At 41.1% G+C, this 57,671-nt stretch carries 48 protein-coding genes (1 of these 48 running past the window's edge); 23 read left to right on the forward strand and 25 right to left on the reverse strand.

Annotated elements, in window-relative coordinates:
* The 4 genes from GBI66_RS02060 to GBI66_RS02075 form a co-directional block, all read right to left on the reverse strand.
* Nucleotides 1-3,640, reverse strand: a 3,640-nt coding sequence (locus GBI66_RS02060) for an Ig-like domain-containing protein (RefSeq protein WP_151715007.1), incomplete at its 3' end; no start/stop codon positions are given.
* A 441-nt stretch (nucleotides 3,641-4,081) separates the two neighbouring features.
* Complete coding sequence (locus GBI66_RS02065; protein WP_005192545.1) at nucleotides 4,082-5,581, reverse strand: sodium:proton antiporter; 1,500 nt, start codon at nucleotides 5,579-5,581, stop codon at nucleotides 4,082-4,084.
* Nucleotides 5,582-5,861: 280 nt separating this feature from the next.
* Nucleotides 5,862-6,752, reverse strand: a complete 891-nt coding sequence (locus GBI66_RS02070; RefSeq protein WP_151715008.1) for a neutral zinc metallopeptidase — start codon at nucleotides 6,750-6,752, stop codon at nucleotides 5,862-5,864.
* Nucleotides 6,753-6,789: 37 nt separating this feature from the next.
* Nucleotides 6,790-7,716 carry a DUF808 domain-containing protein gene (locus GBI66_RS02075; RefSeq protein ID WP_151715009.1) on the reverse strand — a complete coding sequence of 309 codons (927 nt, stop codon included), beginning with the start codon at nucleotides 7,714-7,716 and terminating at the stop codon, nucleotides 6,790-6,792.
* A gap of 164 nt (nucleotides 7,717-7,880) precedes the next feature.
* Between GBI66_RS02075 and trpS the strand changes: the two genes are divergently transcribed.
* The 3 genes from trpS (at nucleotide 7,881) to GBI66_RS02090 (ending at nucleotide 11,695) form a co-directional block, all read left to right on the forward strand.
* Nucleotides 7,881-8,894: a tryptophan--tRNA ligase gene (gene trpS, locus GBI66_RS02080; protein ID WP_151715010.1), complete on the forward strand. Its 1,014-nt coding sequence runs from the start codon at nucleotides 7,881-7,883 to the stop codon at nucleotides 8,892-8,894.
* Nucleotides 8,895-9,310: 416 nt separating this feature from the next.
* Nucleotides 9,311-9,955, forward strand: coding sequence for a YqiJ family protein (locus GBI66_RS02085; protein ID WP_151715011.1), 645 nt, complete (start codon nucleotides 9,311-9,313; stop codon nucleotides 9,953-9,955).
* A 30-nt stretch (nucleotides 9,956-9,985) separates the two neighbouring features.
* Nucleotides 9,986-11,695, forward strand: coding sequence for a flotillin family protein (locus GBI66_RS02090; protein ID WP_151715012.1), 1,710 nt, complete (start codon nucleotides 9,986-9,988; stop codon nucleotides 11,693-11,695).
* Nucleotides 11,696-11,917: 222 nt separating this feature from the next.
* On the opposite strand, the gene sucD is transcribed toward GBI66_RS02090, so the two are convergent.
* The 9 genes from sucD to sdhC all read right to left on the reverse strand — a co-directional run bounded on the left by sucD (nucleotide 11,918) and on the right by sdhC (nucleotide 23,870).
* Complete coding sequence (sucD, locus tag GBI66_RS02095; protein ID WP_003655479.1) at nucleotides 11,918-12,808, reverse strand: succinate--CoA ligase subunit alpha; 891 nt, start codon at nucleotides 12,806-12,808, stop codon at nucleotides 11,918-11,920.
* Between the two features lie 12 nt (nucleotides 12,809-12,820).
* On the reverse strand, nucleotides 12,821-13,987 hold the full coding sequence (gene sucC, locus GBI66_RS02100; protein ID WP_003655470.1) for an ADP-forming succinate--CoA ligase subunit beta: 1,167 nt from the start codon (nucleotides 13,985-13,987) through the stop codon (nucleotides 12,821-12,823).
* Between the two features lie 137 nt (nucleotides 13,988-14,124).
* Entirely contained in the window at nucleotides 14,125-15,558 is a 1,434-nt protein-coding gene (gene lpdA, locus GBI66_RS02105; protein ID WP_004803172.1) for a dihydrolipoyl dehydrogenase, read from the reverse strand.
* Nucleotides 15,559-15,693: 135 nt separating this feature from the next.
* Nucleotides 15,694-16,890, reverse strand: a complete 1,197-nt coding sequence (gene odhB, locus GBI66_RS02110) for a 2-oxoglutarate dehydrogenase complex dihydrolipoyllysine-residue succinyltransferase (protein WP_151715013.1) — start codon at nucleotides 16,888-16,890, stop codon at nucleotides 15,694-15,696.
* Nucleotides 16,890-19,730: a 2-oxoglutarate dehydrogenase E1 component gene (locus GBI66_RS02115; RefSeq protein WP_005192562.1), complete on the reverse strand. Its 2,841-nt coding sequence runs from the start codon at nucleotides 19,728-19,730 to the stop codon at nucleotides 16,890-16,892. Before GBI66_RS02115 ends, odhB begins: the two co-directional genes overlap by 1 nt.
* 740 nt (nucleotides 19,731-20,470) lie before the next feature.
* A complete protein-coding gene (locus tag GBI66_RS02125) occupies nucleotides 20,471-21,181 on the reverse strand; it encodes a succinate dehydrogenase iron-sulfur subunit (protein WP_004664446.1) in 711 nt (236 codons plus the stop codon).
* Nucleotides 21,182-21,195: 14 nt separating this feature from the next.
* The gene (locus GBI66_RS02130; protein ID WP_151715014.1) at nucleotides 21,196-23,091 is read right to left on the reverse strand and encodes an FAD-dependent oxidoreductase; all 1,896 of its coding nucleotides are present in this window, start codon (nucleotides 23,089-23,091) and stop codon (nucleotides 21,196-21,198) included.
* A gap of 12 nt (nucleotides 23,092-23,103) precedes the next feature.
* Nucleotides 23,104-23,469: a succinate dehydrogenase, hydrophobic membrane anchor protein gene (gene sdhD, locus GBI66_RS02135; RefSeq protein ID WP_004652198.1), complete on the reverse strand. Its 366-nt coding sequence runs from the start codon at nucleotides 23,467-23,469 to the stop codon at nucleotides 23,104-23,106.
* Nucleotides 23,469-23,870, reverse strand: a complete 402-nt coding sequence (gene sdhC / locus GBI66_RS02140; protein ID WP_050560503.1) for a succinate dehydrogenase, cytochrome b556 subunit — start codon at nucleotides 23,868-23,870, stop codon at nucleotides 23,469-23,471. The genes sdhD and sdhC overlap by 1 nt, the downstream gene beginning before the upstream one ends.
* A gap of 900 nt (nucleotides 23,871-24,770) precedes the next feature.
* On the opposite strand from sdhC, the gene gltA reads away from it, so the two are divergent.
* On the forward strand, nucleotides 24,771-26,045 hold the full coding sequence (gene gltA / locus GBI66_RS02145; protein ID WP_004652200.1) for a citrate synthase: 1,275 nt from the start codon (nucleotides 24,771-24,773) through the stop codon (nucleotides 26,043-26,045).
* Between the two features lie 116 nt (nucleotides 26,046-26,161).
* Entirely contained in the window at nucleotides 26,162-27,952 is a 1,791-nt protein-coding gene (locus tag GBI66_RS02150; protein ID WP_151715015.1) for a DKNYY domain-containing protein, read from the forward strand.
* 51 nt (nucleotides 27,953-28,003) lie between these two features.
* Here the strand turns inward: GBI66_RS02150 and GBI66_RS02155 are convergent, their stop codons facing one another.
* Nucleotides 28,004-28,501, reverse strand: a complete 498-nt coding sequence (locus GBI66_RS02155; RefSeq protein WP_032857212.1) for a DUF1289 domain-containing protein — start codon at nucleotides 28,499-28,501, stop codon at nucleotides 28,004-28,006.
* 109 nt (nucleotides 28,502-28,610) lie between these two features.
* On the opposite strand from GBI66_RS02155, the gene GBI66_RS02160 reads away from it, so the two are divergent.
* Nucleotides 28,611-29,543 carry a rhodanese-related sulfurtransferase gene (locus GBI66_RS02160; RefSeq protein ID WP_151715016.1) on the forward strand — a complete coding sequence of 311 codons (933 nt, stop codon included), beginning with the start codon at nucleotides 28,611-28,613 and terminating at the stop codon, nucleotides 29,541-29,543.
* Nucleotides 29,544-29,687: 144 nt separating this feature from the next.
* Nucleotides 29,688-30,308, forward strand: coding sequence for a DedA family protein (locus GBI66_RS02165; RefSeq protein ID WP_151715017.1), 621 nt, complete (start codon nucleotides 29,688-29,690; stop codon nucleotides 30,306-30,308).
* Between the two features lie 20 nt (nucleotides 30,309-30,328).
* Here the strand turns inward: GBI66_RS02165 and GBI66_RS02170 are convergent, their stop codons facing one another.
* On the reverse strand, nucleotides 30,329-31,222 hold the full coding sequence (locus GBI66_RS02170; RefSeq protein ID WP_151715018.1) for a LysR family transcriptional regulator: 894 nt from the start codon (nucleotides 31,220-31,222) through the stop codon (nucleotides 30,329-30,331).
* 101 nt (nucleotides 31,223-31,323) lie between these two features.
* On the opposite strand from GBI66_RS02170, the gene GBI66_RS02175 reads away from it, so the two are divergent.
* Nucleotides 31,324-31,929 (forward strand): LysE family translocator, encoded by a 606-nt coding sequence (locus tag GBI66_RS02175; protein ID WP_151715019.1) that lies wholly within the window; start codon nucleotides 31,324-31,326, stop codon nucleotides 31,927-31,929.
* 123 nt (nucleotides 31,930-32,052) lie between these two features.
* On the opposite strand, the gene GBI66_RS02180 is transcribed toward GBI66_RS02175, so the two are convergent.
* Nucleotides 32,053-32,577: a YecA family protein gene (locus tag GBI66_RS02180; protein ID WP_005150330.1), complete on the reverse strand. Its 525-nt coding sequence runs from the start codon at nucleotides 32,575-32,577 to the stop codon at nucleotides 32,053-32,055.
* A gap of 71 nt (nucleotides 32,578-32,648) precedes the next feature.
* Complete coding sequence (locus GBI66_RS02185) at nucleotides 32,649-32,855, reverse strand: PA3496 family putative envelope integrity protein (protein ID WP_005150329.1); 207 nt, start codon at nucleotides 32,853-32,855, stop codon at nucleotides 32,649-32,651.
* Nucleotides 32,856-33,203: 348 nt separating this feature from the next.
* Between GBI66_RS02185 and rpoD the strand changes: the two genes are divergently transcribed.
* The 6 genes from rpoD (at nucleotide 33,204) to GBI66_RS02215 (ending at nucleotide 39,776) form a co-directional block, all read left to right on the forward strand.
* Entirely contained in the window at nucleotides 33,204-35,090 is a 1,887-nt protein-coding gene (rpoD, locus tag GBI66_RS02190; RefSeq protein WP_005192581.1) for an RNA polymerase sigma factor RpoD, read from the forward strand.
* A gap of 129 nt (nucleotides 35,091-35,219) precedes the next feature.
* Nucleotides 35,220-35,507 carry a YbeD family protein gene (locus GBI66_RS02195; protein WP_004652212.1) on the forward strand — a complete coding sequence of 96 codons (288 nt, stop codon included), beginning with the start codon at nucleotides 35,220-35,222 and terminating at the stop codon, nucleotides 35,505-35,507.
* 151 nt (nucleotides 35,508-35,658) lie between these two features.
* Complete coding sequence (gene lipB, locus GBI66_RS02200; RefSeq protein ID WP_151715020.1) at nucleotides 35,659-36,312, forward strand: lipoyl(octanoyl) transferase LipB; 654 nt, start codon at nucleotides 35,659-35,661, stop codon at nucleotides 36,310-36,312.
* 81 nt (nucleotides 36,313-36,393) lie between these two features.
* Nucleotides 36,394-36,927 (forward strand): hypothetical protein, encoded by a 534-nt coding sequence (locus GBI66_RS02205; protein WP_151715021.1) that lies wholly within the window; start codon nucleotides 36,394-36,396, stop codon nucleotides 36,925-36,927.
* A gap of 1 nt (nucleotide 36,928) precedes the next feature.
* Nucleotides 36,929-38,113 (forward strand): iron-containing alcohol dehydrogenase, encoded by a 1,185-nt coding sequence (locus tag GBI66_RS02210; protein WP_005192586.1) that lies wholly within the window; start codon nucleotides 36,929-36,931, stop codon nucleotides 38,111-38,113.
* Between the two features lie 268 nt (nucleotides 38,114-38,381).
* On the forward strand, nucleotides 38,382-39,776 hold the full coding sequence (locus GBI66_RS02215) for an APC family permease (RefSeq protein WP_151715022.1): 1,395 nt from the start codon (nucleotides 38,382-38,384) through the stop codon (nucleotides 39,774-39,776).
* 54 nt (nucleotides 39,777-39,830) lie between these two features.
* On the opposite strand, the gene GBI66_RS02220 is transcribed toward GBI66_RS02215, so the two are convergent.
* Complete coding sequence (locus tag GBI66_RS02220; RefSeq protein ID WP_151715023.1) at nucleotides 39,831-40,385, reverse strand: flavodoxin family protein; 555 nt, start codon at nucleotides 40,383-40,385, stop codon at nucleotides 39,831-39,833.
* Between the two features lie 117 nt (nucleotides 40,386-40,502).
* On the opposite strand from GBI66_RS02220, the gene GBI66_RS02225 reads away from it, so the two are divergent.
* Both GBI66_RS02225 and GBI66_RS02230 read left to right on the forward strand, forming a co-directional pair.
* On the forward strand, nucleotides 40,503-40,877 hold the full coding sequence (locus GBI66_RS02225; RefSeq protein ID WP_151715024.1) for a helix-turn-helix domain-containing protein: 375 nt from the start codon (nucleotides 40,503-40,505) through the stop codon (nucleotides 40,875-40,877).
* Nucleotides 40,878-40,901: 24 nt separating this feature from the next.
* A complete protein-coding gene (locus GBI66_RS02230) occupies nucleotides 40,902-41,282 on the forward strand; it encodes a VOC family protein (protein ID WP_151715025.1) in 381 nt (126 codons plus the stop codon).
* Here GBI66_RS02230 and GBI66_RS02235 read toward each other — a convergent pair whose 3' ends face one another.
* From GBI66_RS02235 to lolA, 5 genes are all read right to left on the reverse strand, one after another.
* Nucleotides 41,283-41,753 (reverse strand): tRNA (cytidine(34)-2'-O)-methyltransferase, encoded by a 471-nt coding sequence (locus GBI66_RS02235; RefSeq protein ID WP_004669235.1) that lies wholly within the window; start codon nucleotides 41,751-41,753, stop codon nucleotides 41,283-41,285.
* Between the two features lie 109 nt (nucleotides 41,754-41,862).
* A complete protein-coding gene (cysG, locus tag GBI66_RS02240) occupies nucleotides 41,863-43,236 on the reverse strand; it encodes a siroheme synthase CysG (RefSeq protein ID WP_151715026.1) in 1,374 nt (457 codons plus the stop codon).
* A gap of 67 nt (nucleotides 43,237-43,303) precedes the next feature.
* Nucleotides 43,304-44,575 (reverse strand): serine--tRNA ligase, encoded by a 1,272-nt coding sequence (serS, locus tag GBI66_RS02245; RefSeq protein ID WP_004652225.1) that lies wholly within the window; start codon nucleotides 44,573-44,575, stop codon nucleotides 43,304-43,306.
* A 117-nt stretch (nucleotides 44,576-44,692) separates the two neighbouring features.
* Nucleotides 44,693-45,457, reverse strand: coding sequence for an RsiV family protein (locus GBI66_RS02250; protein ID WP_151715027.1), 765 nt, complete (start codon nucleotides 45,455-45,457; stop codon nucleotides 44,693-44,695).
* 120 nt (nucleotides 45,458-45,577) lie between these two features.
* Nucleotides 45,578-46,282, reverse strand: coding sequence for an outer membrane lipoprotein chaperone LolA (gene lolA, locus GBI66_RS02255; protein ID WP_005192597.1), 705 nt, complete (start codon nucleotides 46,280-46,282; stop codon nucleotides 45,578-45,580).
* Between the two features lie 288 nt (nucleotides 46,283-46,570).
* Here lolA and GBI66_RS02265 point away from each other — a divergent pair, with 288 nt between their 5' ends.
* On the forward strand, nucleotides 46,571-47,434 hold the full coding sequence (locus GBI66_RS02265; RefSeq protein WP_151715028.1) for a pirin family protein: 864 nt from the start codon (nucleotides 46,571-46,573) through the stop codon (nucleotides 47,432-47,434).
* Between the two features lie 71 nt (nucleotides 47,435-47,505).
* Here the strand turns inward: GBI66_RS02265 and rpmA are convergent, their stop codons facing one another.
* Complete coding sequence (gene rpmA, locus GBI66_RS02270) at nucleotides 47,506-47,760, reverse strand: 50S ribosomal protein L27 (RefSeq protein WP_004640422.1); 255 nt, start codon at nucleotides 47,758-47,760, stop codon at nucleotides 47,506-47,508.
* 18 nt (nucleotides 47,761-47,778) lie between these two features.
* Nucleotides 47,779-48,090, reverse strand: coding sequence for a 50S ribosomal protein L21 (gene rplU, locus GBI66_RS02275; RefSeq protein WP_004652230.1), 312 nt, complete (start codon nucleotides 48,088-48,090; stop codon nucleotides 47,779-47,781).
* Nucleotides 48,091-48,540: 450 nt separating this feature from the next.
* On the opposite strand from rplU, the gene sdsA reads away from it, so the two are divergent.
* The 6 genes from sdsA to adeK all read left to right on the forward strand — a co-directional run.
* A complete protein-coding gene (sdsA, locus tag GBI66_RS02280; RefSeq protein ID WP_005192602.1) occupies nucleotides 48,541-49,518 on the forward strand; it encodes an All-trans-nonaprenyl-diphosphate synthase in 978 nt (325 codons plus the stop codon).
* Between the two features lie 14 nt (nucleotides 49,519-49,532).
* Complete coding sequence (locus tag GBI66_RS02285) at nucleotides 49,533-51,581, forward strand: site-specific recombinase (protein WP_151715029.1); 2,049 nt, start codon at nucleotides 49,533-49,535, stop codon at nucleotides 51,579-51,581.
* 535 nt (nucleotides 51,582-52,116) lie between these two features.
* Nucleotides 52,117-52,767, forward strand: coding sequence for a phosphatase PAP2 family protein (locus GBI66_RS02290; RefSeq protein WP_151715030.1), 651 nt, complete (start codon nucleotides 52,117-52,119; stop codon nucleotides 52,765-52,767).
* A complete protein-coding gene (locus GBI66_RS02295; RefSeq protein ID WP_005208519.1) occupies nucleotides 52,754-54,007 on the forward strand; it encodes an efflux RND transporter periplasmic adaptor subunit in 1,254 nt (417 codons plus the stop codon). Before GBI66_RS02290 ends, GBI66_RS02295 begins: the two co-directional genes overlap by 14 nt.
* Nucleotides 54,008-54,019: 12 nt before the next feature.
* Nucleotides 54,020-57,193, forward strand: a complete 3,174-nt coding sequence (gene adeJ / locus GBI66_RS02300; protein ID WP_005192618.1) for a multidrug efflux RND transporter permease subunit AdeJ — start codon at nucleotides 54,020-54,022, stop codon at nucleotides 57,191-57,193.
* Between the two features lie 5 nt (nucleotides 57,194-57,198).
* Nucleotides 57,199-57,671, forward strand: the 5' end (the start) of a protein-coding gene (adeK, locus tag GBI66_RS02305) for a multidrug efflux RND transporter AdeIJK outer membrane channel subunit AdeK (protein WP_005150275.1). Its footprint extends 991 nt past the window's final position; 473 of the gene's 1,464 nt are visible here — the first part of the coding sequence; the start codon lies at nucleotides 57,199-57,201; its stop codon lies beyond the right edge, outside the window.

A 57,671-nucleotide genomic window follows, 5' to 3' on the forward strand; every position in this document is an offset into this window, starting at 1 on the left:
CTGTACCGGTAATTGGATCAGTGCCATTGATTGGATCAATGTCTGGGGCATTCGGTGCAGTCACATCAACGGTATACACTTGCGTATCTGTGATGTTGCTGCTGTTACCCGCGGTATCGGTGAAGGTTGCTGTTGCATCAATGGTTTTATCACCATCCGCCAACAGGTCACTACCTGCAACATCAGCGGTCCAATTGCCTGTTGCTGGATCAACTGTCGCTGTATAGGTCACGCCATTGATCAACAAGGTCACAACTGTGGTCGCTGCATCTGCTGGGATACCCGTCAAGGTACCTGTGATGGTTACATTGCCACCTGACTCTGCCGCATTCAATACGTTGTCTGTTGTTACACTACCAACCGTTAAAGTTGTACCAGAAACATCTGGTCCTAGACTATCAATCGTTTCCGAACCTGGCGCAGATGGATTTCCTGCTGGGTCAGTGGCAATCGCTGTCACTGTACCGCCATTTGGCAAGTTGCCTGGATTTGGTGTGGTCCATACCCCTGTGGTTGGATCCGTTGGCACTTGAACGGTAGTGCCATTCGGGAAGGTCACCGTTACGGTTGAACCTGGTTCTGCTGTACCGGTAATTGGATCAGTGCCATTGATTGGATCAATGTCTGGGGCATTCGGTGCAGTCACATCCACTGTATACACTTGCGTATCAGTGATGTTGCTGCTGTTACCCGCGGTATCGGTAAAGGTTGCTGTTGCATCAATGGTTTTATCACCATCCGCCAACAGGTCACTACCTGCAACATCAGCGGTCCAATTGCCTGTTGCTGGATCAACTGTCGCTGTATAGGTCACGCCATTGATCAACAAGGTCACAACTGTGGTCGCTGCATCTGCTGGGATACCCGTCAAGGTACCTGTGATGGTTACATTGCCACCTGACTCTGCCGCATTCAATACGTTGTCTGTTGTTACACTACCAACCGTTAAAGTTGTACCAGAAACATCTGGTCCTAGACTATCAATCGTTTCCGAACCTGGCGCAGATGGATTTCCTGCTGGGTCAGTGGCAATCGCTGTCACTGTACCGCCATTTGGCAAGTTGCCTGGATTTGGTGTGGTCCATACCCCTGTGGTTGGATCCGTTGGCACTTGAACGGTAGTGCCATTCGGGAAGGTCACCGTTACGGTTGAACCTGGTTCTGCTGTACCGGTAATTGGATCAGTGCCATTGATTGGATCAATGTCTGGGGCATTCGGTGCAGTCACATCCACTGTATACACTTGCGTATCTGTGATGTTGCTGCTGTTACCCGCGGTATCGGTAAAGGTTGCTGTTGCATCAATGGTTTTATCACCATCCGCCAACAAGTCACTACCTGCAACATCAGCGGTCCAATTGCCTGTTGCTGGATCAACTGTCGCTGTATAGGTCACGCCATTGATCAACAAGGTCACAACTGTGGTCGCTGCATCAGCAGGAACACCAGTCAAAGTACCTGTGATAGTTACATTGCCACCTGACTCTGCCGCATTCAATACGTTGTCTGTTGTTACACTACCAACCGTTAAAGTTGTACCAGAAACATCTGGTCCTAGACTATCAATCGTTTCCGAACCTGGCACAGATGGATTTCCTGCCGGGTCAGTGGCAATCGCAGTCACTGTACCGCCATTTGGCAAGTTGCCTGGATTTGGTGTGGTCCATACCCCTGTCGTTGGATCCGTTGGCACTTGAACGGTAGTACCATTCGGGAAGGTCACCGTTACGGTTGAACCTGGTTCTGCTGTACCAGTAATCGGATCAGTGCCATTGATTGGATCAATATCTGGGGCATTCGGTGCAGTCACATCCACTGTATATACTTGCGTATCTGTGATGTTGCTGCTGTTGCCTGCTGCATCAGTAAATGTTGCTTTGGCATCAATGGTTTTATCACCATCCGCCAACAAGTCACTACCTGCAACATCAGCGGTCCAATTGCCTGTTGCTGGATCAACTGTCGCAGTATACGTCACGCCATTGATCAACAAGGTCACAACAGTCGTTGCTGCATCTGCTGGGATACCGGTCAAGGTACCTGTTACAGTCACATTGCCTGCACCCTCTGCTGCATTGATCACATTATCCGCAGTCACTGCATTGACGTTCAATACCGTACCTGTGGTATCTGGTGCAGTGACATCGACTGTATATACTTGTGTATCAGTTAAATTGCTGCTATTGCCCGCTGCATCAGTAAACTTCACATTGGCATCAATGGTTTTGTCGCCATCCGCCACCAAGCCACTACCAGGGACACTGACACTCCATGTTCCTGCTGCAGTATTTACGGTCGCAGTATACGTCACACCATTTACAACAACTGTCACAACGGTTGTTACCGCATCAGCGGGAACACCAGTCAATGTGCCTGTTAAGGTTACATTTCCAGTCGACTCCGCTGCATTCAATACGTTGTCTGCAGTCACGTTATCAACCGTTAAGGTTGTACCAGAAACATCTGGTCCTAAACTATCGATGATTTCCGTACCTGGTACAGATGGATTCCCTGCTGGGTCAGTGGCAATCGCAGTCACGGTACCGCCATTTGGCAAGTTACCTGGATTTGGTGTAGTCCATACCCCTGTAGTTGGATCCGTTGGCACTTGAACGGTAGTGCCATTCGGGAAAGTCACCGTTACGGTTGATCCTGGTTCTGCTGTACCCGTAATCGGATCAGTACCATTGATTGGATTAATTTCTGGGGCAGTTGGTGCGGTCACATCCACTGTATAGACTTGGGTATCAGTTACATTGCTGCTATTACCTGCTGCATCAGTAAACTTGACATTGGCATCAATGGTTTTATCGCCATCTGCTACCAAGCCACTACCAGGAACACTGACACTCCACGTACCTGCTGCTGTATCTACGATTGCGGTATAGGTCACCCCGTTTACAACAACAGTCACAACGGTCGTCGCTGCATCTGCTGGCACACCAGTAAGTGTTCCAGTCAAGGTAACATTGCCTGCTGATTCTGCTGCATTTAGCACATTGTCAGCAGTCACAGGATTAACATTAAATTTTACGGCATCAGTATTAGGTGGTGTGGTATCTGCATTATTATCATTATTCCCCCCGCCACCGCCTCCACCACTGCTACCAGCGGCAATACCACCAATAGCAAGTATAGGTAAAGCCCATAACCATGGGCTAAAACCATTAGAGGTTTCACCTGCATAAAGCAAAGGTTCTACTGCCTGAATAGGCTGTAATGTTGCTGCTTCAACAGGAGCTGCCGCTGCTTCAGGTACAAGTGCTGGCGTTTCCTCTAAAAAGACAGCGCCTTCATGATCATCATCATCCGAGTCCGCATCGGCGTCAGCATCCGCGTCGGCATCAGCATCACTTTCAGCATCTTTAAAATGTGCCCAAACGAGTTGATTGTCTTCACCCTGAAGAACCAAACTGTTGTCCGCTACGTCATTATTATTAAAGAAATTATGAATAACAATCGTTTCGCCATTTTTTAATACTACAACTGCATTTACACCATCTCTCTTAACAACTGAAATATCACTTGCAGAGACCTTAATTAATACAACTGAAGGTTCAGAGGGTAATGTTGCTGTTTTTCCCGTCGTATTTACAAGGGTTTGATGACTTTCCTTGGAAATAATTTGTATTTGAGACATGGTTATATTCCTCATTATAAATTTTTAATATTTAATCAATTCTTAATTACATTATTAACTTAAGTTTAAATTATTGTTTCTAAGTGATAGAGTTCACAGCACCACTTTAAATCAAACCCTATAAATGTTAAATAGCTCACAAAATAAAAAAATAAACTTACATTTGAATATTTTTTAATAATTAAATAAAGCAATGATTTAAAAGGACTTAAAAAACAAAAACTTTTTCAAACAATTATAATTTTTACACTTTTAAACAAACAAGCCAGAATTAAGCAATAGATTCCCAAAAGGTATTTAAATAAAATTTAACAATCTTTTCAAAAAAAAAATGAATGAAAGTTAATTATTAAAAACAATTTCAAAATTAATTTAATTATATTTTAAAAATAAAAAAGCCTTTTTAAAAAGGCTTTTTTAACAAATAGGAAAATTATATAACTAGAAATTATCTGGATTCTCTAGGCGTTTAACTTCTTCTCGTTTACTCGGGTGATGCATTGTTGCCACACCATCTTCGGTTTTCTGATCCAGTAAAATCTCAGGATTATAAATTGTAATTGTCTCTCTTCCCAAACTGTCTTCTCCAACAATATATTTAAATCCACGACGATTCATCTTATTGCACATACGCTGATAAAAGCCTTTAAAACCTTGAGTCTCCTCACTTGGGTTGTAATAAAAGGCATTCATTACAGCAGGTAGACCCAAGCCACAGACCACACCAGATAGCAATACACTAATAAAAGTATATCCAATCAAAATACTACTGTATTCACTTAGCTCTGGAATATTCGCCACAGCAAGGATCAAAGCCAGTGAAATCCCTCCACGAACACCACCCCACGAAAGAATAGCTAAACTGCCGTTATAACTTTTATTTCGGAATGACGGAAAAAGTGCAAAGGCAGCAAAATTTGCGGCAAAACGAGAGAGATGCAAGATGATAAAAGCAATAATCCCACCAATAATAAGGTTAGCACTTAGATCAAGGATGAAGAGCTCTAAGCCGATCAACGTGAAAAGGAACGAGTTGATAATCCCTTCAACCGTATGCCAAAAATGATTCACTTCGCGGATCTCACGCTGTTCCCGAATTTCTTGCCATTTATTCCCTACAATCAAACCACCAATCACACACGCAATCGGAGCAGATGCATGTGCAAATAAAGCAACAAGGTATGAACCACTTGCAAGTAATGCCGTAGTTAAAATCAAGGATTCCATCTCATGTTTACCACGCAGTAAACGTAAGATCGCAAAACCAAAGCCAAATCCAATAATCACCGCAACAAATATTTCATATAATAGAGTTTCAATTGTTGCTAATAATGAAAAATGTTCCCCCTGCAAAACTTTTAATAAGGTCATAAATAATGCAATACACATCGCATCATTAAATAGAGACTCACCTTCCAGTTTTACAATTAAATGATGCGGTGCCCGAATAGAACTTAATACCCCTTTAACACCAATTGGATCGGTTGCCCCCAGTGCCGCACCTAATAATAGTAAAACACCAATTGGCACTGGGTAGCCAACCAGCCATTGAAATAAATATAATAATCCTGCATAAAATCCTGCACATAACACCAGTGCAATCGTGGCTAAAATACTAATCGGCTTCCAATGATTTCTTAAATCTGAAATTTTAAATTTGAGGGCTGATGAGGTCAAAATAAAACAAATCACACCATTAATTAAAAAATCATAAAAATCGATATTTCTTACAGCAGCCTCAATATTATGAATATTAATTGTAATAAATTGATTACCATTTAATAGGCTTGCACCCCATTGTAAAATAAAGACAAAAATTGCGGAAACAATAGGCACACCAATCGCCTGAGGAAAACCCAATATGCGTTTATTAAAAATGGTCGTGGCAATAGATAAGGCAAAAATAACCGTTAATGCTTGTAGGAGAAAAAAATTACCCATACGACCTCTTTATTTATTCAATTTTAAATACATAGATTTTATTTAAACTTTAAAACTTCAGCGAATCATAAAATTTAAAACACTTGCGATTGAATAAAGGATAAAGGTCTATGCTGTAATTCATCCATTTTATTATTTAATTTTTATAAATAAATGGTTTAAACACAACAATAAACCAATCATCCTCAACTCAGCATAGACAACGTTATTTTACGTTAATTCTTCTTTTAGTTCGTATATCTTCCGTATAAAAATCAAGGAGCAACGCTCCTTTTTTATCCTATTTAAAAGTATTACATTGATTGATATCACCCGATTTCAGACCAATTTGAAACCATTGCATCCGTTGTTCACTGGTACCATGGGTAAAGCTATCTGGTACAACTTGTCCAGTTGCACGGCGCTGCAAGTAGTCATCACCAATTTTTTCAGCTGCGTCCATTGCTTCTTCAATATCACCTTGTTCAAGGAACTGCGTACGTTTTTGGTTCTGATGCGCCCAGATTCCCGCAAAACAATCTGCCTGTAATTCTAAACGTACAGAGAGTTGATTGCCTTGTGCTTGACTGGCTTGTGCACGTGCTTGCTGCACCTGACCAGAGATTCCTAATAAGTTCTGAATATGGTGTCCCACTTCATGCGCAATCACATAAGCTTGTGCAAAATCACCCGCCTGATCTTGACGAGAAAGTTCAGTCTGATTTTGCTCTCCAGAAATTCCCATTTGCTGGCGCATATCTTTAAAGAAAGTAGTATCAATATAAACTTTCTGGTCCGCAGGACAATAGAATGGCCCCATTGCTGCTTGCGCAGTACCACAACCTGAGCGATCTACTCCGCTAAAGAGCACAAGACGTGGTGGTTTATAAGTCATTCCGAGTTGCTGAAAGATAGGAGTCCACGTATCTTCGGTATCTGCCAATACCGTTCCAACAAAATCACTGGCTTCTTTTTGCTCGGCAGTTAAGTTTTGTGGTGCGCCACCTTGTTGAGATGATTGCGCTGTTACTGCTTGTGTTGCTTGATAGGCTTGTTGAGGATCCACACCAAAGAACTTCCAGGCGATGAAAGCCACAACTAGCCCAATAATACTAATTCCCCCTGCTTTCGCACCGCCACTACCGCGACGGTCTTCAACATTGGTACTGACTCGACGACCTTTCCAACGCATAGTTACCTCACATAATTTGGATGATGACGATCTCAGTTTAAACCGATGCTTTTTTTGGCCATACTTTCTGGATCAAACTCACAATGATTAATACCACTGCACCAGCGAGCAAGCCAATACCAAGGTTAATCAAGGTTGGTGTTAAAGCCCCAATGATTGAACCGACACTTGGAATCAACTCTAAATGATCAACCGTTTCTTCAGTAAAATGATGCAATAAAGGAATGGTATGGCTAATAATCCCGCCACCAACTAAAAACATTGCAACTGTTCCAACAATTGAAAGTGTTTTCATTAAGATTGGAGCAAAAGCAAGTAAACCACGACCGATTTTATTTTTTAATTCAGAAGCTTGTTGTGTTAGATATAAACCTAAATCGTCAATTTTTACAATCATTGCAACTAGGCCATATACCCCGACCGTCATCACAATTGCAATAATACTTAATACTGTCACTTTAGTCATAAATGCTGCTGTTGCAACTGTACCTAACGAAATCACCACAATTTCAGCAGAGAGAATAAAGTCAGTTCGAATTGCACCTTTAACTTTTTCTTTTTCAAATTTAGCAAGATCCACTTCGACTTCCTGTAAGTTTTCACTGGCTTCTTCTACTGTTTTGGCTTTTTTATGAAACAGCATATGCACAACTTTTTCTACGCCTTCATAGCAAAGGAACAAACCACCAATCATCAGCAAGGGATTAATCAACCAAGGCGCAACAACACTAATTAATAGTGCCAATGGGACGAGAATTAACTTATTAACAAATGAACCTTTAGCAACACTCCATACCACAGGGAGTTCACGGTCAGAACGCACGCCACTGACTTGCTGTGCATTCAGGGCTAAATCGTCCCCCAAGACCCCTGCTGTTTTCTTTGCTGCCATTTTACTCATAACAGCAACATCATCTAAAATTGTTGCAATATCATCTAGTAATAGTAATAAACCACTCGCCATTTTTATTTCCTAGTTTGTATTTATATCGCTATTGTAGAATCACCTGTTGAAATCACAATATGATTTTAAGAAAAAGTTAAAATTATCGCTGACGAAAAAAATTTATTTCTCGTACAATAATATCAATCTTATATCTATGAAATAACTGAATCTTGGAACATATCATGAGTAATATTGATCAACGTCCAATCATTTTGACAGGCGACCGTCCTACAGGACAACTTCATCTTGGACACTTTGTCGGTTCATTACGTTCTCGTGTAGGTCTACAAGACAGTCACCATCAACATCTGTTATTGGCTGATGCGCAAGCGATGACAGACAATGCAGATAACCCAGATAAAGTCCGCAACAATATTCTTCAAGTTGCACTCGACTATCTTGCTGTTGGAATTGACCCAAACAAAACGACAATTTGTGTACAGTCATGCTTACCTGCACTAAACGAATTGACCATGCTTTACCTCAACTACGTGACTGTTGCACGTTTAGAGCGTAATCCAACGATTAAATCCGAAATTCAAATGCGTGGTTTTGAACGCGATATTCCAGCTGGCTTCCTATGCTACCCAATTGCTCAAGCAGCAGATATCACGGCATTTAAAGCAACGGTTGTTCCTGTTGGCGAAGATCAGATTCCAATGATTGAACAAACCAACGAAGTGGTACGTCGTGTAAATCGTCAAATTGGTCACGACCTATTACCAGAATGTAAAGCATTGCTATCGAATATGGCGCGTTTACCTGGCTTTGATGGTAAAGCAAAAATGTCTAAATCATTAGGCAATACCATTGTGCTAAATGCTTCTGATAAAGACATCAAAAAAGCAGTCAATGCGATGTATACCGATCCTAATCACCTTCGTATCGAAGATCCAGGTCAGGTTGAAGGCAATATCGTATTTACTTATCTTGATGCTTTCGATCCAAATAAAGAAGAAGTGGAAGAATTAAAAGCACATTATCGTCGTGGTGGTTTAGGCGATGGCACTGTGAAAAAACGCTTGGAAGGTGTACTGAAAGAATTGATTACCCCGATTCGTGAACGTCGTGCTGAGTTAGAAAAAGACCCTGATTACATCATGGATATTTTAAAACATGGTACAGACAAATGCCGTGATATTACTCAACAAACACTGGATGAAGTAAAAGCTGGATTAGGATTATTTAGATTCTAATTTACGTTACTTTTCCAGTAAAAAAGCCCATCTTTGGGCTTTTTTACATTAAGTATTTGATTTAGGTTTAATTTAAGAACTTTATCAGAAAATACAAAGCTAACAATTTTCGTCACTTATTAACATCTATTAACAGTAGTTAACATGAATACCGATGAACTTGGTCAGGTTTTTTAATACTATGGCCTTGTAGATTAGTTCACACTAATCTCATGACATTTCTCCTTTCAACCGGAACTGTTTTAAACAGATTCGTTGTTCAACGCAGTGATCACCCCAATCATTGCGTTTTTTTTCGTCTGCAATAATATGAACGATTTAGGTTGAAATTTAGACGAGTTGTCTTTACTCTTATAACTGTTTTATTTTTATAAAAATTTTATTAATTAACTCTAAAAGATAAAAGAGTAATACTGATGATCTGGGATCTATTAACACATCCTTCCAATATTGTTTTTAGCATTGCTTTAATGCTGTGCCTATTTATCGGCCTTCTAGAACTCATTTTACTGTTATTGGGTGGTAGTTCGAGCTTTTTGGAGCAGTTTTTACCCGATAGTCTCACGAATGTTAATCATGCCGATGTCTCTCTGGAACAATCTGATCATTTTCTGACTCAACTGCTAGAGTGGCTCTATCTTGGCAAAGTACCTTTGCTGATTTGGCTGATCATCTTCTTAACTGTTTATGCGCTTACAGGCCTGATCCTTCAAGATGTGTTCTATCAATTGACTGGACAATATCTGTCTGCTTGGATCATTGCACCTGCTTGCTTATTTCTCTGTATGCCACTGGTACGTTATAGCGCAGCACTGATTGCTAAGATTATTCCTAAGGATGAAACCACGGCAATTCAAACAGATGATTTAATTGGTAGAACGGCACACATTATTCTCGGTGATGCCAAACCCAACTCCCCTGCACAAGCCAAAGTCAAAGATCAATTTGGTCAAACTCATTACGTCTTGGTTGAACCCGAGCTTGATATTGTTTTTCATCAAGGGCAACAAGTAATTTTAACGCAAAGAACCAAAATTGGATTCCAAGCGGTTGCTTCTTAATTTTTATATTTATTACATGAGGGTGTTTAAATGTTGAATTCAGCATTGACTGAAATTTTAATTATTACTGGTGTTATTTTTGCGGCACTAATCTTTATTGGCGTGATTATCGCGCGTTTATATACACGTTCAAGTAAAGAGGTCTCTTTTGTACGTACAGGTTTTGGTGGTGAAAAAGTCATTTTAAATGGCGGTGCCATTGTCCTTCCTGTCTTGCATGAAATTATTCCTGTCAACATGAACACTTTACGTTTAGAAGTAAAACGTGCTGCAGATCAAGCACTCATTACACGTGATCGTATGCGTGTCGATGTGATGGCAGAGTTCTATGTTCGCGTAAAACCAATTGCTGAATCAATTGCGACTGCTGCTCAGACGCTAGGCCGTAAAACCATGTCCCCACCAGAACTCAAAGATCTGGTCGAAGGTAAATTTGTCGATTCACTCCGTGCCGTTGCTGCTGAAATGGCAATGGAAGAATTGCATGAGAAACGTGTCGACTTTGTTCAAAAAGTTCAACAAGTGGTGTCTGAAGATTTATCAAAAAATGGTTTAGAACTAGAAACTGTTTCATTGACTGGACTTGACCAAACTAGCTTTAAATTCTTTAATCCACAAAATGCGTTTGATGCAGAGGGTTTAACCAAGCTGACTGAAACCATTGAAGACCGTCGCAAGAAACGTAATGATATTGAACAAGATGCTGACCTTGCCATTCGCGCAAAGAACTTAGAAGCAGAACGTGCTCGTTTAGAAATTTCGCGTGAAGAAGAATATGCAAAGTTACAGCAAGAGCGTGAAATCTCTATTCGTAAAGCTGAACAAACAGCAGAAATCGCCTCTCAAGAAGCAGGTAAAAAACGTGAGGCTGAAGAAGCTCAAATTGCTGCTGAGCGTGAAGTGGAACTAAAACGAATTGCTTCTGCTCGTGATGTAGAGAATGAAAATATCCAAAAAGCTCAGCTCATTCAAAAAGCTCAAGTCGAACAGAAGAAAACGATTGAATTGGCTGAGCAAGATCGCGCCATTGCCATTGCTGAAAAATCTCGTGCTGAATCAGAAGCCAAAGCGCAGGCTGACAAGGCCCGTGCCGAAGCGGTGAAAGCAGAGGAAGAAGTTGTGACGGTACGTGAAACACAACGTGCTGAGCGTCAAAAAGCAGTCGAGCTGGTTGCAGCTAAACAAACAGCAGAGAAAGAAGCTATTGCGATTACGGTTGCTGCGGATGCAGGTAAAAAAGCCGCTGCCGATGAAGCAGAAGCAGTACGTATTGCAGCAGAAGCAGATGCTGAAAAGATTCGCTTAAAAGCGAAAGGTGAGGCGGATGCAAAAATCCTACTTGCTCAAGCGCTGGAAAAACAATATCAGGTTGATGCGGAAGGTGCGCGTGCAGTGAATGAAGCAGCCAATACTCTTTCTGCTGAACAGGTTGAAATGCAAGTTCGCTTAGCTTTGCTTAAACACTTACCTGAGATCATTCGCGAAAGTGTTAAACCAATGGAAAATATTGATGACATCAAGATATTACAAGTGAATGGTCTAAGTAGCTTTGCGGGAGGCGGTACTGTCGGTAGTGATACGGTTGAAAATGGTCAAACCTCTTTATCTGATCAAGTGGTCAATAGTGCCCTACGCTACCGTTCACAAGCACCACTCATTGATAGCTTAATGAATGAACTTGGCTTACAAGGTGGCGATATCAATGGTTTAACGCAAGGGTTAAAACCAAAAGCTGAGTAATTATTTTCGATCTATCAAGAGTCTTAGTAATAAGGCTCTTTTTTTAATTCGGAAAATTTAAATGCCATTCTCTATATAAATAAGTTAATCAACTAAAACTGAATCTTTTATAGAACATACTGCTTAAATTGATTTTAAGTTTAAGGAGGAATATTTCTTCCAGTCATAAAAAAAACCCCAATGTCTCCATTGGGGTTTTTTTAAAGATTAAAATCTAACGTATTACGCTAAACCTTTCTCTTTTAAAACTTGCAACATCGTTGAACCAAGCTCAGCTGGGCTACGAGTGTAAGCCATTCCCGCACGTTCAAATGCAGCAAATTTCTCTTCAGCAGTACCTTGACCACCAGAAATGATCGCACCAGCGTGACCCATACGCTTACCTTTAGGTGCAGTTACACCAGCGATGTAACCGACTACAGGCTTAGTCACGTTAGATTTGATGAATTCAGCAGCTTCTTCTTCCGCTGTACCACCGATCTCACCGATCATGATGATTGCATCAGTATCTGGATCGTCTTGGAACAATTGAAGTGCTTCGATCTGGTTCATACCTGGGATTGGGTCACCACCAATACCGATACAAGTAGACTGACCTAAACCAAGCTTAGTTGTTTGAGCAACAGCTTCATAAGTCAATGTACCTGAACGTGAGATGATACCAATACGACCTGGTTGGTGGATGTGACCAGGCATAATACCGATCTTACATTCACCTGGAGTGATCACGCCTGGGCAGTTAGGACCAACTAAACGAGTACCGTTACCGTTAGTTTCTAAGTAACGTTTAGCTTTAAGCATGTCGATTGTTGGAACACCTTCAGTGATCACAACGATTAGGCCAACACCTGAATCAACCGCTTCAACGATTGAGTCCAAAACGAATGGAGCTGGTACATAGATTACAGATGCATCAGCATTTGTTTCACGTACAGCTTCTTTCATTGTGTTGAATACTGGTAGGTCAAGGTGAGTTGTACCACCTTTACCTGGAGTAACACCACCAACAACTTTTGTACCGTAGTCTAAAGCTTGTGCAGAGTGGAAAGTACCGTTTTTACCAGTAAAACCTTGTACCAATACTTTAGTGTCTTTATTAATTAATACGCTCATGATTGATACTCCTTACGCTTTAACTGCAGCTACAACTTTTTCTGCGGCATCAGATAAACCGTTCGCAGAAATTAATTTCAAACCTGATTCATCAAGTAATTTAGCACCTAACTCAGCGTTGTTACCTTCTAAACGAACAACAACTGGTACAGTTACATTTACTTCTTGAACCGCTGCAATAATTGCTTCAGCAATCATGTCACAACGTACGATACCACCGAAGATGTTGATTAAAACACCTTGAACAGACGTATCAGCAAGGATGATTTTGAACGCTTCGATTACGCGCTCTTTCGTTGCACCGCCACCAACGTCAAGGAAGTTTGCAGGCTGACCACCATAAAGTTTGATGATGTCCATAGTTGCCATTGCAAGACCAGCACCGTTAACCATACAACCGATGTTACCTTCTAAAGCAACATAGTTAAGATCAAATTCAGATGCTTTTAATTCACGCTCATTCTCTTGAGATTTGTCACGTAAAGCAGCAACTTTAGGTAAACGGTAAAGCGCGTTAGAGTCGATACCTACTTTCGCATCTACACATAAAATATCGCCATTTTCACGAACTGAAAGTGGGTTAATTTCGAATAATGCAAAGTCATTTTCAACAAATGCTTGGTAAGCAGCAGCCATGATTTTTACAAATTGGCTAATTTGCTTGTCTTTCAAACCTAAAGCAAACGCAACTTCACGTGCTTGGAATGGTTGTAAGCCAACTAATGGATCAACTTCAACTTTGATAATTTTTTCTGGAGTTTCTTCTGCAACTTTCTCGATTTCTACACCACCTTCGGTAGAAGCCATGAAAGTAATACGACGGCTAGAACGGTCTACAACCGCGCCCAAGTAAAGCTCGCGCTCAACTGGATAAACGTCTTCAGCAACGATAATGCTGTTAACTGGTTGACCATTTGCATCTGTTTGATACGTTACAAGACGAGTACCAATGATGTTGTTTGCAAATTCGATAACATCTTCTTTAGATTTTGCAACTTTAACGCCGCCAGCCTTACCACGACCACCAGCATGAACTTGCGCTTTCATTACAGCGAATTTACCACCAAGCTGTTCAAATGCAGCAACTGCTTCGTCTGCATTTGTTGCCAAGATACCTTCTTGTACTGGCATGCCATATTCTTTCAATAACGCTTTAGCTTGATACTCATGTAAGTTCATTTAGTTACCTACTATGTTGTTTGTAGTGATACAGCCTTGATCTTCTTAAAATCAGACTGCTACATATTGAATAAATGATTGTCTAAATAAGACAACCATCATCATTCAAAAAAAGTGTGGCGAACCACACTTTATATTTATTTACGCTTACGTTGAATCGCGTGGATTGCACGACCGTCAACAGAAAGCGCTGCTTCATGTACAACTTCAGAGAAAGTCGGGTGACCGAAAGTCATCAATTGTAAATCTTCAACAGAAGAAACAAACTCAAGTGCGATCATACCTTGGTGTACGATATCAGACGCATTAGGACCCACAACGTGCATACCTAAAAGACGATCTGTTTTCGCATCAGCAACGAATTTCACAAAACCAGCAGTATCACCAGCAGCCAACGCACGACCATTCACCGCAAATGGGAATTGACCTGCTTTAACTTCGTGACCTTTTTCAGCGGCTTGTTCTTCAGTTAAACCAACCCAAGCTGCTTCTGGGTGTGTGTAAATAACGCTGATGATCGTGTCATAGTTCACTTGAGCTGCATGACCGTGAATACGTTCAACAGCCATTACGCCCTCTTCCATTGCTTTATGTGCAAGCATTGGACCACGTACCAAGTCACCAATCGCGTAAACACCTTCTACAGATGTTTGACATTGGTCATTTACATCAACCAAACCACGCTCAGTCAATTTAATGCCTGAATCTTCAGCCAATAAACCTTCTGCATATGCTTTACGGCCTACACAAACGATAAGCTTGTCAAAAACTTGTTCTTTGTCTTCTCCAGCTTGGTTGTATTTAACCGTTACTTCTTGACCATTGGTTTCAGCGCCAGAAACTTTCGCACCAATACGGATATCTAAACCTTGTTTCTTCAAGATTTTTTGATATTCCTTCGCCAATGCTTTATCAGCCATTGGTAAGAATGCATCTAATGCTTCAAACACAACAACTTCTGAACCAAGACGACGCCATACTGAGCCAAGCTCTAAGCCGATAACACCCGCACCGATCACACCAAGACGCTTAGGAACTTCTGAGAATTTCAATGCGCCAGTAGAATCAACGATTAAGTCTTCATCAACAGGAGCGACTGGAATATTTACAGGCACAGAACCCGTTGCAAGAATCACGTACTTTGGTTCTAAAACCTGTACTTCACCTTCAAAAGGTGTGAATTCTACTTTTTTACCTGCAAGTAATTTACCAGTACCTTGTAACCACTCGATACCATTACCTTTAAGTAATTGAGCAACACCACCAGTCAATTGATCTACAACTTTGTCTTTACGTGCCAACAAAGTATCTAAGTCAAATTTAACTTCACCAGTAGTGATACCGTGTTCAGCAAGTTCGTGAACTGTTGCTTCGTAACGGTGAGAAGAGTCAAGCAATGCTTTAGAAGGGATACAACCAACGTTTAAACACGTACCACCTAGAGATGGTTTACCGTTGTGAATACGTTTTTCGATACAAGCGACTTTAAAACCAAGTTGAGCTGCACGAATCGCCGCTTCATAACCACCAGGTCCACCGCCAATAACAACAAGATCAAACTGTTGAGACATTTTTATCTCCATTTTAATCTCCCCTAACCTCTCTCTGAAAAGAAGAGGAATTTCCACAAATCTTAAAATGTATATGACTCGTGAAAGTCCCCCTTTTATAAAAGGGGGATTTAGAGGGGATTATTAAGTAATAAGTTATAGGTCAAGAATAAGTTTAGCTGGCTCTTCTAACAATTCTTTGATTGTTACCAAGAAACCTACAGCTTCTTTACCATCGATTAAACGGTGGTCATAAGAAAGCGCTAAATACATCATTGGCAAGATTTCAACTTGACCATTTACCGCCATAGGACGTTCTTGGATTTTATGCATACCCAAGATCGCTGTTTGCGGTGTATTTAAAATTGGTGTTGAAAGTAATGAACCGAAAGTACCACCATTGGTAATCGTGAACGTACCGCCAGTCATGTCTTCGATACCTAATTTACCATCACGCGCTTTATAAGCGTAATCACGGATACCGTTTTCCACTTCTGCATAGTTCATGCGGTCAGTATCACGAAGGACTGGTACAACTAAGCCACGCTCACTCGATACAGCAACACCGATGTCATAGAAACCGTGATAAACGATATCATCGCCATCAATTGAACCATTCACTGCTGGGTAGCGTTTTAATGCTTCAGTCGCTGCTTTAACAAAGAAAGACATAAAGCCTAAACGAGCACCATGACGTTTTTCGAAAGCATCTTTATATTGCTTACGCATTTCCATGATTGGCTTCATGTTAACTTCGTTGAACGTTGTTAACATTGCAGTTTGTTGTGTAGCAGCTAATAAACGCTCAGCAACACGCTTACGTAAACGTGTCATTGGAACACGTTTCTCGATACGCTCGCCTACAGCAACGCTTAATGGTTGAACTGATGCAGCAGGTTTAGCTTGATGGCTAGCAACATCTTCTTTAGTGATGCGACCACCACGGCCTGTACCTTGTACGTCAGCAGCATTGATACCAGTTTCAGATAATGCTTTACGAACTGCAGGCGCTTGGTTTGCATCAACAGCTTGAGTTGATGCTGCAGCCGCAGGAGCAGCAGCTGTAGGAGCCGCCGCCGCTGGTGCAGCAGCTTCAGGAGCAGCTGCAGAAACAGCACCAGCTTCGAATTGAGCAATCACTTCATCAGAAAGAACTGTATCGCCTTCACCTTTGATGATTGCAACTAAGCTACCATCAGCTGGAGCAACCACTTCTAAAACAACTTTATCGGTTTCAATGTCACAGATCACTTCATCACGTGATACAGGTTCACCTACTTTCTTGTGCCAAGTTGCGATCGTACCGTCAGCAACTGACTCTGGAAATACCGGTGCTTTAATTTCGGTTGCCATTATTTAGAATCTCCTGATTGTTCAACTTCAATCGCAAGTGCGTCATTGATAAGCTGAGCTTGTTGTTTTGCATGCAAGTATGGCGAGCCACAAGCAGGTGCGGCAGATGCTTCACGACCAGCATAGCTAATACGGATTTGTTTACCAGATTTAAGAACGTCTTCATACAAACGAGGAACGATGAATAACCAAGCGCCTTGGTTTTTCGGCTCTTCTTGTGTCCAAACAAGTTCTTGAATGTTTGGATAAGCTGCCATGACTTCAGCAAGGCGTTGCTCTGGGTATGGGTACAATTGTTCGATACGAACGATCGCAATATGGTTTAAACCAAGTTCACGACGTTTTTCGAGTAAATCGTAATAAACCTTACCACCACAAAGCACTAAACGAGTCACATCAGCTTTGTTGATTTGATCAATTTCATCGATCACAGTTTGGAATGAACCGTTTGCTAATTCATCTAAAGTTGAAGTCGCAAGTTTATGACGTAATAACGATTTTGGTGACATTACGATCATTGGCTTACGAATCGGACGAACTGCTTGACGACGTAACGCATGGAAAATCTGCGCTGGAGTTGTCGGTGTCATCACTTGCATATTGTCTTCTGCACAAAGCTGTAAGAAACGCTCTAAACGTGCAGATGAATGCTCTGGACCTTGACCTTCATAACCATGTGGCAACAACATTGTTAAACCACAAACACGCTCCCACTTGGTTTCACCCGAAGCGATAAACTGGTCAATAACAACTTGCGCACAGTTTGCGAAGTCACCAAATTGTGCTTCCCAAACGATTAAGCTTTTTGGCAATGTCGTTGAATAGCCGTATTCAAATGCAAGAACCGCTTCTTCTGACAATAAAGAGTCATAGACCGCAGTACGTGGCTGATTTTCTTTGATATGGCAAAGTGGAATATAAACAGAACCATCAACTTGGTTGTGTAATTTGGCATGACGATGTGAGAATGTACCACGGCCTACGTCTTCACCTGTAATACGAACCAAGAAGCCATCATCAAGTAAAGATGCATATGCTAAGGTCTCTGCAGCACCCCAGTTGAGTGGCATTTCGCCTGTTTGCATTTTTACGCGATCATCAATGACTTTTTGAACTTGACGCTGTAATACAAAACCTTCTGGCAATGTATTCATTTTCAAACCAAGTTCTTTCAAACGATCAACGCTGAACGTTGTATCCCAAAGATCTGTGTATTCATGGCCCAAATAAGGTGCCCAATCGACAAACATCTTTTTGTTTGGTTCACGAACAAGTGCATTGGCAACATGATTACCTGCTTCTAGATCAGAACGGTAGCCTTCAACCATTGCATCGGCACTTGCGCGATCAAGGATTTGTTGTTGAACCAATTGATCTGCATACAAGGTACGCGTAGTCGCTTTCTTGTTGATCACTTGATACATCATTGGTTGCGTTGCAGATGGTTCATCCGCTTCGTTATGACCGCGACGACGGTAGCAGAACAAATCTAAGATGACATCTTTACGGAATTCATGACGGAAATCGTGCGCGATTTGAGTTGCAAAAATTACAGCTTCAGGATCATCGCCATTAACATGGAAAATCGGTGACTGAATCATTTTTGCGACGTCAGTACAGTATTCTGTAGAACGTGTATCGCGTGGATCAGAAGTTGTGAAACCGACTTGGTTATTAATCACAATATGAACGGTACCGCCCACTGTGTAACCACGTGTTTGTGACATTTGGAAGGTTTCTTGGTTTACACCTTGACCAGCAAATGCAGCATCACCATGAACGATTACAGGCAGTACATCATCACCGCCAATGTCTTTACGACGTACTTGACGTGCACGAACTGAACCTTCAACCACTGGACCAACAATTTCCAAGTGTGACGGGTTAAACGCTAATGCTAAGTGAACTTCGCCGCCTGGAGTCATTACGTTTGAAGAGAAGCCTTGGTGATACTTAACGTCACCAGAACCTTTCTTATGAATACTTTTTCCTTCAAACTCACCGAAAAGGTCAGCTGGGTTTTTACCCATGATGTTGACAAGAAGGTTGAGACGACCACGGTGTGGCATACCAATCACAACTTCTTTACAACCGACGCTACCAGCACGTTGAATGATTTCGTTCATCATTGGAATAAAAGACTCACCGCCTTCTACACCAAAACGTTTTGCACCAACGAATTTATTACCAAGATACTTTTCTAAGCCTTCTGCCGCAGTTAAGCGCTCTAAAAAGCCTTTTTTCTGATCATTGGTAAAATTGAATTTACCGCGGACACCTTCTAAACGTTGCTGAATCCAACGTTTTTCTTTGGTATCAACGATATGCATATATTCTGCACCAATTGAACCACAGTAAGTTGCTTCCATGGCATCAACCATTTCAGACAATGTTGCTTCTGCTTTTCCAATTGCGAGGTTGCCTGTATTAAATACAGTATCGAGATCTGATTTAGTTAAACCGTGCGCAGATAAATCGAGGTCAGGAACGTCTTCGCGTTTCGCAAGACCTAATGGATCGAGTTTAGCTTTTTGATGACCACGGTTACGATAAGCAGCGATTAATTGTAAAACACCAATTTGACGACGCTCATGCTCTGTGCTTACAGTGCTTTGTACAACAGGTTGAACTCGGTTCGCATTACGACCCAAAAGGAGGAATTGCTCGCGCACACTGCCGTGTGGTTGATCACCTTTAGGGTATTTATCGAAATATTCACGCCAATCCTCTGACACTGAGGTTGGAGAAGTTAGGTACTGTTCGTATAGCTCTTCAATATACGCTGCACTATCAGCGGAAAGTTCAGTGTCAAGACGCGAAGCGTCAGCAACTTCTTGCATTTTTGGACCCATTTCCTATTGCAAAAAATAATACAGGCTGCCTTTTAAGCACACCCATGATTCATAGTGTCAAATTGGTAACAAGACACTACTACCCAAGATCATCCAACCTTGAGACATTATTACTACACATCAGGAGTATTCCCTTTGATGTAACAAATGAGCTATACACCTTCAATTCAAGGCATATAACTCATTCTTCATACTCGATGAAATCGAGCAATTTTTTGCAAATCATTTTAGAAAAATTAACTCGATTTTTAACTTTTCTAAATTGACTTTTTCCACAAAACCTGTACAAATCTCTAAGACCAGATCCTTAGATAAGCTCAAGAATCTGCTTATTTTTTGATTCCAGTTGTGGCAGAAATCCTAACATGTTCTCAAGCTTGGATTGATTTTTTTGACACATACCATCCATAAAGCAGCGAAATACACACATCAAATTATATTCTAATATACCGCCCTTTTGATAAAAGTTGCACTCTGATTGATCAAAAATAAACATTCTCTACAAATCTTGCACAAATCCCACGCAGTTCGATCAAAAACAAACCAACATATCGATTTATATGATTTTATTTAACAGTAAAATCTATAAATATTTAGGGTCGAATTTCTAAATTTCAAGCTTGAATATTTTTAAGCAACCATTTTTTAACCAATCAAAAGTAACAGTACTAAACGTAAAAAAGGAGACCCTTTTCGGAGTCTCCTTTTTTGTTGCTTAGAAAACTAGATTAACCAGCTTGATCTAACAACATATTACGAATGTGACCAATTGCCTTTGTCGGGTTCAAACCTTTAGGACATACAGATACACAGTTCATGATCCCCTTACAACGGAACAAAGAGAATGGATCATCTAAACGAGCCAAACGCTCTTGTGTTGCCGTATCACGAGAGTCAATGATGAAGCGGTATGCATTTAACAATGCAGACGGTCCAAGGAACTTATCAGGGTTCCACCAGAATGATGGGCATGAAGTTGAACAACATGCACAAAGAATACATTCATATAGACCATCTAAATGTTCACGTTCTGCTTGAGACTGTAAACGCTCTTTCGCAGGTGCAGGCTGATTGTTGATCAAGAACGGTTGAATCTTATCATATTGATCATAGAACTGATTCATGTCTACAACCAAGTCTTTTACCACAGGTAAACCAGGTAAAGGACGGATCACAATCTTCTCTGGTAAATCGTTCAAGTTCCACAAGCACGCTAAACCATTTTTACCATTGATGTTCACACCATCCGAACCACAAATACCTTCACGGCAAGAGCGACGGAATGTTAATGACTCATCTTGCACTTTCAACGCAAGTAATGCATCAAGCAACATACGGTGCTTATCAGTTAACTCAAGTTTGAAAGTTTGCATGTACGGCGCTTTATCCTTATCAGGATCATAGCGGTAGATTTCGAATGTACGAGTGCCTCTACTCATCTTTGTTCTCCCGATTAGAATGTACGTGGTTTAGGTTCAATTGCTTCAACCGTTAACGGGCTGAAACGTACCGGCTTATATTCAAGACGGTTGTCTGATGAATACCATAAAGTATGCTTCATCCATTCATCATCACGACGACCGTAAGAATAAGTTGGATGATCAGGTGCTAACTCATAGTCAACAACTGTATGCGCACCACGACATTCTTTACGTGCAGCAGCAGAAATCAGAGTCGCTTTCGCAACTTCATACAAGTTTTCAACTTCTAATGCTTCAACACGTGCAGTGTTAAATACTTTAGATTTGTCTTTCAAATGAATGTTACGAACACGTGGCTCAATCGCAAGAATTTCTTTTACGCCTTTATCAAGCAATGCTTGAGTACGGAATACACCTGCGTGATCTTGTACGATGTCACGGATTGCATCAGCAACTTCTTGCGCGTTTTCACCCATAGTTGAATCATCTAACTTACGAATACGCTCTAATGTATTTACCAATACATCAGTCGGAAGCGGTTGATAATCATCGCCATGATGTTTAGTCACATAGTCAATGATGTGCTCACCCGCTGCTTTACCGAATACCACAAGGTCAAGCAATGAGTTTGTACCTAAACGGTTTGCACCATGTACTGATACGCAAGAACATTCACCAATTGCATAGAACCCTTTCACAGGTTTTACGTAATCACGAGTACCGACATAATGATACTCTTTGGTGTCTTTGTTGTAGCTTGCAGAGAATTCACCTTCTTCAACGCCATGCGGTACAACCACTTGGCCATGAATATTGGTCGGAATACCACCCATTTGATAATGGATTGTTGGTACAACTGGAATTGGCTCTTTGGTACAGTCAACGTTTGCGAACTTCTTACCAATCTCAAATACAGATGGAAGACGTTTCATAATCGTTTCAGCACCCAAGTGAGTCATATCAAGTAAGATATAATCCGCTTTAGGACCACAACCACGACCTTCTTTAATTTCCTGGTCCATTGAACGTGATACGAAGTCACGTGGCGCCAAGTCTTTTAAAGTTGGTGCATAACGTTCCATGAATGGTTCGCCGTCTTTGTTACGAAGGATACCACCTTCACCACGACAACCTTCAGTCAACAATACGCCTGCGCCCGCAACACCCGTTGGGTGGAATTGCCAGAATTCCATATCTTGTAGTGGAATACCTGCACGAGCAGCCATACCAAGACCGTCACCAGTGTTGATATAAGCATTGGTTGATGCACGGTACACACGACCAGCACCACCAGTAGCGAATAAAGTCGCTTTCGCTTGGAATACGGCGATGTTACCAGTTTCCTGATCGATCGCTGTCACACCAAGAACATCACCCGCTTCGTTACGGATCAAGTCTAATGCAATCCACTCAACGTAGAACTGGGTGCCCATTTTTACGTTGCTTTGATATAAGGTATGCAATAACGCGTGACCTGTACGGTCAGCAGCAGCACACGCACGTGGAACAGCTTTTTCGCCGTAGTTTGCAGAGTGACCACCGAATGGACGCTGATAGATCGTACCATCTTCGTTACGGTCAAACGGCATACCCAAGTGTTCAAGCTCATACACAACTTTTGGCGCTTCACGTGTCATGAACTCGATTGCGTCCTGATCGCCTAACCAATCAGAACCTTTAACCGTGTCATAGAAGTGATAATGCCAATTATCTTCTTGCATGTTACCTAACGACGCACCAATACCACCTTGAGCGGCAACTGTATGCGAACGTGTTGGGAATACTTTGGTCAATACAGCAACTTTTAAACCCGCTTGAGCAAGTTGGTAAGCAGCACGCATACCAGAACCACCACCACCAACGATAACTGCGTCGAAAGTGAGGTTTTGAATATTTGAATAATCTTCTTTAGGGTTAATTGCGCCCATGATCTCTTCCTATCAATTTGCCCAGAAAATCTGGATACCCCAGATTGCGTACACGAACACTGAAATAATGACAGCAGAAGTGAGTACAAGGCGTAAACCTGAAGCTGAAGGGCCCATTTGACGAGTCGTTACATAATCAGTAAAGACTTGCCACATACCAATCCAAGCGTGTGCAACGAGCGATAACACTGCTAATAAAGAGAAAATCTTCATTGGCAAAGTCAGCATAAAGCCAGCCCACTGTTCATAACCAAATCCACTATTGCAAAGGATCCAGCCAAACAAAACAACAGTGTATGCAGCTAACACTACAGCACTGACACGTTGGATATACCAATCGCGAGAACCTGAACCTGTTAAACCTGTAGCACTTTTCATCAGAACATAATCCATACGAATGCTGCGACAATACCAATCGCAGACAAGATCAATGAAATTGTAGCTGCAATACGACCGCTTTGAAGTTCTTCAGCAAAACCGAGGTCAGCAAGTAAATGCTTCACACCTGCGATAAAGTGGAAAATCAAGCCAGCTACAAATACCCATACGATGAAACGTACAATGATATTTCCGAAAACGACATTTTTAACGTAGTCAAATCCTTCTGGAGAAGATAAAGACTTATCCAAAATCCATAAAAGAACTGCAACTAATACGAAAACGATTACACCTGATAGACGGTGTAGAATTGAGGCAATAGCCACGGGCGAGCGTAAATTTACCGCTAATACCTGACCCATGGACAAATTGACAGGTCTGTTGCTTTTCACAGCGGGCATCCTGTAGGTAGAAACTCCATCTGGAGTTTGTTTGACTTAATTCAAAGGAAAGCTGGCATTGTTAGGCAAGCACAGCACATGCCTAACCTATATAACGACACCGAATTATAAAACGTGAAATATCAAAATACAAACAATCAACTTTCGCTTTAGTCGAAAAAAACTTTAAATAAGAATCATTCACACGCATAATAACGGCGACAAAACCACCGAATTCAGACAAAAACAACTATCTAATTGTTTTGTAATGATAAAAATAAAACACTATTTTTTATAGATACTTTTTAATTTTATAAATTCTTTTCTTTTATATTTATTAAAAAACAGCTTTTCCGGCTTTAAATCAGCATAATTTCGCGACGTGATACATACTTTAAAATAATAGCCCTCATTTATATTTTAAATATCATAAATTGATAATCTATTTTTATCATTCAATTAAGCAAAATCAACAAGTCATTTTTTATACAATTAATCGCACCATAATGAATCAATAATGATGCGACAGATTACGTTTTTAAATGATTTTTGAATGGCCGTTTAAGAGTAAACAACGAGAAATATAGGGGTTTTAACCAAGATAAGTATTTATTTTATAAGTAGTGCTCCCCTTCCCAAATAAAAATTTACTTACAATTGGACTGATGCTTCATTTTTTTTATGCACCTGAAACTTGATTTGACATATTATACTCGACCGGTGCTGTGATTTTACTCAGTTTTTTCTTCGATACTGAATGACTAATTGACTGTAGCAACGTCATTTTTTATCCCTAAGTATAATTGACAAAATTTTAGTAACCACTAATCTTATAGCAAATTTTGACACCGTCTGATTCGCACATGACAAGATTAGTATTTCGAGTCAGATAATCATTCACCAGGACAGGAGATCTATTGAATGTCTGCAGCAACTGGCAAAAAAGCCGTATTACAGCTTGATGGCAAAGAAATTGAATTACCAATTTACAGCGGCACATTAGGCCCAGATGTAATTGACGTTAAAGATGTATTAGCATCAGGTCACTTTACTTTCGATCCTGGTTTTATGGCGACAGCTGCTTGCGAATCTAAGATCACATTCATTGATGGTGACAAAGGTGTGTTATTACACCGTGGTTATCCAATTGATCAATTAGCGACTCAAGCAGACTACTTAGAAACTTGCTATTTATTGTTAAATGGTGAGCTTCCAAATGCTGAACAGAAAGCAGAATTTGACGCTAAAGTACGTAACCATACTATGGTTCATGATCAAGTAAGCCGTTTCTTCAATGGTTTCCGTCGTGATGCTCATCCTATGGCTATAATGGTTGGTGTTGTTGGTGCATTATCTGCGTTCTATCACAACGGTTTAGACATCGAAGATGTAAACCACCGTGAAATTACTGCAATTCGCCTAATCGCGAAAATTCCTACGCTTGCAGCGTGGAGCTACAAATATACAGTAGGTCAACCATTCATTTACCCACGTAATGACCTTGGTTACGCAGAAAACTTCTTACATATGATGTTTGCTACACCTGCTGACCGCGATTACAAAGTAAACCCAGTTCTTGCTCGTGCAATGGATCGTATCTTCACGCTTCATGCTGACCACGAACAAAATGCGTCTACTTCTACAGTTCGTCTTGCTGGTTCTACTGGCGCAAACCCATATGCATGTATCTCTGCTGGTATCTCAGCACTTTGGGGACCTGCTCACGGTGGTGCAAACGAAGCTGTACTTAAAATGTTAGATGAAATTGGTAGCGTAGAAAACGTTGCTGAATTCATGGAAAAAGTAAAACGTAAAGAAGTTAAACTCATGGGCTTCGGTCACCGTGTTTATAAAAACTTCGATCCACGTGCGAAAGTCATGAAAGAAACTTGTGACGAAGTTCTTGCTGCATTAGGCATCAACGATCCACAATTGCAACTTGCAATGGAACTTGAGCGTATTGCACTGAACGACCCGTACTTCGTTGAGCGTAAGCTTTACCCGAACGTAGACTTCTATTCAGGTATCATCTTAAAAGCGATTGGTATCCCAACAGGTATGTTTACGGTGATCTTCGCGCTTGCACGTACAGTTGGTTGGATCAGCCACTGGTTAGAAATGCACAGCGGTCCTTACAAGATCGGTCGTCCACGTCAGCTTTACACAGGCTCGACTCAGCGCGACATCAAACGTTAATTTCGATTAGCGTTAATAAAAAAGGATGCTTCTGCATCCTTTTTTTGTTTTTATCGGTTATGCTCAAAAAGAAGACTTAAACAACATTCATTTTGCAGAACTAACTTACCAAGCCGATGATAAAAAGATCCGCTGTTTTGATACAGGTCACACTGCCCGTCTTTCAAATAAAAATTGCGTCCTTTATGCTGTTTTTATTGATGATCATACTGACTTGGCTCTTACTCGTTTACTTTAGTTATGATTTAAGCCTGTACTATCTTTATCAATTCCTACCTTTCTTTGCCCAACTGCTCAACATTGCTTTGATGTTTGCTTTATTGATAGCAACGCTTTACCTGTATAACCAGCTTTATCAAAAATACTTTAGACGCTCCATCACCTTTAAGTTATATCAGCAAGGCATGGCTCTGGAAGATTCCAAGCAAGCTGCTTTTTTCACTTGGCAAGATTTGATTCAGATACAACTTCAACAACAACACACTCAAATCCATAGTTTCAATCTTCTAAGCAAAACTAAACCCTATCGACAGTATTTCTATTTTAATTCATGGATGTGGCCTGCCACGTTAACCCAGCAACATTGTGAGTTTTTACCATTCTGGAAAAAACTGGAAGCGCTGGCAAAACAGCAACAACTGCAACGAATCAGCAATACAAGCCCCAACAAGAAAACCCATATTGATAGCATTAGCATAATTGCAGATCAACAGGCGCTAGACGCTTTTCAAAGAAAACAAAGATGGCTGACAGTTGGATTAATCCTTGTTATTTTAGCCAGTTTTAGCCTTTTTATGAGCTACCTTCTTTGGCGTGAATTTGATGATGGCGGCATTGATCTGCCTCACCAACAAACCCAGTCAATCTCCGGCACAAATTTCGAAACATTCCAGAATCAGGTTTATATTTTTAAACAAGGCCAAGGTACTTTTTTAGTTCCCCAAGCAAAGGCTGATCAATTTACAGGTTTAGCTCTGAGCAATCTTCCTAATCGTGCAGATGAGCTGTATAGCAATGTAGGTAAAACACCACAACATGTTTACTGGCAAGACCACATCCTGTCTCAATTAAATCCTGCACAAACACGCTATTTAGGCAATGATTTCACCAAAGATGGTCAACATGTTTATTTTCGGGATATACGCTTAACCAACGCGAATGCCACACATTTCACGGCAATATTGCATCCAAGATTCAATACGCTTGGCTATTTTTATGCTAAAGATAATCAACAGGTCTTTTACAAAACAAAAGCCTTAATGGATTTAGATCCGCAACAGAGCCAAGCATTTCCAAATAGCAGCCAATATATCCACGACCAACAGGTGGTTTATTATCAAGATAAAAAGCTGGGCAAGTTAAATGCGCAACAGACTCAAATTTTTAGTGGCAGCAACCGTTTTAGTCAGAACTTAAATCTAGCAACAGACGGTCGATCTTTTTATTTAAATGAACATCCATTACCACATATTGCTGAGCATAAGTTTTGGGGAACAACGCTTGTTGATTTATCACACCTGCAACTCATTGGTAGCCAAAACAGTGAGCCCTATCCAGGAAATTTCAGTTATATTTTTGCAGATCAGCAAAACATTTATATCTATGATGAGTTTTATCAACGATTAAAAGTGCTCTATCATTTTCCTCAACCAGTGCAGCTACAGACTTTGGAAGATCGACGTTTTAGTGATGGAGAAAATATCTACATCATCACTGAAAAGATCTACCGATCTAAAGGGCGTTCTTCTGGAACGACCACGCACGGTTTCAAAATCAGCCTGATTCGCGAACAAGATCAACAGATCATCGCTCAATATTTTTCCCGTAACCCTAGCGCTTTAAAACTATCCAACCTGTTTCATAACAGGGAGATCAACGAATCTCAAAATATAAACAAGATCAGCTAGATGTTGATCAAACCCCTTGATGATCAATAAGATTTTACAGCAAGTGCTTGCTTAAATCTCATCTTCTTCTAGTTCTAGCGCGCGCAATAAAGTATTGCTAATACCATCGGCACGCAACCAAGCCAATTCATAACTCGCTTTTGCTAAGGCCAGTACGCGACGTTCAAATTCATCCCAAATCGGTTTAACTTGTGCATCACTAATACCAAGGCCACTTTCATGCGCCAAATGTTTATTCTTTTCACAAATTTTTAAGGCATGGTACAGCTTGCGCCCTTTGCTCGCACTCTCTAAGACACGGGTACGCTTATTCTGAATAAAACCCTCGATATGCTGTACATTTGCATGCGGCAGCAAAGGCACCAAGATCTGATCAAGTTGCGCGTCTAAGCGCTTCCACACCATCAAGCGTTGCTCTGCCGTATAGGTATTCCACTGAATCACCTCATGATTAAAACGACGACAGCCACGGCAAACCAGATCACCAAACACCGTTGAACAACGCCCTGCACATGGGGTCAATGATGGAATTCGACGATCATTACTCAAAACCAACTCCTCTAAAACCATATTTATTTTATGGTTTTCTCGCTTATTTTCAGATTTCGCGCTAAAATGTGCGCCTTATTTTTCTATCTTAATACATTTGGAGTTATCCATGAACGCTACTGTAGAACAGCTTGCACCTGTAGAACAGCAAGCGACCAATAATTGGGTTGTTGCAGCACTATATCAATTTAAAGAAGTTTCAGATGCAGCGGATCTGCAACAACGTCTTTTGAACTTAGTGAATAGCATCAATTTATGTGGAACTCTGATTGTAGCGTCTGAAGGGATTAACGGAACTGTTGCTGGTGACCGTGCCGCGATTGATACAGTTCATCAATTCCTTCTCAACGAAGGTTTTAACGCAATGGAATATAAAGAGTCTGAAAGCTCTGAAAAGCCATTCCGTAAAATGAAAATTAAACTTAAAAATGAAATTGTAACTTTAGGTGTAGAAGTAAAGCCACGTGATTTAGTCGGCCACTATCTTGATCCTAAAGAATGGAATGATCTGATTAGTCGTGATGATGTAATCCTGATCGATACCCGTAATGATTATGAATATAAAGCAGGCACATTCAAGGGCGCAATTGATCCTAAAACAGAATCATTCCGTGAATTCCCTGAGTATGTAAAACAGAATCTTGAACAGCACAAAGACAAGAAAATTGCGATGTTCTGTACTGGTGGTATTCGTTGTGAAAAATCAACCTCTCTCCTGCTTCAAGAAGGTTTCAATGAGGTCTATCACCTAAAAGGCGGCATTCTTAAATATCTAGAAGAAACACCTGCTGAAGAAAGCATGTGGGAAGGTGAATGTTTCGTTTTTGATGGCCGTACTGCTGTTACTCATGGTGTTGAAGAAGGTGAAAACATCAAGTGTCATGCTTGCGGTTGGCCATTAACCAAAGTTGAAGCTGAACTGCCAAGCTATGAACATGGCGTATCTTGTGTTTACTGTATTGATAAAACCACGGACAAGCAAAAAGCAGGCTTCCGTATGCGCCAGTCACAAATTGCGGCTGCTAAACGCAAACGTCTATAAACTGAATAAGTAAATTAAAAGCCATAGTTTAACTATGGCTTTTTTATTGTGTTAATAAAAATCATGTAACGATTCGGCTATTGAGCATTACATCAACTACAACTATGCTAAAAACAATAATCAAATGAATCATATAAGGGCATTATGGGACTGGAAGAGTGGGTTCTATCCATCATGGAGAAACTTGGATATTTAGGTATCGCATTTTTAATGTTTCTAGATAATGTCTTCCCGCCTATCCCATCTGAAATCATTATGCCCTCAGCAGGCTATACTGCATCAAAGGGCGAACTTACCCTCATCGGTGTCATTATTGCAGGCAGTGCAGGTTCAATACTCGCAGCGATGCTGTTGTATTGGATAGGACGCAAAGTCCCTCAGCAACGTCTATTTAATTTTGTAGAACGCTATGGAAAATACCTCCGCATTCAGGTGACTGACCTAGAAAAGGCCTTAATGTGGTTTAACAAACATGGGCATCGGATTGTTTTCTTTGGTCGTATGATTCCAGCTGTGCGTTCTTTAATTAGTATTCCTGCTGGTATGAGTAGAATGCCTTTTGCCAAATTTATGTTCTACAGTACTGCTGGAACCGTGATTTGGACGAGCTTTTTAGCTTATCTCGGCTTTCATTTTAGTGAAAATCAGGCACTGATGATGGTGATTCTGCAACGTATCAGCTACATCATTTTTGCGCTTGTTCTCCTTTATATCCTGTGGTGGATAATCAAAAAGTTTTATCTAAATAAATCAAATCATTCCTAAAAGCGCGGGCTTAGTTACGATCATTCAGTTTTTGCTTGATCAAATGAAGCCAACCACAATTGACTCTTTTGCATTTCATCTTTCAGCCAGTCTCTAAACACCAACTTCCGAATATCATCCTCAAAAGGTTGAGCTGATAATAAGTGATAAGCGGAGCCATCAGCATACACAGCTGTCAGCCGATCCAGCATTTGATATTTTATTTCCCGCTCAACCATATAAGCTGAAACCACAGTCGCGCCCAAGCCAGCCAAACAAGCCTCTATACACAAATAAAAATGCTCCAGAGATGACCGTTTTAAACTCTTCAATTGTTCGGGGTGCTGCTGCTTAAACTGTTGCCATAATTTTGGCCTAGACTTTGAAATAAACACTTGTGTCGCTGCTGCATGGCCACTCTTCCCTATTACACCTAACATCTGCTCATCTGCAATTTTTTCGCTATACAGTGCAGCATCCCAATCGAAGTCATCCCGCCTTAAGGCCAAATCAATGTTCTGCGATGAAAAATCTACGACTCCACCACCCGTCAATAAACTGACTTCAAACTCAGGATAAAGCTGCTTAAAGTGTAACAATCGAGGAATCAGCCATTTCATTGCAAGTGTGGGTTCACAAGAAAGAGTTAAGCTCTTTTGCGCTTTGCTATGCTGCTGTAATTGCAATACGCACTGATCTATTTGTTGAAATACCTGCTGGCAGCATTCAAACAGCACTTCTCCTTCTGAGGTTAAAGTTAATTTTCTGGCTTCTCGTATAAATAACACCAAGCCTAAGCTTTCTTCCAAGTTTTTAAGCTGTTTACTCACCGCACTTTGCGTCACAAATAGCTTGTCCGCAGCAACCGTCACACTTTCAAAACGTGCTACATAATAAAAAAACTTGAGTGAATTCAAAGATAATCGCTCAATCATTCCAAAAACTCATGCATAACAAGAATTAACTTCAATTTTAAATATAGCAAGAATATGAAAAATATAAAAAATCTTTAATACATCAATCTAGGAATAGATGAGTGAATGAAATCATAACCGTTGGCTTAGTCACGATACTTGCCGTCATCAGTCCAGGCGCAGACTTTGCCCTAGTGACTCGAAACAGCTATCTCTATGGTCGGAATTTAGGGTTATATACAGCTTGCGGTATTGCTTGTGGTGTATGGGTCCACATTAGCTATAGTTTAATTGGACTCACGTTTTTACAACAATATCTTCCGAGTTTAATTCATTTGATCCAATATCTCGGTGCCAGCTATTTGATTTATATCGGTTACAAAACATTTACCCAAAGCCCAGTCAATTTAGATGTGAAAAGCTTAGATATAACCGATTGGCAAGCATTCAAACAGGGCTTTTTAACCAATAGCCTGAATCCCAAAACTACACTCTTTGTGATCAGTATTTTTGTGCAAATCATGACATCTGAAAATAACAGTGTGAAGCTATTCACCTACAGCATTTTCATGTCGGGAACTCATCTGCTTTGGTTTGGACTTATTGCACTTTTCTGCTCCGCGCCCAAGATTAGAAATAAAATTCTAGCCAAGCAAATCCACATCAACCAAATTATTGGCATTGTCTTGGGTGCATTAGGGCTGAGTTTATTGCTTACTACTTTTTAAACGATTCACTCAAAAAAACCTGGAGCAAAAATTCAGCAATAAAAAAACGTCCTCTCAGGACGTTTTAATATTGAATCTGCTATGTGATACATGAGCCACCCTTGCAGTCGCTCAAAATATCGATCACGCTGGTGTGTGATACATCAAATAAAGTTCATTTAAATTATTTGGAATTTCTTCCGCTAATTCATCCATCAACTGACCATTACGACGGAATGATTCCATTTGTGGATCTTCTTCATCAATACCGCTGAACACCATCACTGGAAGTGTTAGGTCAATCAACTGCTCTTCAAACTCTGGTGCAAACCATGCATCTTCATTTAAGAACATTGCATCAACAAAGCCCACACTCCAATCACCAAGACTAGATTCGACACTTGCCTCTTCGATTTCAAATGGAAATTCGATTCCATTTTCATTCGCTAAATCTTGGCGAATAGAGTCCAACCATGCATGGATCTGCTCAATAATTTCAGCAGGTAATTTCTTTTGGTTACTCTCAAAAAGCTCATCTAACCAACGATCAAATTTTGGTCCAACCGCAATCGCGCACAAAAAGCCATGAGTCGCTGCGAAATCTAGACCATATTCGTTTTGATCACCGTCAAGATAATTACTTAATAAGTCTAAATCTAACGTGCTCATTCTTTATCCAACTTCAAAAATACATCGGCAACAGCATAACATTTTCAGGCGCAAAGTCTCAGCAATTTTGCTTAGTCTTCGTCACCGAGATCATCGTCGTCGAAATCATAATCAAAATCTTTTAATTCTCGCTCTAAACGACGTTGAGCCAAAAGATCATCGATCAAACGGCGCTTTTCTAATGATTCTTTGGCAGTAATTTTTCCAGATGACTCATCAAAACCAGCATCATCTTCACCATAGTTATCATCATCTAATTCAAAATCTGTAGAAGACACTAAGTACCTCTAATGAAAAAATATAAATGGGTCTAGCCGCTATTTATCGGTCTTCACGAACCTTGTCAAGTTTTATTTGTTTTTTTTGCTATAAAATGATGTTTTGTACTTTTTTTCATCAGTTTTTTTGTGTATTTATAATCAAAGGACAACAGCAATCAAAAAAGTTCTGCAATCATGATCAACAGCTTGAAAAATTATGACTTAACCCCATATTCAAGGAACGAACGTGAAATCAAAGCTATTTTTATTTTAAAGTTAACGGATCGAATCCAAAACATTCATCGTGAATTGTGCTATCATGCACGGTTTTTCACCGCCCCAGATTCAACAAAAGAGTAAGCAAAGATGAGCGATATGAATTCCCCTACTTCGCAAGTAGCGGCTCTGATTAGCCGAGGCAAAGAGCAAGGTTATTTAACTTACGCTGAGGTTAACGATCATCTACCAGACTCAATTACGGAAAGTGAGCAGATTGAAGACATCATTCAGATGCTTCAAGACGTTGGTATTCCAGTGCATGAACGTGCGCCAGAAACTGACGACACCATGTTTGGTGAATCAACTGAAGCGGCCGATGAGGTTGCTGAGGAAGAAGCTGCTGCCGTATTAGCATCGGTTGAAAGTGAGCCTGGTCGTACCACAGACCCTGTCCGTATGTATATGCGTGAAATGGGTACGGTTGAACTTCTTACGCGTGAAGGCGAAATTAGCATTGCAAAACGTATCGAAGAAGGTATTCGTGACGTTTTACATTCGATTGCTTACTGGCCAAATGCGGTTGAAGTTGTTTTACAAGAATATAATGACTTTTTAACAGGTGAGCGTCGTCTTGCCGATATTCTCTCTGGCTATTTAGATCCAGAATCTGATGAAGAAATTCCTGAAGTTCTTGAAGAAGAAGCTGAGCTTGAAGAAGATGATGAAAAATCTCCATCTAAAGCGAAAGATGTCAAACTTGATGATGATGACGAAGAAGAAGAGTCTGAAGGTGATGATGATTCTGAAGGTGACTCTGGTCCCGACCCTGAAATTGCAAAAGCACGTTTCACTGAGCTAGAAAACGCTTGGAATGAGACCAAAGCAATCATCACAAAACATGGCCGTAACAGCGCTGAAGCGGATGCTGCGCTTGAGTCGCTTGCTGCTGTGTTCATGATGTTCAAATTCACACCTCGTTTATTTGAAATCATTTCAGAAATGATTCGTGGTACTCATGAACAAATCCGTTCAAACGAACGTGAAATTATGCGTTATGCAGTACGTCGTGGCCGTATGGATCGTAATCAGTTCCGTCTTAGCTTCCCTGAGCAAGAATCAAATCTAGCTTGGTTAGATGAACAAATTGCAAAAGCGCCTGCGGAAACCAAAGGTCATTTAGAAAAAGTTCGTCCTGATGTATTGGCATTCCAACAAAAGATTGCTGATATTGAGAAAGATCTTGGCCTAAACGTTAAAGATATCAAAGATATCTCTAAACGTATGACAGTTGGTGAAGCAAAAGCACGTCGTGCCAAGAAAGAGATGGTTGAAGCAAACTTACGTTTGGTAATTTCGATTGCGAAGAAATACACCAACCGCGGCTTGCAATTCCTTGATCTAATTCAAGAAGGTAACATCGGTTTGATGAAAGCCGTAGACAAGTTTGAATACCGTCGTGGTTATAAATTCTCGACCTATGCAACTTGGTGGATTCGTCAGGCGATCACACGTTCGATTGCAGACCAAGCACGTACCATTCGTATTCCAGTACACATGATTGAGACAATCAACAAGATCAACCGTGTTTCTCGTCAGCTTCTTCAAGAAATGGGCCGTGAACCAACTCCTGAAGAATTAGGCGAGCGTCTGGAAATGGACGAAGTTAAAGTTCGTAAAGTACTTAAAATCGCAAAAGAACCAATTTCGATGGAAACACCGATTGGTGATGATGAAGATTCGCATCTTGGTGACTTCATTGAAGATGGCAACATCACTTCTCCAATTGATGCTGCAACTTCGGAAGGCTTAAAAGAAGCGACGCGTGAAGTACTTGAAAACTTAACTGAACGTGAAGCAAAAGTATTGAAAATGCGTTTTGGTATTGATATGCCAACCGATCATACTTTAGAAGAAGTTGGTAAACAGTTTGATGTAACACGTGAACGTATTCGTCAGATTGAAGCGAAAGCATTGCGTAAACTTCGCCACCCTTCTCGTTCAGAACACTTACGTTCTTTCTTGGAAAATGACTAATCTTTGGGATATCTTGAGTGAGGGTTAAAGCCCTTACTCAAGACTTGAAGTTCAACACTTCATCCCCATTTATGTATTAGATCAAAAGCGCCTGCACTGATGCAGGCGTTTCAAATTAAGAGGTTGCTCATGTTAGACCGCACTCCTTCTCGTGAATTGCAAGAACATCTTTGGGTTTTCCCGATGGACTATCCAATCAAATTGATTGGTAATGCAGGGGATGAACTTCGAGTGGCTGTTGTTGATATTTTGCAGAAGCACTTCCCTGAATTTGATGGCGACACAGTGAAAGTTCAGCCATCACGTACAGGCAAATACCATTCTTTAACTGCACAATTGCGTTTTGAAGAGTTGGAACAAGTTCATGCCTTATACGCTGATCTTGCAGCCTGTCCTTTAATTAAGACAGCGCTTTAATAAAGAAGTCCAAAATACGAAAGTGTTTTGGATTTTTTTTTGCACTAAAAAATAAGCTTCAACATTTTGATAAATAGCTATTTATCTTCCCCAAATCATTACATAATTAAGCTATTGACCATTTAAAAACTGTAAAGGATGTTCTGTTGTAATGAGTGCTGTAAAACCAACTTTAATCATTCGTTGTTTCAATGATCTACAAGATTACACGACGCGTTTTGAAGCAATGAAAGACTTCACAACTAATCGTGATGAAAACACCCCTGATGAAGTCTGGTTATTACAACACCAAGATGTCTTGACCCAAGGCCAAGCAGGTAAAGCAGAACACATCCTTATGCACAGTAATCTTCCAATTGTTCATACTGATCGTGGCGGTCAGGTCACTTGGCATGGCAAAGGCCAACTGGTGGCCTATTTCCTTTTGGATCTCAATCGCTTGAAGTGGCATGTCCGTACTTTGGTCAGTTTTGCAGAACAAGCTATGATTGATCTGCTCAAACAGTACAATATCGATGCTTACGCCAAACCAGATGCACCTGGGGTATATGTAGATGGGCGTAAAATTGGTTCACTCGGTTTTAAAATTCGTCGTGGTCGTAGTTATCATGGTCTTGCCCTGAATATTGACTGTGACTTAACTGGCTTTCAAACCATTAACCCATGCGGGTATGCAGGTTTAGAAATGGTGCGCCTGCAAGACTTACTTGAAGATTACCCAAGCTTTGAACAGCTCTGTGATACTTTCATTACTTATTTAAAAAATACCGATTTGTTTAATGACCTTGTAGTCAAATCTGAATAATTTACTTTTCAATTCTAATAAAATAAATTAGAGTAAATACTCTAAATTAGCTTTTGCATAATTTTAACAAGGGATACGCAAGTGATTTCAACCAAAGCAGTGAAGCCCACGTTGCAATTTGCCTACGTCAAACTCATGATGGATGTTGTGGGTCGTGGCCTCGTGATGGCAAGCCAAGTGGATGATGAAGTACAACAGGAAGTGTCGAAGTTTCCTGTTGGTTTTATCCTTTCAATGAATGTTTTCCCAAATGGACCTGCATTTGTTGCTCGAGTAACCGAAAAAAAACAATTAGAGCTATTGTCCAACTACAAAGGCAAGCCTGATTTAACCATTACCTTCAAGCATTTAACCCACGCCTTTTTAGTATTTTCTTTCCAAGAAAGTACGGCACAAGCCTTTGCCAATGACCGTATGATTGCCGATGGTGATGTTTCAAGTGCCATCCGTCTGGTGCGTTGCTTGAACAAAATGGAAGCCCTGATTTTACCTAAACTAATCGCTTCACTTGCAGTCAAACGCTACCCTGCTGAATTAACATTAAAAGAAAAATTCACGGGCGCAAAAAATATTTATCTTAAAGTCGCAAAATCATATCTCAAACGGAGCGCATAACATGGCTAAGCCTTATTACGAGTTTTTCTGTCCTGTAAAAGTCATTGCTGGTAACGCTGCCTTAGAGCATATCCCATTTGAACTTGCGACGCTTGGCGCAAAACGTCCAATGATCATTACCGATAAAGGCGTACGTGCCAATGGCTTACTTAGCCCAATCGAAGCAGCTTTTAGTACAACTGATGCGGTGATTGGCGCGATCTTTGATGATGTTCCACCTGATTCAAGCTTGGAAGTCGTTCGCTTAGCAGCAGAACTTTACCGCCAGAAAAAATGTGATGCGATCATTGCGATTGGTGGTGGCTCAGTCATCGACACCTCTAAAGCAACCAATATCTTGGTGTCTGAAGGTGGTGATGATTTATTGCAATATTCAGGTGCTCATAACCTGCCAAAACCACTTAAGCCATTCTTTGTGATTCCAACCACCTCTGGTACTGGTTCAGAAGTGACCATGGTGGCTGTGGTTTCAGATACGCAACGTAATGTAAAACTGGCTTTTGCCTCGTATTACTTAATGCCGCATGCCGCGATTCTTGATCCACGCATGACCCAGACTTTACCACCACATCTGACCGCCATGACTGGAATGGATGCATTAACTCATTGCGTGGAAGCTTATACTTGCTTAGCAGCAAATCCACTGAGTGATGCTTATGCCAGTGCAGGGATTAAGAAGATCAGTGAAAATCTCTTTAAAGTATTAGACAATCCAAGTGATGCACAAGGCCGTTTAGAATTGGCTCAGGCATCCACTATGGCGGGTATTGCTTTCTCTAATTCAATGGTGGGTTTAGTTCATTCATTGGGTCATGCGCTTGGTGCAGTTGCACATCTACCCCACGGCTTATGCATGAACTTATTCCTGCCATACGTGCTGGAATACAACAAAGAGATTAATGGCGACAAGATCGGTGAGTTACTGTTGCCACTCGCGGGTGCAGATATTTATGCACAAACTCCTGCAAACTTACGTGCAGACAAAGCAATTGCGACGATTTTAGCAATGCGTGATCGTCTTTTCAGCCTGACCAAACTGCCACGTACATTACGTGAAACAGGTAAAGTCACTGAAGCACAGCTAGATGAAGTTGCGGATAAAGCATTGAATGATGGTTCCATCATTTACAACCCGAAAGAAGCAAACTTGCAAGACATTCGTGCAATCTTGCAAAAAGCATGGTAATACATTGAGTTAAATCAAGTATTCCTGCTTAAAAGCCTCGATATTGATTGAATATCGGGGCTTTTCGTTTTTAAGTGAATCTTTATTCATCTATTTCTTTACCCAATTGGCAAAAAAATTGCTAAAAAAAGCATAAAAGTACTGACAATTTATAGTGTTTTAGGATAGATTGGCGCACTTTCGTTTTTTGTACGGGGGATCGTTTTTGTCTCAAACGATCCTTAACACTATGGCTGATCTTTGATCAACGATTATGAGGATAACGCCGTTGACAAATTTATCTGGGACTCAACCAACAGCGAAGCTTCAAAAGAATCTTGTGCTTTGGCACATCATCATTATTGGCTTAGCTTATATTCAACCATTAACTTTATTTGATACATTTGGTTTAGTATCTGAAAGAAGTGGTGGTCATGTACCGACTTCCTACATATTTGCCTTAGTTGCAATTCTTTTAACGTCGATCAGTTATGGTCACATGATTCGTCGTTATCCGTCTTCTGGTTCTGCATATACCTATGCCCAAAAGTCGATTCACCCTAATGTTGGTTTTATGGTGGGTTGGTCTTCGTGGTTAGATTATTTGCTCTCTCCTCTGGTCAATATCATCCTTGCTGATATTTATTTGAGAGCATTATTCCCAGAAGTAAACAACTGGATTTGGGTGATTGGTTTAACCGTCCTGATGACGGTGATCAACTTGTTTGGTGCACGTTTTGTTGCGCGTTTTAACAGTACCATTGTGGTGATCCAACTCGGTGTGATTTTCTACTTTGTGTATCAGGTCTATATCCTACTCACACAAGGAGTTTATGCCGATGGCACACTAAATCCAGATAAAGCTGAATTATGGTCGCTTGCGCCATTCTGGAATGAAATGACCTCTGTCGGGGCTTTAATTGCAGGGGCAACCGTTCTATGCTTCTCATTTACTGGTTTTGATGCGCTTTCTTCACTTGCAGAAGAAACCAAAGATGCTGAAAAAACTTTGCCGCGCGCAATTTTCACTACAGCATTGGTTGCGGGTATCATCTTCATTGTCAGCACCTACTTTATTCAGCTTTATTTCCCAAGTAATCCGAGTACTTACTTCAACCCACTGGATGAGTCTCAGCCAGTTATGGTTGCAGCGATTGGTAGCCTTGCATTTAAGACCATGGTTTTATACTTTGCAGTCGTGGCAGTCATGGCATCTGGTATTTCGGCACATGCAGGTGTATCGCGTTTAATGTATGTGATGGGTCGTGATGGCGTGATCAATAAGAAGTTATTCGGTCATATTAACCCACGCTTGCATACGCCAACTTACAACATCTTGATTGTAGGTGTTGTTGCGTTGTCTGCTGGTTTCCTTGATCTTGAGCATATCGTGAACTTGATTAGCTTCGGTGCTTTAACTGCATTTAGCTTTGTTAACTTCTCGGTGATTTCTCGCTACGCGTTGCGAGATGGCAAGAACAAGACACCAAAAGACATTATCAGTTACATCATCATTCCTACACTGGGTTTCGCCAGCGTGTTTATGATGTGGTTAGAAATTGATAAATTGGCTTTACAAATTGGTCTGGCTTGGGCAGTAATCGGTGTCGGTTATCTTGCTTATAAGACTAAAGGCTTCAAATACAATGCACCACAGCATAATGAATTTGATGACAGACATTAATCTAATGAGGTAATAAAAAAGGCGCTGAATGCGCCTTTTTTATGGCTTGAAAATTTAGCCGTGCAGCTTTTCGACAATCGATTTCACACGTTGCGCATAAAGCTTCGCTGTTTCCAAGTCCCCTGTTGGGATCTCATCGGTGCCCGCATCTGATGGCGATTGAACCAACAAACCTACAGAGCCACCTAAATTGTTCACATCTTCACGTTTCGCATTTTTAGTATTGGCAGGTAACAAACCTAAGCTCACCCAAATACCGCCATGCTGTGAAGCCAAAGTCTGTAACTGAATCAAGGTCACTTGCTTGTCACCATTCAAGCTCGCGCTATTGGTAAAGCCTGCAAAGACTTTATCCTGCCAGCCACGGGTAAACCAGATTTTTGAAGAAGCGTCAGCAAACTTTTTAAACTGCCAAGGGGTTGCCGCCATATAAGTTGGCGCTCCAAAAACAATACCTTGTGCCTCATTTAAAGTCTGCCAGTCTCGCTCGGTAATCTCACCATTCTGATCAATTTCAATTAATGATGCGTCAATCGCACCCGCAAAAGTTTCAGCAACAACTTTGGTATGGCCATAGCCAGAGAAGTAAACAACTGCAATTTGTGTCATGAGAGGATCCAAAATTTTTCAAAAGTTCGATTTAATGATATATTTTAGAAACTAGGTGTCAATTAGTTACCAGATGGTAACTAGGGACATTCGATTGAGAAAATGAGGGTTATCGCTATGAATCAGGCATTAAAATACGATATTTATCAACAACATTGCCCTGCTCGGTTATTTTTTGAAAAAATTGCAGATAAATGGGTGCTGTTGATCATTAATGTGCTTGCGCGAGAAACCCAACATTTCAATTTATTGAAAAAAAACATTCAAGGCATCTCACCTAAAGTATTGTCACAAAAGCTAAAAATGTTGGAAAGAGATGGATTTATCGAGCGCCAAGTGCAGAATACCGCTCCAATTCGAGTCGATTATTCACTTACCGCACTCGGTTTAGAAGTCGCGGAAATGGCGTATCAACTCAAAGATTGGGCTGAAAGTAATATCGAACAAGTCATTTATGCTCAACAACGATTTGATTCAATTCAAGAAGAATAAACGAGACGATATGGTGAGGTTCATATGTATCCACAACCTTTAATTGCAGTTGCAGATGTTGAGAAAACCAGTCAGTGGTATCAAACAATACTTGGCTTAGAAAGTGGTCATGGCGGCAAAGACTATGAACAATTGCTGTATGAACAGCGTATGGTGTTGCAACTACATCAATGGCAAGCGCATGAACATCCACATATTGGTGATCCCAAACGAGTGATCGGGAATGGAGTTCTATTGTGGTTTGAAAGCAATCAATTTGATGAGATTGTACAAAAGCTACAAACCCATCAAGTTGAAATTTTAGAAGGTCCTAAATATAACCCCAACGCGCATCATCGCGAAATTTGGTTTAAAGACCCAAATGGCTATACGCTGGTTGTCGCAAGTCCATATGGCGATCTTTGATTAGAGTTGTTTAAAACCTTGCTGTCTCCACGCTTCGTAGACAATCACGGCTGTTGCATTGGAAAGGTTTAAACTTCTTGAATTTTCAGCCATTGGTAAACGAATCCACTGTTCTTGCGGGAACATGAGACGTACCTGCTCAGGTAAACCACGGGTTTCAGGCCCCATCAACAAGGCAACTGGACGATTCAGATCAACGGTATGCGGTGTTGCTGAACCTTTAGTAGTAAGCGGGAAAACATGCTCCACCCCCTTGGCTTTTAAATCAGCAAGACAAAGTTCGATATTGTCCCAAATTTGCATTCTCGCCCATTCATGGTAATCCAAACCTGCACGTTTCAACTTCTTATCATCCAGCTCAAAGCCTAAAGGCTTGACCAAATGGAGTTGCGCACCTGTATTGGCACATAAACGAATGATATTACCTGTATTCGCTGGAATCTCAGGTTCGTATAGGACGACATGAATCACAAATTTTCTCTACTTTTCATAATCCCTCCTAGCCTCCCTTTGAAAAAGGGAGGAACTCCTCTCTTTTTTAAAGAGGTGAGGAGCGGTTATAGCTCCGCAAGGAGGGATTCTATTGCCATTTTAACTGTTCACGTAGGCTCACCACTTCACCAATAATAGTTAAAGTCGGCGCTACGATCTGATGTTCAGATACTTTGGTCGCGATATCCGCCAATGTACCCACCACCACTTTCTGATCAGGGGTTGTTCCTTTAGAAATTAAGGCCACAGGCATAGTTGGACGTTGACCATGTGCAATCAATTGCTCACAAATGCGTTCCAAACCGACCAAGCCCATGTATAACACCAACGTTTGGTTTTCATACACCAGTTCATTCCAAGGTAACTCAGGTGAGCCTTCTTTTAAATGACCTGTCAGGAAACGTACACTTTGCGCATAATCACGATGTGTCAGTGGAATACCTGCATAGGCAGAACAACCTGAAGCTGCGGTAATGCCCGGAACAACTTGGAAAGTCACATTGGCTTCCACCAATTCCTGAATTTCCTCTCCACCACGGCCAAAGATAAAGGGATCTCCGCCTTTTAAACGGCAAACACGTTTACCTTGCTGTGCATATTCCACCAATAAAGCATTGATACCATCTTGTGGAACCGAATGATTAGAACGCGCTTTACCGACATAAATCTTTTCAGCATCACGGCGACACAATTCCAAGATGGGCGCAGATACTAAGCGATCGTAAATCACTACATCGGCTTGCTGCATTAAACGCAAGGCTTTTAAGGTCAAAAGCTCAGGATCGCCCGGCCCCGCGCCGACCAAATACACCTCACCTTTCGGTGCAGTCCATTCAGTCAAAGCTTGTTGAATCAGATCATTGGCGACATCAATATTGTCATTGAAAACCTGTTCTTTCAGCGGACTGGCGTACAAGTTTTCCCAGAAAATACGACGCTCATCTGGATTGGCAATTTTGGCTTTCAATTGCTTACGCCATTGCCCTGAAAACTCAGCCAATTTACCCATACCATGCGGCACGATGGTTTCGATCTGAGTACGCAACTGTCTGGATAAAACGGGTGATGCACCATTGGAAGCAACCGAAATCACCAACGGTGAACGATCAATAATCGCAGGCACCATAAAACGGCAATGTGGAATATCATCGACACTGTTGACCAACAGATTACGCTGTTCACACTGCTCAAATACGCGTTTATTAACGGCAGGCTGATCTGTTGCTGCAATCACCAAGCGGTAAGGCGTTGACAAAACATTTTCAGAAAAAGGCGCCTGAATATATTGCCCTTCCGATTGCTCAATCAGTTGACGTAATTCAGGAATGATGTCAGGTGCAATCACATCAACAATTGCACCCGCTTTGGCGAGCAGGTTTGCTTTGCGGTAGGCAATATGCCCACCACCCACAATCAGACAACGTTGCTGCTGCAACTTTAAAGAGATTGGGAAGATTTCCACGTCACGCCTCTATATTTTCAATCTGATTGAGCTCAAGCAAAAACTATGCACAAATTCGATGCAAAGTTTAGTCGATGTAGCTAACACCGCCCATATATGGACGTAACACTTCCGGAATCTCGATTGAACCGTCTGCGCGTTGATAGTTTTCCATCACTGCAAGCAAAGTACGACCCACTGCCAGACCTGAACCATTCAAGGTATGCACCAATTCGATCTTCTTCTGATCAACACGGTAGCGTGCTTTCATGCGGCGTGCTTGGAAATCGCCCACATTTGAGCAGCTTGAGATTTCACGATAGGTATCTTGGCTCGGCACCCATACTTCTAAGTCATACGTTTTAACTGCACCGAAGCCCATGTCGCCACCACAGAGCAAAATCTTACGGTACGGTAAGCCTAATGCCTGCAAAATGCCCTCTGCGTGTGCAGTCAATTCTTCAAGTGCCTGCATAGAGTGCTCTGGTTTTACGATTTGCACCATTTCAACTTTGTCGAATTGATGTTGACGAATCAAACCACGGGTATCACGACCATAAGAACCAGCTTCGCTACGGAAACATGGTGTGTGTGCAGAATATTTCAGTGGTAAACGATCCGCATCAATAATTTCATCACGAACGAAGTTCGTTACTGGCACTTCAGCGGTTGGAATCAGATAATACTCTTTTTCACCTTGTAGTTTGAACAAATCTTCTTCAAACTTAGGCAATTGACCTGTACCACGTAAGCTGTCTGCATTGACCAAATACGGCACATAAGCTTCGGTATAACCATTTTTAAGCGTATGTGTATCGAGCATGAACTGAGTCAAAGCACGTTGTAAACGCGCCAAAGGCCCTTTCAATACGCTGAAACGTGAACCTGTTAATTTGGTCGCTGTTTCAAATTCCAGACCACCCATCATTTCACCAAGATCGGTATGATCTTTGATTTCGAAATCAAACTGGCGTGGTGTACCCCACTTCAAGATTTCAAGGTTATCGCTTTCATCTTTACCAAAAGGGACTGATTCATCTGGTAGGTTTGGAATTGCGAGAGACTTTTGCTCAAGCTCAGCTTGCAACTCAGCCAAAGCCACTTCTGCGGCTTTGATTTCATCACCAATGGCTGCCATACGCGCCATGATCTCAGAAGCATCTCCACCTGATTTTTTGATTTGACCGACTTGCTTGGCACCTGCATTACGCTCTGCTTGTAAGTTTTCAGCTTTTGATTGCAAATCTTTACGGCGAGCTTCTAAATCAGCCCACTCTTGTACATTTAGCTGAATACCACGTTTTGCCAAAGCAGCATTGACTGCTTCAATATTATTTCTGAGTAATTTTGGGTCGATCATAATCAATCATGAATAGAGAAAAAACTGGCTATAGTGTAAGGCTTTAACCTAAAAAAATACAGCGATTGACAATTAAAGTCTTAGCACCTACAGCTAAGATATAGGTGCTGACATGCACTAATTAGGATCTTTAGGCAAGCTTGGTAAGTATTCTGCTTTTACAAACTGCTTGGCAGCATAATATGGCAGCGTCAATTCACTCATACCTTCCGCATAAGAAGCCAATTCATACAATGGATAGACGAAGACGATACCGTTTACCCCATAGTAATAGTTATCACTGACCTGTAGTTGCTCTTTTTTAATGTTGTGATCTTCCAACCAGTTTTGATTGGATGCATACAGTTCATCACGCAGTTTGGTATTCATATCGGGTTTAAGCAACTCACTGACCGTGATATGTTTTTTATTGGTCAAATCAAAATTCACAAATTCTTGATGTGACATCCCATGTGCAGCACCTGCAGAATATGAATAGGTCTGAATCGCAAAAGTCGCTAAGTTATAGTTTTGCCCAACAAAGCGCACATAAGTACTGCTTTCACTTTGTGATGCTTCATCCGCAGGAACTTTTACTTTTTGATCCGCAATATTCGAAAATGCATTCGGTTCCGCTTTTTTCATCCGATTGACAAAATACTCATCAATCCATTTCTGATTGGTTTCAACTGTTTGTAAATCATAATTGGTACAACCATCTTCCAAACAGACTTTTTGTTTTGGAATTTTAACTGTCACCACTTTTGCATGAATCAATGGAATATCCACTTTTTCAGTTGCCGCTGCGGTATCTTTTTTAGGTTGGCAACCTGCGAGCGCAACAACAGTCAGGATTGGAAGAAGTGGAATAATTTTTGATAATTGTGAAGTATTCATCGTCATGCAAGTCTCTGATGTTTTTCTTCACTATACAAAGCCTTGCCCTGAGATGAAATTAAAAAATGTATCCAAGCTTCACATAAAAAAGCCGCAACATGTGCGGCTTTTAAATTAATTAAACAATTACTGATCAATAATATCGGTACCCTTAGGCGGTGTGAAATTAAACACCGATGCTGGAATCGCCTGATTCGCCTTAATATTACTGAAACGGACATACGTGGTTTGACCTAAAGAGTCTTGTAATACCATCAAATTCGGTGCTTTATTGCCACCAAAACTAATGGTTAAACTTTGGAATGCACCATCTTCCTGTTTTGGATATAAGGTGTAATACAGTTTAGTACGGTCAGGTTGAGTCACACGATAGGACTGCATGATCTGATTGGTATTGCCTGATAACAATAATGCAGGCGTATTGGCAATTTGGTCATCCAAACTTTGACGAACAGCTTGCTGTAAGTCTGGATCATAAATCCACACCACTTTACCTGTGGTCACAATGGTTTGTTTGGCAGGACTGGTGGTTTCCCAATAGAATTTCCCAGGACGTTCAACTTTCATGGTCCCTTTGAACGTCTGATTCATATGTTGAGCAGTTAAGCCCTTTTTCTGTGCGACTTTATTACTATTACTAGGTGCAACTTTTGTAGTTTGTTCAAAATCTGCGGTGAATCGTTGCAAGCCAGATAACTGTTGAACCAAACTTGTGGTCGCTTGCTGAGCCGATGCAGCTACAGGTGCAGCGAATACCTGACTACTCACAACTGGAGCAAGTGTCATTGCACTTAACGTTGCAGCATAAGCCATTTTTTTTACGAAATTCATAAAAACAACCTTCTATCAGATTTCTACTGGTATGACGACATCTTACTGTTTTTGATCATTAAAAAAATGAAGAAAAGCAACGGTTTTGTGTAATTCGTGTCGCAAAGTTCTGCATTATGTATGAAGTTGCAGCCTTTATGTAGAGATTGTAAGGATGAAATTCAACTTTTCGACCATTCACCAATTAAGGACTTCAATGTCAGATCAGAGAAATTATTCATCAACAATGCTCTAGACGAAAAATAAGAGTTTGATAACCTAAAACCAATAATTTAAAAAGCATCATCCATGAAAAGCCTTGCCTTTATCCACCGTAATGACACTCGATTTGCGATTGGTGATTTTTATCCCGCCCTGTCAGTCTTTTCTTATCAGGAACTAGGGAATACCACTTCCCCATTCTTGCTTTTAGACCATATCGGACCTGGGCGTTTGCCACCTAAAAGCACTAAAAAAGGTGTCAATGAACATCCGCATCGTGGTTTTGAAACCGTCACCTTTGTTTTTGCGGGTGAACTGCAACATCAAGACTCAACAGGAAGTGGTGGTGTGATCAGCCAAGGTGATGTGCAATGGATGACTGCTGCATCGGGTATACAACATATTGAACATTTCAGCCCTGAATTTCGTGAGCAAGGCGGATTCTTTGAAATGGTGCAATTGTGGGTCAATCTACCCGCCAAAGATAAAATGTCTGCGCCACATTATCAAAGCTTGCTGAACCACAATATCCCAAAAGTCATACTCAAAAATGATGCAGGCTATGTTCGTATCGTGGCAGGACAATTTCAGAATACACAGGGTATTGCCCAAACCTTTAGCCCAATGCATGTATTTGATGTCCATCTGGCAAAAGGACAGCACCTTATACTCCCCGCCAGTCATGGTGACAGTACCTTACTTTATTTACGTAATGGAAAGCTTCAATTCTCTGCTGATGAAGAAGTTTTAGAAGAACAAGCTTTGGCAATCATGTCCAGTTTCGACAATGATGTAGCAATTACCGCATTAGAAAATTGCGATCTATTATTTTTATCCGCTCCACCATTACAAGAGCCGATCAACGGGCATGGCTTTTTTGTTATGAACAGTTATGAAGAAATTCTGCAGGCCTATGACGATTTAAAAACAGGGCAATTTGGAAAACCATAAAATTTCCCAACTTAAAATCCAGCAGACATAAAAAAACCCGCTAAAAGCGGGTTTTTTCGAACTATTAAAACTTAAGCTTCAACAGTTACATAGCGACGGCCAAATTGACCTTTCACTTCAAATTTTACTACGCCGTCAGCAGTAGCAAATAAAGTATGGTCACGGCCCATACCAACATTTGCACCAGCGTGGAACTCAGTACCACGTTGACGAACGATGATGTTACCAGCAGTTACAGTTTGACCACCGTAAACTTTAACACCTAACATCTTAGGATTCGAATCACGACCGTTCTTCGTCGATCCACCGGCTTTTTTAGTTGCCATGTCTATTTACTCCTCGTGTTAGCCTGCGATACCAGTAATTTTCAACTCGGTAAACCATTGACGGTGACCTTGTTGCTTACGGTAATGTTTACGACGACGCATTTTGATAATGCGGATTTTGTCGTGACGACCATGGCCAACTACTTCTGCAGTTACTTTTGCGCCAGCTACAACTGGAGCACCGATTTGAATGTTGTCACCGTTAACAACCATTAATACGTCATCAAACGTAATAGTCGCGCCAGTTTCAGCTTTCAATAATTCTACTTTAAGGGTTTCACCCTCAACAACACGGTGCTGTTTACCACCGCTTTGGATTACTGCGTACATATGTACTCCAACTTGCCCGTGTCTTCGTGCCGATAAAGGGATATATCGATCTTAAGACGAACGCCACTGGGGTTATTCAAGGGGACAAATTTTAAGTGAAAATTGATCAAACAACAAGTTATTTTGCACAAATGCACACATAATGATAACTTGCTTGGATTTTCAAGTAAAATCAATTAGATTGATGGCGAACTGTTTTGCTTGATTTGCATCAAAATTTGAAATAGTTTCTTGAAAACAAATTGTGACATATAACAAGCTGTGTTTTTACAGCGCCATAAGTAAAGTCAAGATACAAGATGAGGACTTTACTTTTTTCTGTCTAATTTAAAACCAAAGAGCTCAGCATTATGTTTTAAATGGCAGATTAGACAGGTTGTATAACTGTTTAGTCACAGATTAATTGATACACTTGGCAACATTACTCACCTGTACGAGGTTTTCCTTCATATGGTTATCGATTTTAAGCAAGACATTCTTTCTCCAGTTGCGACAGATTTTGCTGCGATGGATCACCTGATCAATGAAGGAATTAGCTCTAAAGTTGGTTTAGTTATGTCGGTGAGTAAACATGTTGTTGAAGCGGGTGGCAAACGCATGCGCCCGATCATGTGCTTACTTGCAGCGCGTGCCTGTGGTTTAGCCAATATGCAACAAGCACAGCATTTGGCTGCTGTAATTGAAATGTTACATACTGCGACCTTAGTGCATGATGATGTCGTAGACGAATCAAGCCTGCGTCGTGGTCGCCCAACCGCAAATGCAACTTGGAATAATCAAACTGCGGTTTTAGTTGGTGACTTCCTGATCTCACGAGCTTTTGATTTATTGGTCGACTTAAACAACATGACCTTATTAAAAGATTTCTCGACAGGAACCTGTGAAATTGCGGAAGGTGAAGTACTCCAACTGCAGTCCCAGCATCAACCAGAAACGACTGAAGAAACCTATCTCCGAATCATTCATGGGAAAACCTCTCGTTTATTTGAACTTGCGACGGAAGGCGCTGCAATTTTAGCGGGAGCCGAAGAATATCGTGAACCGTTACGCCGCTTTGCAGGTCATTTTGGTAATGCCTTTCAGATTATCGACGATATTTTAGATTACACCTCTGATGCTGAAACATTAGGTAAAAATATTGGTGATGATTTAATGGAAGGTAAGCCAACTTTACCTTTAATTTCAGCATTAGCCCATTCAACAGGTGAGGATCATGCGATCATTCATCGTAGTATCGCAACAGGCGGTGTTGAACATTTAGATAAAGTGATCGAGATTGTTCATCACTCGGGCGGCTTAGATTACTGTCAAAAACGTGCCCAACAAGAAACGGATGCTGCTTTAGAGGCGTTAAAAGCGCTACCAGATAATGAATATCGCCAAGCACTTGTTAATTTGACCTTAATGGCCTTACATCGACTTCAATAATTTTCTGAGTGCCTATGCATTTAACATTATCTGATCTTTTTTCAAACATGCAGGAACAGCTGGATCAACCGCAAGCTGTTCTTGATGAAAACCTATTGATCGAGCTGGTCAATCGTATACGACCAAAAAATCCGAATGATGCAGATGAAGTCAAACAACGTATTCATGCACTGATCAAAATATTATTGCTTACCCCGACTTCGGCAATACTACTGCAAAACTTTTTACTTAAGCTAATTAGCCAATATAAACAGTTGAGCTTATATGCCGATAGCGGCATTCTTTCGCTTGATGGTTTTTGGAACCAATTGAGCCAACGTCTAGGTGCACATTTTCTACCTTTAGTGGAGGATGACCAACAACTGAAAACATTGATTGGAAAAGTGTTCCATCAGGAAAATGACAGTGAATGGTTAGATCTCATTGAGAATCAAGACTGGATTACGCTCTTCAATCTATTGGGTGAAAGCCAAAGCAATACCCGAGAAAAGCAAGTTTCAAAAAATGAACTGATTAAAGCCATTACGGTACTTTCTTACCGTATTAGTGGTATTGGCCTATATCCTGAGTTTATTAATGCTCAACCCGAAATTACTGAATATGAATCCCCTTTTCTGGTTCAAAACCGAGAAATTGTAGAGTTCATCGAAAAATATAAAAAACAAATTGATGATCAAGATGCAGTCGTTGTATTGCCGCCACCCGATGCATCTCAAGCATTTGTCATGCTGGATCAGTGCCGTGAAGTGGTACTGAAAATTCGCCGTGCGACAAAGCGAATTGGTGTCAGTATTAGCTTGACCTATTTATTGTCGCTATTAGAACAAGCCATTGATCGTATCGAACTACTGCTAACTTTATTGGCCAGTAAAAATGACGCCCGATATACCGCATTGGGTGAACTCATCACGGATTTGACCAAGGCGCACTACAATGAAAAAAGTGTCCGCCATTTGTTAACTTCGACCAGTGAACTGATCGCCTTACAGGTGACCGAAAATGCCAGTAAAACAGGCGAACATTATGTAAGTACCGACAAAGCTGGCTTCTTTGGCATGTACAAAGCAGCCGCAGGTGCAGGTGCGATCATTGCCACCATGGCAACGCTGAAAATTTTAACAGCCCGCTTGGTACTCGCACCGTTTGGACATGCTTTTTTATACAGCATGAACTACGCACTTGGCTTTATGTTGATTCATGTTCTACATTTTACGGTTGCAACCAAACAGCCTGCGATGACTGCGGCTGCACTTGCCTCGACAGTACAACAGCAGAAAGGCAGCAAGACTGCGCAAATTGCAGAACTCGCGGCATTGATTATTAATATTATCCGTACCCAGTTTATTGCGATCTTAGGCAACATCTCGATTGCGATTCCAACCGCAGCCCTGATCACCTTTCTATGGCAATACAATCTGGGTGAACCGCTGCTCAATCATGCCAAATCAGCCGCATTGCTACATAGTCTCAACCCCTTTACCTCATTGGCGGTTCCACATGCTGCAATTGCAGGTGTTTGTTTGTTCTTTTCTGGGTTAATTGCAGGTTATTTCGATAACTTGGCGGTTTACCGTAAAGTCGGCCCACGCCTAAAACAACATCGACGTTTAAAACGCTGGATGGGACAACAACGCTTAGATAAATTCGCTGCTTATATTGAGACTAATCTTGGTGCATTAGCGGGGAACTTTTTATTCGGGATCATGCTTGGCAGTATGGGCACGATTGGATTTATCCTAGGCTTGCCTTTGGATATCCGTCATATTGCCTTTGCTTCTGCCAATTTCATTCAAGGTTTGATGACCATTGGTGGCCCTGATATTGGTTTAATTTTAGTGTCATTCTTAGGTGTTATGCTGATCGGCTTAACCAACTTATTTGTGAGCTTTACCTTGACGATTATTGTTGCTCTACGCGCACGTCGTGTTCGTTTTGCACAATGGAAGCCTTTAGCCAAGCTAGTGACAACGCATTTCTTAACTCGACCAAGTGATTTTTTCTGGCCGCCTAAGCAACCCGTAGAAGTTGAAGAGCAAAGCAAAAACGCATCTTCACATCACTAACTTTGTACAGAAAAAACCGCGAAGTACAAGTCTAACATTTGAACTATTTTTACGTATAATCAATCTACCAAAAATAGTTCAAATGGGTTGGTATTCCCAGCGTCTATTATTCAATAGATCACTTCTCAGCCATGGTATCCCCTTTACACAAGGAGATACGATGACACGAGTCCGTATCTCGATTTGAATGATAGAGATCAAAACAATGCTGCTATATCACTAACTATGTAAGAATTTTATGATGTCTTTTGAATAAATGGTTTGTTTTTTACTTTAGCTTAATCATGTTATATGGCAGATATTCCGACTTGCATGATTAAGCGAACAGCTGGAAAACAGCTTCTTTCAATAAATGCATAGATTTATTTAAAATGAGATATACATCAAATTTTGTTATGTTTTTTTACTAGACCTTAAAAAAACATAAAAATGAAATTATCATAAAATTTCAAGACTTGACCAAAAGTGTACTCGCGAGTACACTTTCAAACACTCGACAACCCTGAACAATGGTTAAGCACATAATGAGTTCCGCATGCCATACCTATTACTTTGTATTGGTTGCTTTTTTTTAGGATCCGGTGTGATTGGATTAATGAATTCCAACGCATCAACTTTAGACCTTTTTAGTGTTCGAGCTTTATTTGAGCACCGTTCATTTACGCTTAACCATGTGACAATTTTGCTCTCTCGCTTAGGTGGGATGCCATTTTTATTATTTTTGACTACATTTTTGTGTATTTACCAAATATGGATTAAGAACTATAAGAATGTGATTTTTATCTCATTCAGTGTGGGTGGAAGTATTGTGATTGGTTGGCTTCTGAAATGGAGCATTGATCGACCAAGACCTTTAGAGTTTTATCACTTGGTTCAAAGTTATGGCGCATCCTTCCCAAGTGCTCATAGCCTTTATGCTGCAACCCTTGCAAGTTTAGCGATGTTGTTATGTCGACAATATAAGCATCGTAATAGTGTCATTTTAGTATCTACTTTATGGTTTATTGCCATGGGGATATCTAGAGTTTATGTAGGGGTTCACTATCCAACTGACGTTCTTGCTGGTTGGGGAATTGGGTTGATTTGGACTTCGTTGCTTTGGTTTTGGCTGTTTCAAAGCAATTTCAGCAACAATTTGTTTTTAGATAAGAAATCTAAATTGAGGTGGAATAATGATGTCGGCTAAGCTTTGGGCTCCTGCCCTCACTGCTTGCGCATTAGCAACAAGCATTGCGCTTGTTGGTTGTAGCAAAGAACCTAAAGATGCACAGCAAGCTGCTGCTTCTCAAAAAATGCCACCTCCAGAAGTTGGTGTCATTGTAGCTCAACCACAAAGCGTTGAACAAAACGTCGAACTGTCAGGACGAACCTCAGCATATCAAGTTTCGGAAGTACGCCCACAAACTGGTGGCGTCATCTTAAAACGATTATTTGCTGAAGGAAGCTACGTTCAGGCGGGTCAAGCCCTTTATCAAATTGATGCCAATACCAACCGCGCAACGGCAGACAGTGCACGTGCCGCATTATTGCGTCAACAAGCGAACTTAAATTCGTTACGTGTGAAAGAAGGCCGTTATCGTCAACTTGTCGGAACAAATGCTGTTTCTAAACAAGAATATGATGATATCAATGCTCAAGTAAAATTGGCTGAAGCTGATGTCGCTGCATCTGAAGCGGCATTAAAAAATGCTGAGATTACTTTAGGTTACTCAACTGTACGCGCACCTATTTCAGGTCAGTCTAGCCGTTCTTCGGTAACGCCTGGTGCGTTGGTAACTGCAAACCAAGCTGATCCATTGGTCACGATTCAACAACTAGATCCAATCTATGTTGATATCAATCAATCAAGTGCCGAGTTATTGCGTTTACGCCAACAGTTGAGCAAAGGCAGTTTAAATAACAGTAACAATACCCGTGTCAAAATCACACTTGAAGATGGTTCTGAATACCCAGTTGAAGGCCAACTTGCTTTCTCTGATGCAAGCGTGAATCCGGATACAGGTACTGTGACTTTACGTGCAGTCTTCTCAAATCCAAACCATTTACTATTACCAGGTATGTACGCAACGGCTAAAATTTCGCAAGGAGTTTTACCAAACGCTTATCTAATCCCTCAAGCTGCAGTGTCTCGTTTACCAACAGGACAAGCAATTGCTTTAGTGGTGAATGCGAAAGGTGCGATCGAAACACGCCCAGTTAAAACGGTAGGTGTAAAAGGTCAAGACTGGATTGTAACTGAAGGCTTACAGACCGGTGATAAGGTTGTTGTTGATGGTGTTGCCAAGGTAAAAGAAGGACAAGAAGTGTCTGCTAAACCTTATCAACCAAAAGCAGCTGAAGGTCAAAATGCAGCACCAAAAGCTGCTGAACAACAAAAGCAAGCCAATTCACCAAAAGCTGAACAAAAAGCAACTTCAGAAGCTTAAGGGGTAGATTGCATGGCTCAATTCTTTATCCATCGCCCAATTTTCGCTTGGGTGATTGCACTGGTCATTATGTTGGCGGGTATTATCACGCTTACAAAAATGCCAGTTGCACAATATCCGACAATTGCTCCCCCCACGGTAACCATTTCTGCAACTTATCCTGGGGCTTCTGCTCAAACCGTTGAAAATACCGTTACCCAAATCATTGAACAACAAATGAATGGTTTGGATGGCTTACGTTACATTTCATCGAACAGTGCGGGTAATGGTCAAGCATCAATTAACTTAAACTTTGCACAAGGTATCGATCCAGATATCGCGCAGGTTCAAGTTCAAAACAAACTGCAATCAGCAACAGCGCTTTTACCTGCTGACGTACAACGTCAAGGTGTAAAGGTAACTAAGTCTGGCGCAAGCTTCTTGCAAGTTATTGCATTTTATTCACCAGATAACAGCCTTTCTGCATCTGACATTAAAGACTATGTGAACTCAAATATTTCTGAGCCACTCAGTCGTGTTGCAGGTGTGGGTGAGCTTCAAGTGTTTGGTGGTTCATACGCAATGCGTATCTGGTTAGATCCAGCAAAGCTGACTAGCTTTAACTTAACGCCAAATGATGTTGCAACAGCAATTCGTGCACAAAACTCTCAAGTTGCAGTTGGTCAACTCGGTGGTGCGCCATCGACAGCGGGTCAAGTACTCAACGCGACCGTGAATGCACAAACTATGTTGCAAACACCTGAACAGTTTAAAAACATCTTCCTGAAAAATACGTCAGGTGGTGCTCAAGTTCGTTTAGGTGATGTTGCACGTGTAGAACTGGGTTCTGATAACTACCAATTCGACTCGAAATTTAATGGTAGCCCTGCAGGTGGCGTTGCAATCAAACTTGCAACTGGCGCCAATGCACTGGATACAGCTGCCGCAGTTGAAAAGCGTTTATCTGAATTACGTCATAACTATCCAAGTGGTTTAAAAGACAAGCTTGCGTATGACACAACGCCATTTATTCGTCTATCAATTGAAAGTGTTGTTCATACACTGATTGAAGCAGTCGTTTTGGTATTTATCGTAATGTTCTTGTTCTTACAGAACTGGCGCGCAACGATTATTCCAACATTGGCTGTACCTGTGGTGGTACTCGGTACATTTGCCGTGATTAATATCTTCGGCTTCTCGATCAACACACTCACCATGTTCGCAATGGTACTTGCCATTGGTCTATTGGTGGATGACGCCATCGTTGTGGTGGAGAACGTTGAACGAGTGATGCAAGAAGAACATCTCGAACCGATTCCAGCGACTGAAAAGTCGATGAGTCAGATTTCGGGTGCCTTAGTCGGTATTACCAGTGTGTTAACAGCGGTATTCGTACCGATGGCATTCTTCAGTGGAACCACTGGGGTTATTTATCGTCAGTTCTCGATCACGCTGGTTACGGCGATGATCCTGTCATTACTTGTAGCATTAACCTTTACCCCTGCCCTGTGTGCGACCTTGTTAAAACAACACGATCCAAACAAGCAGGAAAGCAACAATATTTTCGCGCGTTTCTTCCGTTGGTTTAACCGTAGCTTTGAAAAACTTTCAGAGAAATACCAAGGCGGCGTCAATCGTATGACCCACCACAAGTTATTCTCTGGTGTGCTTTATATTGTTGTGATCGCAGCGTTGGTTGGTATCTACAAAGTATTGCCATCTTCTTTCTTACCAGAAGAAGACCAAGGTGTGGTCATGACCTTAGTTCAGTTACCACCGAGTGCGAGCTTGGAACGTACCGATAAAGTCATTGATACCATGACAGGCTACTTCTTGAATAAGGAAAAAGAAAATGTAGAGTCAATCTTTACAGTTGCTGGTTTCTCATTCACAGGGGTGGGTCAAAACGCGGGTCTTGCCTTTATTAAATTAAAAGACTGGAGCGAGCGTACCACACCAGAGTCACAGATTGGTGCCATCATTCAACGTGGTATGGCATTGAACATGATTGTGAAAGATGCGTCTTACATCATGCCATTGCAGTTACCCGCAATGCCTGAATTGGGTGTCGCTTCTGGTTTCGATATTCAGTTGAAAGATGCAAGTGGTCAAGGGCATGAAAAGCTGATTGCTGCACGTAATGCAATTTTAGGTATGGCATCACAAGACAAACGTCTTGCAGGTGTACGTCCAAATGGTCAAGAAGATACACCTCAGTACCAGATCACCATTGATCAAGCGCAAGCAGGTGCAATGGGTGTCAGTATCGCTGATATTAACAGCACTATGAGCATGGCTTGGGGTGGTTCGTATATCAATGACTTCGTTGACCGTGGTCGCGTGAAGAAAGTTTATGTCCAAGGTGAAGCGGATACTCGCATGATGCCTGAAGACTTGAACAAGTGGTATGTGCGTAATAACAAAGGCGAAATGGTTCCTTTCTCTGGCTTTGCCAAAGGTGAATGGACCTATGGTTCACCACGTCTAGAGCGTTATAACGGCGTATCATCTGTCAACATTCAAGGTACTCCTGCACCGGGTGTCAGCTCTGGTGATGCAATGTTGGCGATGGAAGAAATCATTGGTAAGTTGCCATCAATGGGCTTAACAGGTTTCGACTATGAATGGACAGGTTTATCTTTAGAAGAACGTGATTCTGGTAGCCAAACGGCTCCTCTCTTGGTTCTTTCATTATTAATCGTATTCCTGTGTCTTGCTGCACTCTATGAAAGCTGGTCAGTACCTGTTTCGGTATTACTGGTTGTACCTTTAGGTATCGTCGGTGCATTTACATTGACATGGTTAGGTATGATTATTAAAGGTGATCCAAACTTATCCTTTAACATTTACTTCCAGGTTGCGATTGTTGCCGTAATTGGTCTATCTGCGAAGAATGCGATCTTGATCGTCGAATTTGCGAAAGAATTACAGGAACAAGGCGAAGAACTATTTGAAGCAACATTACATGCTGCAAAAATGCGTTTACGCCCAATTATCATGACTACACTTGCATTTGGTTTTGGTGTATTACCATTAGCCTTGGCAAGCGGTGCGGGTGCTGGTAGCCAACACTCGGTCGGTTATGGTGTACTTGGTGGTGTAATTTCTTCAACTCTTTTAGGTATCTTCTTTATCCCTGTATTCTTCGTGTGGATTCGTAGTATCTTTAAGTACAAACCTAAAACTTTAAATACTCAGGAGCATTGATCGTGATGCAAACTGTATGGTCTATTTCCAGTCGTGGCATTGCAATCTCTGCACTCGCGCTATCTTTGGCTGCCTGCCAAAGTATGCGCGGGCCAGAGCCTGTTGTGAGTTCAGATGTTCCTGAAAGCTTCGCGTCTTATGGCAATGCTTCTGGAAAATCAATTGCGGAACAAGGTTACAAAGACTTCTTTGCTGACCAACGTTTATTGCAAGTGCTTGATCTAGCACTTGCCAATAACCGTGATTTACGTACTGCTACGTTGAACATTCAAAAAGCGCAACAGCAATACCAAATTTCGGAAAACAACCAATTGCCAACAATTGGGGCAAGTGGTAGTGCTGTTCGTCAAGTCACCCCTACCCGTGACCCAAATAATCCTTATTCAACCTATCAAGTTGGTTTGGGCCTAACTGCATATGAGTTAGATTTTTGGGGCCGTGTACGTAGCTTGAAAGATGCAGCTTTAGATAGCTACCT

Origin of the sequence: Acinetobacter sp. TUM15071 (assembly GCF_008980925.1) — a bacterium.
Classification (GTDB): domain Bacteria; phylum Pseudomonadota; class Gammaproteobacteria; order Pseudomonadales; family Moraxellaceae; genus Acinetobacter; species Acinetobacter dispersus.

Bases quoted from the DNA above. Each gene is read 5' to 3' on its own strand.
- GBI66_RS02065 (WP_005192545.1), bottom strand. From the start codon at position 5,581: ATGGGTAATTTTTTTCTCCTACAAGCATTAACGGTTATTTTTGCCTTA.
- GBI66_RS02070 (WP_151715008.1), bottom strand. From the start codon at position 6,752: ATGCGTTGGAAAGGTCGTCGAGTCAGTACCAATGTTGAAGACCGTCGC.
- GBI66_RS02075 (WP_151715009.1), bottom strand. From the start codon at position 7,716: ATGGCGAGTGGTTTATTACTATTACTAGATGATATTGCAACAATTTTA.
- trpS (WP_151715010.1), top strand. From the start codon at position 7,881: ATGAGTAATATTGATCAACGTCCAATCATTTTGACAGGCGACCGTCCT.
- GBI66_RS02085 (WP_151715011.1), top strand. From the start codon at position 9,311: ATGATCTGGGATCTATTAACACATCCTTCCAATATTGTTTTTAGCATT.
- GBI66_RS02090 (WP_151715012.1), top strand. From the start codon at position 9,986: ATGTTGAATTCAGCATTGACTGAAATTTTAATTATTACTGGTGTTATT.
- sucD (WP_003655479.1), bottom strand. From the start codon at position 12,808: ATGAGCGTATTAATTAATAAAGACACTAAAGTATTGGTACAAGGTTTT.
- sucC (WP_003655470.1), bottom strand. From the start codon at position 13,987: ATGAACTTACATGAGTATCAAGCTAAAGCGTTATTGAAAGAATATGGC.
- lpdA (WP_004803172.1), bottom strand. From the start codon at position 15,558: ATGTCTCAACAGTTTGATCTTGTTGTTATTGGCGGTGGACCTGGTGGT.
- odhB (WP_151715013.1), bottom strand. From the start codon at position 16,890: ATGGCAACCGAAATTAAAGCACCGGTATTTCCAGAGTCAGTTGCTGAC.
- GBI66_RS02115 (WP_005192562.1), bottom strand. From the start codon at position 19,730: ATGCAAGAAGTTGCTGACGCTTCGCGTCTTGACACTGAACTTTCCGCT.
- GBI66_RS02125 (WP_004664446.1), bottom strand. From the start codon at position 21,181: ATGAGTAGAGGCACTCGTACATTCGAAATCTACCGCTATGATCCTGAT.
- GBI66_RS02130 (WP_151715014.1), bottom strand. From the start codon at position 23,091: ATGGGCGCAATTAACCCTAAAGAAGATTATTCAAATATTCAAAACCTC.
- sdhD (WP_004652198.1), bottom strand. From the start codon at position 23,469: ATGAAAAGTGCTACAGGTTTAACAGGTTCAGGTTCTCGCGATTGGTAT.
- sdhC (WP_050560503.1), bottom strand. From the start codon at position 23,870: ATGCCCGCTGTGAAAAGCAACAGACCTGTCAATTTGTCCATGGGTCAG.
- gltA (WP_004652200.1), top strand. From the start codon at position 24,771: ATGTCTGCAGCAACTGGCAAAAAAGCCGTATTACAGCTTGATGGCAAA.
- GBI66_RS02150 (WP_151715015.1), top strand. From the start codon at position 26,162: ATGATAAAAAGATCCGCTGTTTTGATACAGGTCACACTGCCCGTCTTT.
- GBI66_RS02160 (WP_151715016.1), top strand. From the start codon at position 28,611: ATGAACGCTACTGTAGAACAGCTTGCACCTGTAGAACAGCAAGCGACC.
- GBI66_RS02165 (WP_151715017.1), top strand. From the start codon at position 29,688: ATGGGACTGGAAGAGTGGGTTCTATCCATCATGGAGAAACTTGGATAT.
- GBI66_RS02170 (WP_151715018.1), bottom strand. From the start codon at position 31,222: ATGATTGAGCGATTATCTTTGAATTCACTCAAGTTTTTTTATTATGTA.
- GBI66_RS02180 (WP_005150330.1), bottom strand. From the start codon at position 32,577: ATGAGCACGTTAGATTTAGACTTATTAAGTAATTATCTTGACGGTGAT.
- rpoD (WP_005192581.1), top strand. From the start codon at position 33,204: ATGAGCGATATGAATTCCCCTACTTCGCAAGTAGCGGCTCTGATTAGC.
- GBI66_RS02195 (WP_004652212.1), top strand. From the start codon at position 35,220: ATGTTAGACCGCACTCCTTCTCGTGAATTGCAAGAACATCTTTGGGTT.
- lipB (WP_151715020.1), top strand. From the start codon at position 35,659: ATGAGTGCTGTAAAACCAACTTTAATCATTCGTTGTTTCAATGATCTA.
- GBI66_RS02210 (WP_005192586.1), top strand. From the start codon at position 36,929: ATGGCTAAGCCTTATTACGAGTTTTTCTGTCCTGTAAAAGTCATTGCT.
- GBI66_RS02220 (WP_151715023.1), bottom strand. From the start codon at position 40,385: ATGACACAAATTGCAGTTGTTTACTTCTCTGGCTATGGCCATACCAAA.
- GBI66_RS02225 (WP_151715024.1), top strand. From the start codon at position 40,503: ATGAATCAGGCATTAAAATACGATATTTATCAACAACATTGCCCTGCT.
- GBI66_RS02230 (WP_151715025.1), top strand. From the start codon at position 40,902: ATGTATCCACAACCTTTAATTGCAGTTGCAGATGTTGAGAAAACCAGT.
- serS (WP_004652225.1), bottom strand. From the start codon at position 44,575: ATGATCGACCCAAAATTACTCAGAAATAATATTGAAGCAGTCAATGCT.
- GBI66_RS02250 (WP_151715027.1), bottom strand. From the start codon at position 45,457: ATGACGATGAATACTTCACAATTATCAAAAATTATTCCACTTCTTCCA.
- lolA (WP_005192597.1), bottom strand. From the start codon at position 46,282: ATGAATTTCGTAAAAAAAATGGCTTATGCTGCAACGTTAAGTGCAATG.
- GBI66_RS02265 (WP_151715028.1), top strand. From the start codon at position 46,571: ATGAAAAGCCTTGCCTTTATCCACCGTAATGACACTCGATTTGCGATT.
- rpmA (WP_004640422.1), bottom strand. From the start codon at position 47,760: ATGGCAACTAAAAAAGCCGGTGGATCGACGAAGAACGGTCGTGATTCG.
- rplU (WP_004652230.1), bottom strand. From the start codon at position 48,090: ATGTACGCAGTAATCCAAAGCGGTGGTAAACAGCACCGTGTTGTTGAG.
- sdsA (WP_005192602.1), top strand. From the start codon at position 48,541: ATGGTTATCGATTTTAAGCAAGACATTCTTTCTCCAGTTGCGACAGAT.
- GBI66_RS02285 (WP_151715029.1), top strand. From the start codon at position 49,533: ATGCATTTAACATTATCTGATCTTTTTTCAAACATGCAGGAACAGCTG.
- GBI66_RS02290 (WP_151715030.1), top strand. From the start codon at position 52,117: ATGCCATACCTATTACTTTGTATTGGTTGCTTTTTTTTAGGATCCGGT.
- GBI66_RS02295 (WP_005208519.1), top strand. From the start codon at position 52,754: ATGATGTCGGCTAAGCTTTGGGCTCCTGCCCTCACTGCTTGCGCATTA.
- adeJ (WP_005192618.1), top strand. From the start codon at position 54,020: ATGGCTCAATTCTTTATCCATCGCCCAATTTTCGCTTGGGTGATTGCA.